The 57,671-nt window shown below is 46.7% G+C and carries 54 protein-coding genes (2 of these 54 cut by a window edge); 32 read left to right on the top strand and 22 right to left on the bottom strand.

Annotated features, from left to right (window positions below; all coding sequences use genetic code 11):
• Positions 1 to 38, top strand: the final stretch of a protein-coding gene (locus B9N89_RS03935; RefSeq protein WP_132315144.1) for an HD domain-containing protein. The gene continues 1,504 nt to the left of window position 1, outside the view; the window shows 38 of its 1,542 coding nt (coding positions 1,505–1,542); the start codon falls outside the window, past its left edge; the stop codon is at positions 36 to 38.
• An 11-nt stretch (positions 39 to 49) separates the two neighbouring features.
• Here B9N89_RS03935 and B9N89_RS03930 read toward each other — a convergent pair whose 3' ends face one another.
• On the bottom strand, positions 50 to 382 hold the full coding sequence (locus B9N89_RS03930) for an FmdB family zinc ribbon protein (RefSeq protein WP_132315146.1): 333 nt from the start codon (positions 380 to 382) through the stop codon (positions 50 to 52).
• Between the two features lie 156 nt (positions 383 to 538).
• Complete coding sequence (locus B9N89_RS03925; RefSeq protein WP_132315148.1) at positions 539 to 853, bottom strand: HU family DNA-binding protein; 315 nt, start codon at positions 851 to 853, stop codon at positions 539 to 541.
• 218 nt (positions 854 to 1,071) lie between these two features.
• Between B9N89_RS03925 and aroA the strand changes: the two genes are divergently transcribed.
• Positions 1,072 to 2,397 (top strand): 3-phosphoshikimate 1-carboxyvinyltransferase, encoded by a 1,326-nt coding sequence (gene aroA / locus B9N89_RS03920; protein ID WP_132315150.1) that lies wholly within the window; start codon positions 1,072 to 1,074, stop codon positions 2,395 to 2,397.
• A gap of 31 nt (positions 2,398 to 2,428) precedes the next feature.
• The gene (cmk, locus tag B9N89_RS03915; protein ID WP_132315152.1) at positions 2,429 to 3,148 is read left to right on the top strand and encodes a (d)CMP kinase; all 720 of its coding nucleotides are present in this window, start codon (positions 2,429 to 2,431) and stop codon (positions 3,146 to 3,148) included.
• 32 nt (positions 3,149 to 3,180) lie between these two features.
• Here cmk and B9N89_RS03910 read toward each other — a convergent pair whose 3' ends face one another.
• Complete coding sequence (locus B9N89_RS03910; RefSeq protein WP_132315154.1) at positions 3,181 to 4,101, bottom strand: hypothetical protein; 921 nt, start codon at positions 4,099 to 4,101, stop codon at positions 3,181 to 3,183.
• Between the two features lies 1 nt (position 4,102).
• Complete coding sequence (locus tag B9N89_RS03905) at positions 4,103 to 5,458, bottom strand: hypothetical protein (protein ID WP_132315156.1); 1,356 nt, start codon at positions 5,456 to 5,458, stop codon at positions 4,103 to 4,105.
• 205 nt (positions 5,459 to 5,663) lie between these two features.
• Here B9N89_RS03905 and B9N89_RS03900 point away from each other — a divergent pair, with 205 nt between their 5' ends.
• Positions 5,664 to 6,113, top strand: coding sequence for a hypothetical protein (locus tag B9N89_RS03900; RefSeq protein ID WP_132315158.1), 450 nt, complete (start codon positions 5,664 to 5,666; stop codon positions 6,111 to 6,113).
• 6 nt (positions 6,114 to 6,119) lie between these two features.
• Here the strand turns inward: B9N89_RS03900 and B9N89_RS03895 are convergent, their stop codons facing one another.
• A complete protein-coding gene (locus B9N89_RS03895) occupies positions 6,120 to 6,818 on the bottom strand; it encodes a uroporphyrinogen-III synthase (RefSeq protein ID WP_132315160.1) in 699 nt (232 codons plus the stop codon).
• Positions 6,819 to 6,901: 83 nt separating this feature from the next.
• On the opposite strand from B9N89_RS03895, the gene B9N89_RS03890 reads away from it, so the two are divergent.
• From B9N89_RS03890 to B9N89_RS03870, 5 genes are all read left to right on the top strand, one after another.
• A complete protein-coding gene (locus B9N89_RS03890) occupies positions 6,902 to 7,696 on the top strand; it encodes an ABC transporter ATP-binding protein (RefSeq protein ID WP_132315162.1) in 795 nt (264 codons plus the stop codon).
• 143 nt (positions 7,697 to 7,839) lie between these two features.
• Complete coding sequence (locus tag B9N89_RS03885) at positions 7,840 to 8,751, top strand: HAD family hydrolase (protein WP_132315164.1); 912 nt, start codon at positions 7,840 to 7,842, stop codon at positions 8,749 to 8,751.
• Between the two features lie 8 nt (positions 8,752 to 8,759).
• A complete protein-coding gene (locus B9N89_RS03880; RefSeq protein ID WP_132315166.1) occupies positions 8,760 to 10,106 on the top strand; it encodes an MATE family efflux transporter in 1,347 nt (448 codons plus the stop codon).
• 149 nt (positions 10,107 to 10,255) lie between these two features.
• A complete protein-coding gene (locus B9N89_RS03875; RefSeq protein ID WP_132315168.1) occupies positions 10,256 to 11,431 on the top strand; it encodes a purple acid phosphatase family protein in 1,176 nt (391 codons plus the stop codon).
• A 79-nt stretch (positions 11,432 to 11,510) separates the two neighbouring features.
• Positions 11,511 to 12,653 carry a THUMP domain-containing protein gene (locus B9N89_RS03870; RefSeq protein WP_132315170.1) on the top strand — a complete coding sequence of 381 codons (1,143 nt, stop codon included), beginning with the start codon at positions 11,511 to 11,513 and terminating at the stop codon, positions 12,651 to 12,653.
• A 137-nt stretch (positions 12,654 to 12,790) separates the two neighbouring features.
• On the opposite strand, the gene B9N89_RS03865 is transcribed toward B9N89_RS03870, so the two are convergent.
• The 4 genes from B9N89_RS03865 to B9N89_RS03850 form a co-directional block, all read right to left on the bottom strand.
• On the bottom strand, positions 12,791 to 13,357 hold the full coding sequence (locus B9N89_RS03865; RefSeq protein WP_132315172.1) for a YqgE/AlgH family protein: 567 nt from the start codon (positions 13,355 to 13,357) through the stop codon (positions 12,791 to 12,793).
• A gap of 69 nt (positions 13,358 to 13,426) precedes the next feature.
• Positions 13,427 to 14,320, bottom strand: a complete 894-nt coding sequence (locus B9N89_RS03860; RefSeq protein ID WP_132315174.1) for a hypothetical protein — start codon at positions 14,318 to 14,320, stop codon at positions 13,427 to 13,429.
• Between the two features lie 42 nt (positions 14,321 to 14,362).
• Positions 14,363 to 15,034 (bottom strand): hypothetical protein, encoded by a 672-nt coding sequence (locus B9N89_RS03855; protein WP_132315176.1) that lies wholly within the window; start codon positions 15,032 to 15,034, stop codon positions 14,363 to 14,365.
• 158 nt (positions 15,035 to 15,192) lie between these two features.
• Entirely contained in the window at positions 15,193 to 16,107 is a 915-nt protein-coding gene (locus B9N89_RS03850; RefSeq protein ID WP_132315178.1) for a GNAT family N-acetyltransferase, read from the bottom strand.
• Positions 16,108 to 16,598: 491 nt separating this feature from the next.
• On the opposite strand from B9N89_RS03850, the gene B9N89_RS03845 reads away from it, so the two are divergent.
• Entirely contained in the window at positions 16,599 to 18,668 is a 2,070-nt protein-coding gene (locus tag B9N89_RS03845) for a V-type H(+)-translocating pyrophosphatase (protein ID WP_132315752.1), read from the top strand.
• Positions 18,669 to 18,695: 27 nt separating this feature from the next.
• Here B9N89_RS03845 and B9N89_RS03840 read toward each other — a convergent pair whose 3' ends face one another.
• From B9N89_RS03840 to B9N89_RS03820, 5 genes are all read right to left on the bottom strand, one after another.
• Complete coding sequence (locus tag B9N89_RS03840) at positions 18,696 to 19,358, bottom strand: hypothetical protein (protein WP_132315180.1); 663 nt, start codon at positions 19,356 to 19,358, stop codon at positions 18,696 to 18,698.
• Positions 19,348 to 20,619 carry a lipoprotein N-acyltransferase Lnb domain-containing protein gene (locus B9N89_RS03835; RefSeq protein ID WP_132315182.1) on the bottom strand — a complete coding sequence of 424 codons (1,272 nt, stop codon included), beginning with the start codon at positions 20,617 to 20,619 and terminating at the stop codon, positions 19,348 to 19,350. Before B9N89_RS03835 ends, B9N89_RS03840 begins: the two co-directional genes overlap by 11 nt.
• 74 nt (positions 20,620 to 20,693) lie before the next feature.
• The gene (locus B9N89_RS03830) at positions 20,694 to 21,176 is read right to left on the bottom strand and encodes an acyl-CoA thioesterase (RefSeq protein WP_200820656.1); all 483 of its coding nucleotides are present in this window, start codon (positions 21,174 to 21,176) and stop codon (positions 20,694 to 20,696) included.
• Positions 21,169 to 22,197: a GGDEF domain-containing protein gene (locus B9N89_RS03825; protein WP_132315184.1), complete on the bottom strand. Its 1,029-nt coding sequence runs from the start codon at positions 22,195 to 22,197 to the stop codon at positions 21,169 to 21,171. The genes B9N89_RS03830 and B9N89_RS03825 overlap by 8 nt, the downstream gene beginning before the upstream one ends.
• A gap of 8 nt (positions 22,198 to 22,205) precedes the next feature.
• Positions 22,206 to 23,054, bottom strand: coding sequence for a prepilin peptidase (locus B9N89_RS03820; RefSeq protein ID WP_159455126.1), 849 nt, complete (start codon positions 23,052 to 23,054; stop codon positions 22,206 to 22,208).
• A gap of 255 nt (positions 23,055 to 23,309) precedes the next feature.
• Between B9N89_RS03820 and B9N89_RS03815 the strand changes: the two genes are divergently transcribed.
• The gene (locus tag B9N89_RS03815) at positions 23,310 to 25,745 is read left to right on the top strand and encodes an endonuclease MutS2 (RefSeq protein WP_132315188.1); all 2,436 of its coding nucleotides are present in this window, start codon (positions 23,310 to 23,312) and stop codon (positions 25,743 to 25,745) included.
• 17 nt (positions 25,746 to 25,762) lie between these two features.
• Positions 25,763 to 28,174 carry an alpha-ketoacid dehydrogenase subunit alpha/beta gene (locus tag B9N89_RS03810; RefSeq protein ID WP_132315190.1) on the top strand — a complete coding sequence of 804 codons (2,412 nt, stop codon included), beginning with the start codon at positions 25,763 to 25,765 and terminating at the stop codon, positions 28,172 to 28,174.
• A gap of 55 nt (positions 28,175 to 28,229) precedes the next feature.
• Here B9N89_RS03810 and B9N89_RS03805 read toward each other — a convergent pair whose 3' ends face one another.
• The 3 genes from B9N89_RS03805 to B9N89_RS03795 all read right to left on the bottom strand — a co-directional run bounded on the left by B9N89_RS03805 (position 28,230) and on the right by B9N89_RS03795 (position 31,809).
• Entirely contained in the window at positions 28,230 to 28,916 is a 687-nt protein-coding gene (locus B9N89_RS03805) for a hypothetical protein (RefSeq protein ID WP_132315192.1), read from the bottom strand.
• Between the two features lie 312 nt (positions 28,917 to 29,228).
• Positions 29,229 to 29,921 (bottom strand): SDR family oxidoreductase, encoded by a 693-nt coding sequence (locus tag B9N89_RS03800; RefSeq protein WP_132315194.1) that lies wholly within the window; start codon positions 29,919 to 29,921, stop codon positions 29,229 to 29,231.
• Between the two features lie 130 nt (positions 29,922 to 30,051).
• The gene (locus tag B9N89_RS03795; protein WP_132315196.1) at positions 30,052 to 31,809 is read right to left on the bottom strand and encodes an EAL domain-containing protein; all 1,758 of its coding nucleotides are present in this window, start codon (positions 31,807 to 31,809) and stop codon (positions 30,052 to 30,054) included.
• A gap of 199 nt (positions 31,810 to 32,008) precedes the next feature.
• Here B9N89_RS03795 and B9N89_RS03790 point away from each other — a divergent pair, with 199 nt between their 5' ends.
• From B9N89_RS03790 to B9N89_RS03770, 5 genes are all read left to right on the top strand, one after another.
• On the top strand, positions 32,009 to 33,037 hold the full coding sequence (locus tag B9N89_RS03790; protein ID WP_132315198.1) for a phosphotransacetylase: 1,029 nt from the start codon (positions 32,009 to 32,011) through the stop codon (positions 33,035 to 33,037).
• 107 nt (positions 33,038 to 33,144) lie between these two features.
• Entirely contained in the window at positions 33,145 to 34,431 is a 1,287-nt protein-coding gene (locus B9N89_RS03785; protein WP_132315200.1) for a hypothetical protein, read from the top strand.
• 854 nt (positions 34,432 to 35,285) lie between these two features.
• Positions 35,286 to 36,062, top strand: a complete 777-nt coding sequence (locus B9N89_RS03780; protein WP_132315202.1) for a hypothetical protein — start codon at positions 35,286 to 35,288, stop codon at positions 36,060 to 36,062.
• Positions 36,059 to 36,409, top strand: a complete 351-nt coding sequence (locus tag B9N89_RS03775) for a hypothetical protein (protein WP_132315204.1) — start codon at positions 36,059 to 36,061, stop codon at positions 36,407 to 36,409. Before B9N89_RS03780 ends, B9N89_RS03775 begins: the two co-directional genes overlap by 4 nt.
• 10 nt (positions 36,410 to 36,419) lie before the next feature.
• Complete coding sequence (locus tag B9N89_RS03770) at positions 36,420 to 36,887, top strand: low molecular weight protein-tyrosine-phosphatase (protein WP_132315206.1); 468 nt, start codon at positions 36,420 to 36,422, stop codon at positions 36,885 to 36,887.
• A gap of 109 nt (positions 36,888 to 36,996) precedes the next feature.
• On the opposite strand, the gene B9N89_RS03765 is transcribed toward B9N89_RS03770, so the two are convergent.
• The gene (locus B9N89_RS03765; RefSeq protein ID WP_132315208.1) at positions 36,997 to 37,446 is read right to left on the bottom strand and encodes a MarR family winged helix-turn-helix transcriptional regulator; all 450 of its coding nucleotides are present in this window, start codon (positions 37,444 to 37,446) and stop codon (positions 36,997 to 36,999) included.
• Positions 37,447 to 37,598: 152 nt separating this feature from the next.
• On the opposite strand from B9N89_RS03765, the gene lgt reads away from it, so the two are divergent.
• Both lgt and B9N89_RS03755 read left to right on the top strand, forming a co-directional pair.
• Positions 37,599 to 38,468, top strand: a complete 870-nt coding sequence (lgt, locus tag B9N89_RS03760; protein WP_132315210.1) for a prolipoprotein diacylglyceryl transferase — start codon at positions 37,599 to 37,601, stop codon at positions 38,466 to 38,468.
• Between the two features lie 96 nt (positions 38,469 to 38,564).
• Positions 38,565 to 40,196, top strand: a complete 1,632-nt coding sequence (locus tag B9N89_RS03755; protein WP_132315212.1) for a hypothetical protein — start codon at positions 38,565 to 38,567, stop codon at positions 40,194 to 40,196.
• Positions 40,197 to 40,239: 43 nt separating this feature from the next.
• Here B9N89_RS03755 and B9N89_RS03750 read toward each other — a convergent pair whose 3' ends face one another.
• The 3 genes from B9N89_RS03750 to B9N89_RS31225 all read right to left on the bottom strand — a co-directional run bounded on the left by B9N89_RS03750 (position 40,240) and on the right by B9N89_RS31225 (position 41,857).
• Positions 40,240 to 40,986, bottom strand: coding sequence for an RES family NAD+ phosphorylase (locus B9N89_RS03750; RefSeq protein WP_132315214.1), 747 nt, complete (start codon positions 40,984 to 40,986; stop codon positions 40,240 to 40,242).
• Complete coding sequence (locus B9N89_RS03745; RefSeq protein ID WP_132315216.1) at positions 40,983 to 41,423, bottom strand: hypothetical protein; 441 nt, start codon at positions 41,421 to 41,423, stop codon at positions 40,983 to 40,985. Before B9N89_RS03745 ends, B9N89_RS03750 begins: the two co-directional genes overlap by 4 nt.
• Before the next feature lie 296 nt (positions 41,424 to 41,719).
• Positions 41,720 to 41,857, bottom strand: a complete 138-nt coding sequence (locus B9N89_RS31225; protein WP_159455125.1) for a hypothetical protein — start codon at positions 41,855 to 41,857, stop codon at positions 41,720 to 41,722.
• 90 nt (positions 41,858 to 41,947) lie between these two features.
• On the opposite strand from B9N89_RS31225, the gene B9N89_RS03740 reads away from it, so the two are divergent.
• The 10 genes from B9N89_RS03740 (at position 41,948) to B9N89_RS03695 (ending at position 53,516) form a co-directional block, all read left to right on the top strand.
• Positions 41,948 to 42,997, top strand: coding sequence for a M28 family peptidase (locus tag B9N89_RS03740; protein WP_132315218.1), 1,050 nt, complete (start codon positions 41,948 to 41,950; stop codon positions 42,995 to 42,997).
• 77 nt (positions 42,998 to 43,074) lie between these two features.
• Positions 43,075 to 43,767: a type I phosphoribosyltransferase gene (locus tag B9N89_RS03735; RefSeq protein ID WP_132315220.1), complete on the top strand. Its 693-nt coding sequence runs from the start codon at positions 43,075 to 43,077 to the stop codon at positions 43,765 to 43,767.
• Positions 43,764 to 44,549 (top strand): orotidine 5'-phosphate decarboxylase, encoded by a 786-nt coding sequence (locus B9N89_RS03730; RefSeq protein WP_132315222.1) that lies wholly within the window; start codon positions 43,764 to 43,766, stop codon positions 44,547 to 44,549. The genes B9N89_RS03735 and B9N89_RS03730 overlap by 4 nt, the downstream gene beginning before the upstream one ends.
• A 98-nt stretch (positions 44,550 to 44,647) precedes the next feature.
• A complete protein-coding gene (locus B9N89_RS03725) occupies positions 44,648 to 46,402 on the top strand; it encodes an aromatic amino acid hydroxylase (protein WP_132315224.1) in 1,755 nt (584 codons plus the stop codon).
• A 61-nt stretch (positions 46,403 to 46,463) separates the two neighbouring features.
• Positions 46,464 to 47,303, top strand: coding sequence for a hypothetical protein (locus B9N89_RS03720; RefSeq protein ID WP_132315226.1), 840 nt, complete (start codon positions 46,464 to 46,466; stop codon positions 47,301 to 47,303).
• A 410-nt stretch (positions 47,304 to 47,713) separates the two neighbouring features.
• Positions 47,714 to 48,040: a hypothetical protein gene (locus B9N89_RS03715; protein ID WP_132315228.1), complete on the top strand. Its 327-nt coding sequence runs from the start codon at positions 47,714 to 47,716 to the stop codon at positions 48,038 to 48,040.
• A 15-nt stretch (positions 48,041 to 48,055) separates the two neighbouring features.
• Entirely contained in the window at positions 48,056 to 49,573 is a 1,518-nt protein-coding gene (locus tag B9N89_RS03710; RefSeq protein WP_132315230.1) for an ABC transporter substrate-binding protein, read from the top strand.
• A 94-nt stretch (positions 49,574 to 49,667) separates the two neighbouring features.
• A complete protein-coding gene (locus B9N89_RS03705) occupies positions 49,668 to 50,432 on the top strand; it encodes a hypothetical protein (protein WP_132315232.1) in 765 nt (254 codons plus the stop codon).
• Entirely contained in the window at positions 50,429 to 52,102 is a 1,674-nt protein-coding gene (locus tag B9N89_RS03700) for a sensor histidine kinase (RefSeq protein ID WP_132315234.1), read from the top strand. Before B9N89_RS03705 ends, B9N89_RS03700 begins: the two co-directional genes overlap by 4 nt.
• Positions 52,089 to 53,516: a sigma-54-dependent transcriptional regulator gene (locus B9N89_RS03695; RefSeq protein ID WP_132315236.1), complete on the top strand. Its 1,428-nt coding sequence runs from the start codon at positions 52,089 to 52,091 to the stop codon at positions 53,514 to 53,516. Before B9N89_RS03700 ends, B9N89_RS03695 begins: the two co-directional genes overlap by 14 nt.
• A 177-nt stretch (positions 53,517 to 53,693) precedes the next feature.
• Here B9N89_RS03695 and mnmA read toward each other — a convergent pair whose 3' ends face one another.
• The gene (mnmA, locus tag B9N89_RS03690; protein WP_132315238.1) at positions 53,694 to 54,743 is read right to left on the bottom strand and encodes a tRNA 2-thiouridine(34) synthase MnmA; all 1,050 of its coding nucleotides are present in this window, start codon (positions 54,741 to 54,743) and stop codon (positions 53,694 to 53,696) included.
• Positions 54,744 to 54,889: 146 nt separating this feature from the next.
• Here mnmA and B9N89_RS03685 point away from each other — a divergent pair, with 146 nt between their 5' ends.
• The 3 genes from B9N89_RS03685 to purH all read left to right on the top strand — a co-directional run.
• Positions 54,890 to 55,546 (top strand): HAD family hydrolase, encoded by a 657-nt coding sequence (locus tag B9N89_RS03685; protein WP_132315240.1) that lies wholly within the window; start codon positions 54,890 to 54,892, stop codon positions 55,544 to 55,546.
• A complete protein-coding gene (locus B9N89_RS03680; protein WP_132315242.1) occupies positions 55,546 to 56,832 on the top strand; it encodes a replication-associated recombination protein A in 1,287 nt (428 codons plus the stop codon). The genes B9N89_RS03685 and B9N89_RS03680 overlap by 1 nt, the downstream gene beginning before the upstream one ends.
• Before the next feature lie 85 nt (positions 56,833 to 56,917).
• Positions 56,918 to 57,671, top strand: the start of a protein-coding gene (gene purH, locus B9N89_RS03675) for a bifunctional phosphoribosylaminoimidazolecarboxamide formyltransferase/IMP cyclohydrolase (protein WP_132315244.1). 821 nt of this gene lie beyond the right edge of the window; 754 of the gene's 1,575 nt are visible here — the first part of the coding sequence; it begins with the start codon at positions 56,918 to 56,920; the stop codon falls past the right edge of the window.

Below are 57,671 nucleotides of genomic sequence, written 5' to 3'. Positions count from 1 at the left end.
TGCCAACCAAAGCTAAAAATCTACTCATGAATGACTAGCGGGCCCTCAGCTACGTGGCGCCTGCCTTGGATTCACTGCTAGTTGACTTTGCTGGCTTAGCTTCTTTTGGCTTTGATTCCGATGATGGGGTAGGTGACTTGTCTTCAGCCTTTGTTGAGCTTGAACTGTCAGCTTTTTCATCTTTTTTGCTTTTATTAGACTTGCCATCGTATCCCTCGGAATACCATCCCCCACCTTTCAGATGAAAGGCCGCCGCACTCATGATTTTAGTCAATGACTCAGCACCGCATTCTGGGCAAATGCTTGGGTTTGGGTCAGACATTTTCATGCGAAACTCTGAGACTGACTGACACTCCCCACACCGAAACTCGTATAATGGCATCGCTAACAGCTCCTCTTAAGCCAGGTAATTCAACAGGAGAAATTTGTAGCTGGAGTGTCGTTTGTCAAGTGACGGCCTGCACTTTTTGAAGAAACAGAAAAAGCCCCGTTATCACCGAGGCTTGGCAAGCTTATACCCACGCGAGGCCAGAAGACTCTAGTCTTCTGAACCCTCGGCCTGACTTCGACTAAGAAAAGCTGAGTCGACGCGTTGCTTTAGCTCTTGGCCTGTCTTCCAAAAAGGTAACCTTTTAGGGGGAACAGTGATCTGCTCTCCAGTTTTAGGGTTACGACCTTTGTAAGACTTGTATTCTCGAACAGTAAAAGCTCCAAATCCACGGATTTCGACACGGTCTCCGTTGGCCAAAGTTTCTGTGACACCATTAAAAAACAGGTCTACAACTTCTTCAGCTTTCGCAAGGGTTATGTCCGCTCTTTCTGCGAGACTTTCGATTAGCTCTGATTTTACCATGGGTATCCCCTTAATTAGTCTCTAGCCTCGTCGATTATTTTACCAAGACCTTTATGATATTGGCAACTTATTACCTGTATAATCATAGCAGCCTAGCTTTTTTTATGTAGTAAATTTCGTAGGCCCTACGAATATACGGTGCATAGTGCCTTGACTAATGCTAACAAAATGGCATCATTTGTCTATTTTTCGAGGATTTCCTTCTCCCGAGGCCCATCATGACCCAGACAATCAAGACCATCACGCCACTCCAAGATCATGGCCAAACTGTGGAATCCCTCTGCGGCCGCGACAAGTCTTTGACCCATCGAGCGATCATGTTTTCCTCCCTAGCTTCAGGGAAAAGTACTATTTATTCTCCACTGTTAGGGGCTGACTGCCGATCCACAATGGATTGTTTTCGAGCGCTGGGAGTAAGCTTTAGCATCGAAGACGACAAGATTTTGGTGAGTTCACCGGGATGGCGAAACTTCAAAAATCCTAAGGAAGATCTTGATTGTGGAAATAGTGGCACTACAGCAAGGTTGCTTACTGGCCTATTTGCATCCATGCCTGGATTACGCTGCACCCTCATTGGCGACGAATCTCTTTCAAAGCGTCCGATGGGCCGAGTCACGGAGCCACTAAGAGCTATTGGCGGGCACTATGACGGACCCGACCACGGTCAAACACTGCCACTAACGATCGAGGGGCAAGAGCTACGGGCTGCCAAACATCATATTGACAAGGCGACAGCCCAAGTCAAATCTGCAATATTGTTGGCTGGTTTACAAATTGATGGGCAAACAGAAGTTTCACTTCCAAAAGGCTCACGGGACCATACTGAAAATATGCTTCGCGCATTGGGAGCTGACTGCCAAACCTCCATTAAGGGTGACGTCGAAACGGTCCGGCTGCAAGGTCCATTTACCATTCCTTCAGGTAACTATCATATTCCCGTAGACCCTTCCTCCGCAGCATTCTTTGCAGTTTTGGGATTGATACGCCCCAAAGGACGGACAGTGATCCAATCGATGCTGGATAACCCCACTCGTACTGGCTTTTTTGAAGTACTGGGGCGGATGAGCGATCGGCTTTTAAAAAAACCTAGCGAATCATCCGATGTTTCCGTTGAGCCCACAGTGGATCTTGAGGTAGAAGGTAGCTTTCCAATTTCCGGAGTGGAAATTGAAGAGGCCTTAGTCCCAACTTTAGTCGATGAAATACCTATTTTAGCTGTCGCTGCGGCATTCGCTAAAACCCCATCTCATTTTAAAGGACTCGGTGAATTGCGCGTCAAAGAAAGTGACCGACTGGAGAAAACCTACGAGCTGCTCACTTTGGCTGGCTGCACCTGTTCGATTCAGGGGGATGACCTTTTCATCCAAGGCGGACTTTCCCAATCCAAGGTTTTCACCTACGATAGTGAAGGCGATCACCGCTTAGCTATGGCAGGCGCCATCATGGCTAAGTTTGCCCAGGGTCCATGTAAGATCATCGACCCCGACTGTGTTGCCGTAAGCTTTCCCAATTTTTACGAGGAGCTCGATAAATTTGAATCCTGAAATTGCAGCCAAGGCGAAAGAGGAGTTGTCCATGAAACCTTCCGTAGGGAAAGGCAAAGAACGGTGTAAGATCGTAGCAGTCGATGGTCCCGCTGGCTCTGGAAAAAGCAGTGTCTGTGCTATGGCCTGTCAACAACTGGGCTGGACTTATGTGAATACTGGCTTTCTCTATCGCTCTATAGCTCTGATTTGCAGACGCCAAAATGGATCATTTCAAGATTCTGAATTACTTCGGTCGATCGTGCGCGATTTTACAGAAAATCTTAGCTGGGACCCGAAAGCCGGGAAGGTTTTTTATCTTGGCGAAGATCTCAGCGATGCACTCTATACCGACCAAGCTGGTAAAGATGCGAGCCTCATTGCTAAGAACCCTGCAGTTCGGGAGGAACTCCTGCCACTGCAACGAAAGCTCTCTCTCCAATCACCCATAGGTGCTATTGTTGATGGACGCGATATCGGAACTGTGGTGTTTCCAGACGCAGACTTTAAAGTTTTTATGACTGCTTCCATTGAGGAACGCGCCAAGCGCCGCCTGATCCAATTGCAAGGTGGCCCTGATAAAGAAACGGACCGTAGCAAACTGGAAGAGATTAAGTCCAGCATTGAAGCAAGAGACAAGCAGGACGCTGCCCGGGGCACATCCCCACTGAAGCAGGCGGATGATGCTTACTTCTTCGATACAAGTGACATCTCAGTAGAGCGAGCCGTTGCCAAACTCGTTGAACTTATCAAAAGCAATGTCACCTCTTAGGGAAGTTTCATTCAGAGACACCTAATTCTAAGTTAGTTAAGGTGTTCCTGGCGAAACTTACTGACCTTCAAGCCTGGCCGGGCTAGGCTGCGACTCAATCGCTTTCGCGACCAGGCCCGATCTTTCGCGACATCCCTCACCACAGTATCCAGCTTCTGATTTGCCTTTTCTAAACTTTGAGACAGGGCTGCCTGATCTTTCTTTAGAGACTGTAATTCCAAGCCTTGCTGCTCGACCTTTTCGACTAAACTGATCAACAATGTTTCAAGCCTTTTTTGCCTCACAAGACCATCGTCGCCAGACTGTTTCCTTCGATCTTCAGCACCTTTGAAAAGCCCGGAAAGTCGATGAACTTCTAGATGCAGAGACTCTTGAACATCGTGGATGAGGCTTAGTTCTTTATCTACCTTCGCCTTATGCTTATGGGTCAGACTTTGAACCTTGAGTAGGACATCCTCTAACTGGTCGATACGGCTGCATAAACCTTTCATCAAGGCATTCTGCTCTCGTGCTGTCTTCTCAAATAGCCTCTTCATCAAGCTTTTTTCTGACAACTGGCCTTGCAGCACATCTCGCTTGAGCTTTTTTGCCATGTCCTGCCAAACAAATTGGCTTTCTAACTTAAACTCATTCCATTGATCAGATAGGCTATGAATCGCCTTCTCCATCACCTTTGAAGAACTCTGGCTGGTAGCTGTGGCTCGGGTCCAAGACTTATAGTCTTCCAAATCCTTTACCCGGTAAACCGGCCTGATATAGCGATCTTTGCGAATGCGTCCGACCCGGAGTTCCCGACCAGATATCTGGGTGAGGCGAGATCGTTTGATTCCAAGGTAATCCATGGCCTTATCAGCATCGATCGCAAAGTCTTGGATGAATTTTTCATCTCCTTGCAGATAGACCACCATAGGTAGATCACGGAGTGTTTGTGATCCTGGGATACGATGTTCCATGTCAAATCCTTTTAATCTTAACTTGCCAATCACTGAGTGTTTTGAAGGCTTCGATGATTTTCGGGTCCTTACGATTCTCAAAGAATAATTGAAATGCCATGATTTGCTCCCCTTTGCTAAACTTGGTCAAGTCAAAAGCCAGGGCTAGGTTAACCGGACTTTGCCCCAAAGGCAAAATGTCATCATTATCACGACTTTTCAGCTCATCAAATGACTTGTTGTCCAAGTAGACTTTTGGAACGTTATTTTCACGGAGCATCGACTCTGAAGGTCTCAGCTCAACATACATCATGCTATCACTGCCGACCAAACTTGCCCAGTAGAGTGCCTTGAGTGGTCGCGCTCTCAACAAACCTAATAGCCCTTTATCACGATCCATAGCGTGATCCATATTGGTCTTAAATTCATATTGGCTAGGATTTTTAGTGAAGCCAAAACCATAATAGAAACCCGAACCATCATTCAAATTCTTGGTTCCATCTATGGGATTATAAATAATTGCAGGTAAGATCACCGAATTACTAAAAAAGCTGACTTCGGTATACATGCCTACTTCAAAATTGAGATTTAGAAAGGAATAGAAGAAATTGACGCGAACAATGGTTCTCACCGGCCCCGTTTTGTACGCTTCTAAACTTGAATTCACCGAGCGGTGGTTGGCATCTACGGTTAGAAAGTATTTGAGGTCCGCCTTCATATAAAAAGTCGATGAATCGATCATTCTCACAGGATCTTGATCATTGCGAAGCATATCGATATGTTTGACTACAAGATAATTTTTCTTATCAAAGACGTACTCATATCGAGAGGTTTTGATTAAATCTTGATCAAGATTAAAAACCACATATTTCTTCGTGCTTAGCTCAGGAGCCCCTGAGAAAAAAATACCTAAGTAGACCGCACCTTCCTTTACAGACTCATCGCTGTTTTGGGCAAGTTGAAAATTTATTTCAAAGACGATTTGCGGCTTGGGCCCATTCCATCGACTTGGAGGAATCTTTGGCCCGACATCATCCCCCATTAACGATAACTCGTCGATATGGTCAAAATAACCATTAGACGTTTTTATATTCGGCTGCACCCCCTGATCGAGCACATAGTCGCCGACTTCGTTAACTTCATCGATCTGAAAGGGAATCGGAACTGCTGTACCATCTGCTGAGCTACGATAAAGTCGATAAAAGTTGAGGGGGTAGCGGGATGCACGAGCGATGTCTTTGGCTTTGATCACAATCGGCGCTCGGTGAATCTGTGCCCAAAGGGTCTGTGGCCAAAAACCAACAGATATCAAAGTGCCCATCATCAGTGCTAAAATCAAGATTCGCAAATAGACCCCATGGGCTGCAATCCTTACCAAAAACCGACTCCCCTCATCCGCTTATCATGCTGATCATGATAGCATTATGGTGCATTGGGGCTTAATTATGAAACCTATTCTAACATAGTTGCAGATTAAGACCGGCCGCAGCTAGCTGTTTTTTTAGGCTTGATCATAAGATTTGCTAAAATTTAAGTTATCAGTCCGAATCCTTGATTCTGCCTTGCTTTGTAGAGGTTACACGATGCTGCGAAACATCACATTTTACTTGATCACCTTACTAGCTTGGCAAATGGCCCCTGCCCGGGCTGAGAGCAACATTCAAATGACTTTACCAGTCCGTTGGGAACTCACCCGAACCAATCTAGATGCCGGAGCTGCAACGGAGTCCGAAACATATGCTGAAGATTGGTCTCTGCTACGCCATAGCCAACTTGGTCTTTACATCGCATCGCCAAGAGCTCAAGTACCCGTTTATCCGTTCGATACTCCAGATGGTTTAAGCCAGATTCCTAGTCAGGTGGTAATCCGCGAAGATCATCTGTGCCAACTCCTAGGGGTTCCGTTTGATGATGAGAGTCCCATGATACCACTTTTGATCTTCACACTTTCTCCAAGCCACGGGATCTTTCCCTACACCATTACGACTGCCAATCAGGGAAAGTTAAATGTCAGCTTCAGGGTTCAATATTGAAGTTGGTCAGGAAAGACAAGCTTCGGCCTTTTTCACCAACGAACTTAAATTCGTTTCGTCGGCGATGATCGGCTGCTCGTGGCTACGCTCGATCTCATCAGCAGTGCTCGGTCCCAACGCCACAAGATCCCAGGCTCGCCGATCAAGTCCGTTTTGCTGGACAAGCTTAAACCATGCTCGGACTGCCGATGGGCTTGCAAGACAAACAACTCCACCAATTTTCAGTCGCGGATCTTCTGCTAGCCCATCATGGTCTTCAGCCTCCGTGCGATAGATGGGGTAGTGAACGCAATCAACACCTTGACTTTTTAACACATCAGCGATGGGGTAGGCTGACTTTTCAGCACTTAAAAAAACATGGGTTCCAGACTTTTCCCTAAGCGCTTTGATTAAATCTGGCATCATCGCTTGGGCCCGGTCCCCTGGTAGCAGATTCACAGCAAACATTGCCATTACCTGGGCCACCCGTGAGCTAAATGTATATATCTGCCGATTTTGGAGTCTGGCGACGGCCTCAGGGTTATCCAGCAACAGCTTCGCTCCCTTAGGGCTGGTGATAATCGCACCATCACCAGTGGGCCAGTCGCACAGCGGCAGTGCCACCTGTCTCGTCAATGGCAGGTGCATGACTGAAGAAGGATCGGAAAACAACTGTCGATCCCTAGGCCAATCGGCCTTGGATCGCGTCCAAATCAAGGTTTTCACAACAAGTCACTCATATAGACATTTCCAATAGTGGCTAATTATGGCACAAAAAATCATTCAATGCGGCGCAAGAAGGAGGGCACTTGATATCACTGCAGCAAGTTGGCAAGTCCTATGGTTCAGCTAAAATTCTCGATGACATCAGCTTCGAGGTGCAGCCTGGAGAAAAAGTCAGCATTCTCGGTCCTGGTGGATGTGGCAAGTCGACCCTTCTCAAACTCTTGTTGGGCCTAGAAAAGCCCAATAGCGGTTCAATATCACTCCTTGAGAGAGATATGGTCCATGCTTCGGAAAATGAAAAGCAGGAAACCTTAAGACGGGTGGGCATGGCATTCCAGCAAGGAGCGCTCTTCGACTACATGACGGTGAACGACAATATTCGGTTCGCCATGGAGCATATGACAGATCTTAGCGATGATGAGATGGAGCAGGTGATCGACGACTTACTCCTCAGCCTAAAGCTTCCCCGGACTAAAACCATGTTTCCCTACGAGCTATCAGGAGGCATGAAACGTCGCATAGGCATAGCAAGAGCTTTGGCTACAGACCCTGTTGTCGCCATCTTCGACGAGCCAACATCGGGTCTCGATCCCGTTACATCTACAATTATCTTGAATATGATCAAGGAATTAGGCCAGAAGGATGAGTCCCGCACCTTGCTTATTTCCACATCATCCGTAGAAATTGCCATTCGCTTCGCCGACCGTATCATTTTGATCAACGAAGGAAGGGTGGTCGATGATGGGGACTGGCGTAAGATGATGATTGACGGGGATGATTGGGTGCGTCATTTTTTATCTGTTAGGCTCATTGGAATCGATATCGAGTATGCCCGTGAACTAGGTCTGCCCGATGAATTTATCAAAAAGCATTGGTGAGACTCTTATGAGCTTGATGTGACCTAACAAACCATGAATTTTTAGGATTCCACTAGGTAACATTTTGACTTTGCGGCAAAACGTGCTATAGAAATCATCCATTTCCCATCTACCAAGAACCTGTATTGACTGAGGTGGCGACTTTGACAAGAAAATACGAAAAACTGCTCGTTCTGGACATCGACAACACAGTGTTCGACTGGGTTAGCTATTACGTAGCCTGCCTCAACGAACTGTTTAGTAAGGTGGAAGATATCACAGGAGTCCCGGTTGCGCAGCAAGCCCTAGAATCGAAAAAAGTCTTTGAGGAACAGGGCTCTATTGAATACCCTTTCTTGATTCAAGAGCTGCCATCCATCGCTGCCCACTATCAAGGGGACATCGATCGCATGTTAAGCGAAGCGGTGGAACCAGGTCGCCTAGCTTTCAAAGATATGGCCCAGAAGCATTTAACTGCCTATGATGGTGTACTAGAAACGTTTAAAACCATCAAGGATCGCTGGCCACACTTCCCTATCATTGCGCTCACCGATGCACCACGATATGTGGCTATGTGGAAGCTGAACAAGTTAGGAATCTTACACTACTTCGATGCACTTTATGGTCTTTCAGATCCTCGTATCCCCACTGACCCAGAAAGCAAAAAAGTCAAGGTTGCCCCTGAAATTTTATATAAACACCTCCAGCAATCAGCCTTCGACTTTAAGGGAATCGTTCGCACCCTTCCCGAAGACTATGAAAAACCTGGAACTCGCGGCTTAAAAACCGTTCTCATGGATCACGACATGGAAGGCCACTTCGATCATGTTCTTTGGGTTGGTGACAATCTCCGTAAGGACGTGGGTCTCGGTAGGTCTCTTGGAGTCCGAACTGCTTGGGCTCGCTATGGAACTCAGATTGAACCTGAGATTAAAGACGCCTTGTTGCAATTTTCTCCCGAGCTGAATGTTCACAAGAATGTATCTCTCGATCCAAAATCAGACGCCTCCCCTGAACCCGATGTAATTCTCGACTCGTTTTCAGAACTTGTGGCAGCCATCGACAAACTCATCTAGAAGAGATTATGTTCCCAGGAATCTACGAATTTCGCCGCCTGATCATGTTAGCTGTTCCCGTGATTCTATCCCAGGTGGGGAACATTTCCATGGGGCTCGTGGATACCTACGTTGTCGGCAAAGTTAGTGCCGAGGATCTAGCGGGAGTCGCCGCTGGAAATAGCCTGGTCTGGCCACTTCTCATTGTTGCTATTGGTCTGCTGCTTGGCATTGACACGATTGTCTCTCAATCATTTAGCCGGAGAGATTTCAAAACTATCTATCAGTGCCTGGGATTTTCTTTTCTCCTCAGCCTCACCCTATCATTGCTACTCATTCCTGTTATTCTTCTGGCTGCCGACTACTTCTATCTCACGGGAGCAACCCCTGCTGTGGTGGAGAAAGCTGTTCCGTACATCAAAGTAGTCGCCTTTAGCACACCATTCTTGGTGATGTTCAACTGCTTGCAAAAATTCTGGCAAGCTATGGAGATTGCAACCCCTGTCACGATCATTATCGTAGTCGCCAACATTTTAAACTACGTCCTTGATGAGGCATTCGTCTTGGGTCGCTGGGGATTCCCAGCCTTAGGCTCCGAAGGGGTCGCCTATGCAACCCTCATTGGCCGGGTGTTTATGTTCCTAGCGATTCTTGGTCTTTCCTTCTATCTATGGAGCAAGCAAAAACCAGCTTTCAGACCGACACTCGCAACCCTACTAGGATTCGATAAAGTTCTTGCCAAGCTCTTTCTCAAGCTCAGCATCCCCGCTGCTTCCCAAATTGGTCTTGAGGTCGCTGCGTTCAATGTTATGACCTTGATCGGCGCTACACTAGGAGCGAAGCCTTTAGCAGCCCATCATATTGTCCTGAACATTGCTACAACGACTTTTATGTTTCCTATGGGCCTATCCATGGCCACTTCGATTCGAGTGGGCAATCACTGCGGCCTTCAGCAGTATCAGAAGGCAAGCCAGGTGGGTTTTTTAGGAATTAGCCTGGGTGCTATTGTTATGGCTCTCTTCGGTCTTATTCTCTTCCTTTTTCCTGAGACACTTATAGGACTATTTACAGAGGATTCCGAAGTCGTCTCTATGGCTCTCACAGTCATCGGGCTTTGTGCCTTATTTCAAGTGGTTGATGGCATTCAGGTGGTATCCGGTGGAGCCCTTCGCGGGTCTGGCGACACTAAAACTTCACTGTATGCAAACCTTGCTGGATTTTACTTCATTGGATTTCCGGTTTCCATCCTGGCCTGCTTCACCTTCAATCAGGGGCTTTGGGGGCTTTGGTTAGGGCTTGCGACCGGCCTGCTGCTAGTGTCTATCTTTAACACCCTAATGTGGTATAAAAGAGTCAAACGCCTCCAGGAATCTTAACTTTTTAAGTTCTTTCTCTATTCTTTACATCTTTAGACTTGATACCCAGAAATATAAATTTTCCCCTGTCTTCCCCATATTGCCTTGAGAGCTATTGCCATTGCTGGCAAACTATTGAGTATAGCAAATACATTTGGAGATTAAGCAGCATGAGGCTATTCCTACTAGCCTTAGGGGCTTTGTTGTTTTCATGTGGACCAAAAGAGAACGTGAAGGGTTTTCAAGTCCGTGTAGTTTGGCTAGAACAGCCAAGCACTGAGGCCACCATCGTCTGGACTCAAAATGATGGGGACGAAACAGCTATTCCGACTCTGAGCTTGCAGGCTGACTTATTGCAAGCAATTGAGCCTCACGCGGTAGTCTCCCTAGCTCAATATGAAAACCCAAACCTTTTCGAAACCAAACAAAACCCCTACACGGCAAGAGCTATTTTCAAGAACCTTATGCCGAATACAAAATACTATCTCCAGGTGGCCACCAGTAACAGTGAGAGCCCCATCTACCAATTTCAAACAGCACCCGATCACGACGACTACGGCTTACTATTTGGCGGTGATTCGCGATCTAACCATGATAATCGACGCTTTATCAATCGATCCATTCGAGACATTCTAGCGAATCAACCAGAGATCATCGCCTTTGTTCATGGCGGTGATTATATCGCTGATGGCAACGATTGGCGGCAATGGCAGCTTTGGCTGAACGACTATGCACTTACTACTTTGGAAGATGGTCGCCTCCTGCCCATCATTCCAACCCGTGGTAATCATGAAACCAATAAAACCCTCTACAATCAAGTTTTTGGTTTGGACCCCGAGCATCCCGGTTATTTTAAAACAAGCATAGGCAGCCTAGATCTGATCACTCTCAACTCGGAAGAAAGCGTGATGGGTCTTCAATACCAATGGCTTGAGCAAGAATTAATGCAGTCGCAAAGTGCTGGCCAGTGGACCTTTACAAATTATCACCGTCCAGCTTACCCTGCTGTAAAGCGAGCAAGTGAAACTAAAAAGTGGGTTCCTCTGTTTGAAGACTATGGAGTGAGATTAGCATTCGAGTCTGATGGCCATACCTTCAAAAAAACTCTTCCGATCTTCAACGATGAGGCCGATGAGCAACGAGGCATCATCTATGTTGGCGAAGGCGGCCTTGGAGTGAAACAGCGAAGCCCAAAACACGATCGCTGGTATTTGAAGGATGGTGGGGTTGCCTTTAAAAAGCACCATTTCCTTCAAATGACTCACCAGGGGCGCTCATTCAAGATCCAAGCCCTTGATGAGACAGGCCAAAGTTTTCATGAATTTATCATAGATGAGAGGCGTTAAATGGTCAGTCCTCATTAACTGTTGAGATTCATCTCAAAATGATGCAGAAGGACTCTGAACTACGATCTGGAGATCTTCTGTGAATCAAATTGACCTTGCCCTATTCTGTGCCGAAGGCCTAGCCCCGTTTCTGCGAAAAGAGCTTTCCCTTCATCATCGGCACGGAACTACTATATCGCCCTCTTGTGTGGTCCTGCGGGATTGCCCCATGTCCGAAATCGCTTATCTCAATCACTACATAAGAACCTGTGAGAGTGTCGGCCTGGTTCTTTTTGAGACCCAACTATCATCTTTAGATCAGCTGAGGGATCAGTTGCTTGAAGTTGAGTTCAGCCGCTTTTTTGCCAATGATCGGGTTTTCGCTGTTAAAGGCTTTCGCTTCGGTGACCACCCCTTTATTTCTGTTGATCTGGCCCGGGCGACAGCATCAGGAATGTCACGTTCTCTACTAAGGGATAAGATCGTTGCTAAGGCCAATCTACGAAATCCAGATATTGACTTCCATGCCTGGCTTTTTCAAGACCAATATATTTTAACCTTGAATACTACGGGGATCTTTCAATCAGAGTCCATGCAATTGCCATTTCAGCACCAAGCTCCGATACAACGGACAATCGCAGCAGCATTGGTCCTTGAATCGCAATATTTTACCCATAAGAGATTCTTTGATCCTATGTGTGGTGGTGGAACCGTAGGGATTGAAGCTCTCGCCTTGGAGCAACAGCTTTCCCTCGACCGCTTTCGTTCCCAAGACTTCGCATACAAGAATCATCATTATGCTACTGAGATTCCGGGTAAACCCGAAAGTCAGTGGACAAAACCAGGAAAGATGCGAGACGAGTCTCTGATCTTAGCCGACTCTTCGAGAAATAAGGTCAAGGGAGCGATCGAAAACCTGCAGTATTTTGGCCTCAAGTCTGAATTTCGACTCTACCGCGGCAATGCAATCAAGATGAGTTACCTCGCTGATGACCGAGATATTCCCAGTATTATCACCAATCCTCCCTACGGTATCCGAGTCAAGAACCCCAAGGATGTCGATATTCTCTATCAGGAGTTTGCCAGGGCTGCCAAGGATCGAAACGTTCAAGAGATTGTCGCTATCACACCACGCAAGCGGGCTTGGATTGCCGCTCTGGAAGATGTCGGATACGAAATTTCGCTTATCCAGCCTGTGGATTTTGGAGGTCTACCAACCTCCATCATGAAAGCCAAGAAGTAAAATATGCCCACTAGTGCCTAGTCGATTCAAAGCCTCGGCGTTGTTGACTTTGTCACTCGCTTCGTCACCGTACCCAGGACCTACTGTCTTCTCGCTCACTCCCTGTCGCCTAGCCGAGAATTCAACTTGCCTAGGCACTAGTTAAGGTAGGGCTGCACCGTGGGTGCGATATCCATAGGATTGACACCAATTCTCCTCATAGACTCGTCCCACATCTTCTGCCATGGTGTATTGAAGATTAAATCAAAGCTGGTATCAATTTGAATCCACGCACCAGCCTTCATTTCATTTTCTAACTGTCGCTGCCCCCACCCTGCATAGCCAATGACAAAGCGATAGGAATACAGCTCCAATTCATGGGTTTCTCGATGGCTTTCGATAAGGCCCTTCATCGCTCGTTCCGATGAGCTGATTCTGACAAAGCCAATTTTCGATGAGGCGTGTTCATCTGGGCGATTGTGAATGACCACCCCTTGCTCAGTACCCACTGGCCCGCCATACCAAGAAGGAATGTCTCCAGGGATCGTAAGCGAAACATCCTGCAAAACATCTCTTACGGAAAAAGGAGAGGGTCGGTTAATGATAAACCCCATTGCCCCATCGTCGTTATTTTCAACGAGTAGGACCACTGACTTCACAAAGTTGGGATCTTGCAATTGTGGGAGTGCTATCAGTAAACTTGGACTGCTCAGGGATTGACTCATGAGGGGCTCCTTAGGAGAGGTCAACTCCTAACAAAGAGTAACCCCTTGGTACCCCTAAAGTCAACCGATCTAGAAGTTCAACTTTACAGAAACCGCTTGGCCGCGACGCTCGTACTTGAGATCGTAACTCGGGGTCTGCCACTCCCATTCCTCTTCGTACTCGCCATATCCGACACGCAGGTTGTAGACCTCGATGAAGATCCCATAGTCAAAAAGCTCGCCACTAACCTCTTCAGAGCCAGCCGGCCCCTTATCGTTACCAAACTTCAGGTAGTTACCTTCTAGCCCCAACCATTTCAGCATATAAAAATACGACTCCGCTCCAGCCACAAGTCCAGAAACATTCTCATCCAACTCTCCTAGACTATCATCAAAGCCTTTACTGGTTTGATACTGACCATACTTCAGCACCAGGGAGGTATCCTGAATGTTTTTACCGAAGATTCGAAAATTCACAGTCGTATAGCTGTAGCTGCGCTTGGATAGTGTTAAGACCTGTGCACCAGTGTCATACTGATCTTCTCCCACTGCGGGATCACTCCCGCGATGGGCACCATAGTCAAACCCAAGATCAACGTTGGGTGTTTTTAGACCGGTTGTGGAGGAAATGAGATTTGTAAACCAAAACTGGATACGACCAGACTGGGCTGACTGCGATTCAAACAAAGTCGGCGTGGAATTGATGTCCGAACTCAATTTCATCTCACCTGAGAGAGATTTATAGCCCAAAGATAGTTCGGGAGCGAATTTTTCCTTCTTTGGATCTGACACTAAAGCTAGCCAGAGATCCATCAGACGAATTCTCTCTTTGATTCGCAGCCACTCAGTCAGGGTCCAGCGAGTTGAATGACGTTTTTCTTGAGTCTCAACAACGTAGGTTGTGACAACGGTCTTGCCATAGGCGACTTGCGGTGCGCAGAACACAGCAACGAGTAAGCTTGGTAAAATATGCAATCGAATCATAGGGCCTCCCACCAATAGCTCGACTATCGGCAGCTTATCCCCTTAGCTTGATTCGGGATTTATCACGAATTTTACCGTTTTCTCAATTGGCATTGAGTCACCAATGGAAAGATATGTAGGTATATCGTAGGCCTCTAGATTCTCTTGGCTTTCCACTGGCCGAAATGAAAGCCCACTGACGTCGAGCACCAGAATTACCGTCCGCACAGAGGTGCTAAGTTCCAAATCGTTTGTTTGATAATACCCATACTCATCACCGGTATTACCAAACAGGTCTTTTCCTACCGCAATTTCAAGTTGACCTTGGTCGATTTCGAGTTTCGACTCTCCCTCCTGGACAAGGTAGCCAATAGCTGCACCAAATGGCGATAAACGAGCGAAAGCGTCGAAGGCAACGGAGCCTTGGATACCAATAGGAGTTCCTTGACAGTCTGTGACAAACAGTTCGTAAACAATTGACTGATTCTCCGCACCATTGATGACCTGATCAGTAAGCAAATCAGCTTGCGTTAGAGGTGGTTGGTCATCAGTACAAGGCGGTTCGCTGGTATCATCACCCACTTCTTCTGGCACTGGAGCCGTGGTTTGGGCTTCTGATTCGGCATCAGCCGAGGCAGGTTGTGTCTCGCCAGTTCCATTTTCTCCAGAAAATCCACTGGTAAAACTGCTACAAGAGACACAAAAAAATGTGATAAATAGTAAGAATTTTGGCATCCTCTAATCCCCCCACACTTGCCTTCGGACGCAAGGTTTTCATTCTTTAGAGGATCTTGTGAATTTTTGCAGTCTTCACGAAAGATTTTAAAATTAGCTCCTTACAGAACTGGGCTGGGATTTCTGCCCGAAAAATAGATACCTAATCATAATGTAGGCTAGATCTTCAAGTCTTTTGGGAGAAGCTGGTAGTACAAAGGCCAGCGATTAAAATAGGATGCTACCTTAATGACAGCTGGGTTATGAGTTGCACCCTTATAAAACTTGGCGCCTCTTGCAATCATCGCCTCAAACAGATGGGCATATAGAGGATAACTTAAACCCTTGCCTCTGAGTTTAGGGCTTAGGACAAGGTCAACTCCCGACGTTGGCCCCCAATAAGCATTATGAGCGTCAAAGTTAATTCCGCCATAACCAACGATCCTACTCTTTTTCTTGAGTAGAAAGGTTTCCTGGCGATCGAGACTATTCATTAGTCTCATAAATTCCTGAGTTTGATATTGGTCGCAGTTCCAATACCAGCAAAGCTCAGGATTCTCCTTGAAAGCCTCGATTTTCAAAGCCATGATACGGTCCACCTGCTCTGGGTCATCAGCAGTGACCAATTCAATATCATTGTCCTTGAAGGCATCTTTCTTAGCTAATGTTTTAGCCTCTTTTAGGGATAGAGCTGGGTCTCCACCGTAGGATGTCGCCGCTATTCGCCAGTTTGATGCGAGCCCTTCAACTAAGGCGAAGCAAGGAGCATACAGCTCCACTAGAGAGAACTGCTCGGATTTCGCGTAGCTCTCAATGAAGTTCCGAATCATCGGAACGGCTTCATCGGAAAACTCTGGCTTGAAATCGAGAACAAACTGAGTCAGAACGCTTCCATAAAAACGGTGATAGAAACGACTTGCCATAACATAAGCAAGCCACTCTCCTTCCTTTTCTAAGAAGGCGATCTCACCCTGACGATACTTATAGATAGCCGCAAAGTAATCACCCAAAATCTTTGTCATCGAGGCATCATTTCGAAATCCAGGGATCTCTTCTAGGACTCCTAAACGCAACTTAAGCATTTGCTCAAACATAGTGCTCCACAGTTCATTTATTTTCTTCTAACTCGACCCAACTTCAGCCAACATCGCCCACTGCAAGAAATGATTTATCTCAGCGAAACATTGAATCATTATCCTTACTATGTTTTACCAGTGGTGGTAAGTATTTTAACCAGGCATCCCCATGAAAACAGCCACCGCTGAGATGTCTTGAATACCTTGTTTTTACTAGGAATTCAGGCCGTTCGTCTCTGCATTTAGATGACGTTCCGTAGTTTTTAGGTCGCCTTGCTAATATTTTACTTTTTACCCGCAATCAATTGCAGTTATACTCAGTCTCACGTTTTTCAAGATACCCTAATTTACCCACTTGGAGTCTCCTCTGATCCTTTCAAATCGGATTTTGCCTGCTAAGCCTTAGTAGCGAAAGCCCTGGCTTGAAGAATACTGAGGATACCACAGTGGATGACAAGCACTCAGGAGGGACCTCGTTGGTTATTTTTCTTATCTATGGCAGCTCACTAATGGCTATGATAACTGCCCTATACTTCGCTAGATCTGTCGTTCGCATTCCCGTTGTCGGTGATACTCCAGAGCAGGAAGCTAAGTTTAAAGATATCTCAGAGGCCATCGCCGAAGGTGCCATGGCTTTTCTGGCAAAAGAGTATAAGTATGTTGGCATCTTTGCCATCGCGTTTGCAGGGCTCATGATACTAACTCTCGACCATAGTAATACACCACTTCACGAGGGTGTATACAGCGCGATTTCCTTTCTGATCGGCGCCCTGACTTCAAGTCTATCAGCTTTCCTCGGTATGAAGATCGCAACAATGGGTAACGTGCGAACTACAATCAAGGCCAAAATCGGTTTATCAGAAGCCTTCTCTGTTGCCTTCCAGTCTGGTGCAGTTATGGGCTTTGGGCTTGTTGGACTTGCGGTTTTCGGCTTGATTACCATGTGTATCGCCTATGGTTCAATCATCGAAGAAAAAGAGTTACTAATGGAAATGGTTGCTGGGTTCGGCCTCGGTGGGTCAACAGCTGCTCTATTTGGTCGCGTCGGTGGCGGCATCTATACCAAGGCTGCTGATGTTGGGGCAGACTTGGTAGGTAAGGTTGAGCAGGGAATTCCAGAGGATGACCCAAGAAACCCAGCTGTTATCGCAGATAACGTCGGCGATAATGTTGGCGACATCGCCGGTATGGGGGCTGACCTCTTTGGTTCTTGTGCTGAGGCTACCTGTGCCGCACTAGTGATCGGGGCTACATCCGCAGCAATCGCAGCAGATCCATTCGCTATATATTTTCCCATCATAATTTCAGCGATTGGTATCCCTATTAGTCTGATCACATGCTTCTTCGCTCGATTGGATAGCAAGGCAACCTCCGCCGAACCAATTCTCAAGAAGCAGCTATTAATCTCGACCGTGTTAATGACCATTGCCTGCATTGTGATTACCAAATGGGGATTACTTGAATCTTTCGTTATCAATGGCAAAACAGTCACCAATACAAATGTTCTTATTTCACTGCTATCAGGGCTATGGTCTGGGCTCTTGATCGGCTATGTGACCGAATTCTATACCTCTCACTCCTATAGACCCGTGAGGGAAGTCGCAGATGCCTCCAATACCGGGCCTGCTACAAACATCATTTACGGTCTTGCCCTAGGCTATAAAAGTTCCGTGGTACCCGTTATCGCCCTCGCCGTAACTGTTTACTTATCCTGGACACTAGCAGGAATGTATGGCATTGCTATTGCCGCCCTTGGCATGATCTCTACCATCGCAATCGGCTTAACCATCGATGCCTACGGCCCGGTGTCAGACAACGCCGGAGGAATCGCTGAAATGGTAGAGTTAGGGCCAGAGATTCGTGAGCGCACCGACTTACTTGACGCTGCTGGCAACACCACTGCAGCTATTGGTAAAGGATTCGCTATCGGATCGGCACTTCTTACTGCACTTGCCCTATTTGCAGCTTTTCTCGTCCGCTCAAACATTCAAGCTTTGGATCTGCTTTCACCCTTGGTTTTTGCCGGCCTGCTAGTTGGCGGGATGCTACCTTTCGTCTTTACTGCTCAGACTATGAAAGGCGTAGGCGTTGCTGCGAACGCCATGATCGAAGAGGTTCGCCGCCAATTTCGCGAAAAGCCCGGTATTCTCAAAGGCACTGAAAAGCCTGACCACCGCACCTGCGTTGCCATCTCTACAGCTGCGGCTATCAAAGAGATGATTGCACCTGGAATGCTAGTGATGCTTACGCCCCTCGTGTTCGGCTATCTGTTTGGAGTTGAAGCTCTTGCGGGCTTGCTCGCAGGAACTCTAGTAACTGGTCTTGTGATGGCCGTTTCCGCTTCCAACTCTGGAGGCGCTTGGGATAATGCCAAGAAATACATCGAAGCAGGAGCCTTAGGAGGCAAGGGATCAGAAGCTCACAAAGCAGCGGTGGTGGGCGACACAGTTGGCGACCCATTCAAAGACACCTCCGGGCCATCGATTAATATCTTGATGAAGCTTATGGCTATTCTTAGCCTAGTGTTTGCCCCATTCTTTGTTTCACACGGCGGTGTTCTCTTGAAATTTCTTAAGTAATCAGACGGAACGAATCGGCACTACGGTCTATCCGTAGTGCCAGTATAGATAGAGCATTCCAAGAATACCCAAAAACCAAAACAGTGACTTCAAGATCCGTAGGTAATCCCCACGTTGAGGTTCGAAAAGCTCGCTCAATGCTACAGTGCTGTATTCTTCCTTTTCAATTTGAAATAGGGGAAATTGGAGCAAGCTCTTGGTATCTTCTTCCTTATGACTGCGCTTAAATTCCTTCATGAGCTGCTTGAGTTTCTCATTGATAAGTTCTGGCTTTTTCTTGACGATCTGAGCGATATCATGTTCCCCAAAGCCGTAGCGATAGCGCAACAACAACACCTCACGCTCAAAGGGACCAAACGAAATGATAAGCTCTTCGATCTCTCGCAGTTTGTCGTGAGCGTTTGTCCCCTGGTAAATTCCATCTAGAGCCGTTTGGGGAGGTTTATACCAACGATCAGCACAGAAGTTCTTGGCTGTTTGATAAAGTTTAATCTTGCATTGGGCTTGATCCCAACCTTGCTCCTTAGCTTGATCTTGGACGGCACGCACAACCTCAAGTAAAATCGTGGTCATCCGCTGCGGATCTCCGGTCATGCGAACCATGAAATCATAAAGCAGAGCCTTCTGTGTTTCAAACCAAGCACCAGTCATGGTGCTCGTCTGTGGCTGACTTTGTTGGCTAGTTTCCACGCTTTTCCTGAATTCCAAAGTTAAGCATGATACCTAGTAGTAGTAAGCATGCAGGAACAAGATAGGCCACCCGATTGAGGTTTTGCGAAACGTCACCCATCGCCCACGAGATGGTCATTCCCAATGTCAAGAGTAGGTGTAAGATGAGATAACGTCTAAAGATTTTATAGCTTTTAGCTCCCAGCTGCAAGGGGCGACCCAGGAACATCAGATATTTCATCGGCAATACTAAAACCAGATCGAGCGGCAAAAAGATCATCATATTCACATTGTGGTGAAGATCTCCATGCCCTGAAAAAATCCAGTTGAGCGGCATAAGCAAACCAAAAACACCACCAACGAAAAATAAAGGAACTCCAGCAAACCCTACCAGTCTCATCCCCCAAGCGCCAATGCGATCCGCTTTGCCCTGGTTGATGCGATAGGAGTCCCGCTGAATCAGAATCAGACCAAGAATTGCAGGCAATAGTAGTATTGCTGCTAGCACTTTGAAAACTTCATAAGAGGGCTGTTCAAGGTCCGGGGCATCGATCAAGAGCTTGCCATCACCCAAGAGACTTCCAGAATCTAGATTGATTTTCTGTAGCTCTTCGCGCAGATACAGAGGATGAAACATGCTTTCCCAGCGGGTTACGACTCGATCGATCCGGCTGTTCATGCCCACTTCAAGAATCACATCCATCCAAGGATTCACCCGATAGCCATCGCGCACCATGTCTCGAAACGTCATGTTTGTAGGAATCTCTTGAGTTGCAGCCGCAAGCCGGCCACCAATGGCCAGATCGATAAAGTCCCTCGGCCTCGTCGCACAGTTGTCAAAAAAGTACTGATAAAGATAGTCACGATTTTCAGGAAGAGCGTTCCAGGCCAGCTTATTAAGGAGGATTCTTTTTTGGTCGCTGTTCAAATTGAGCTTATCCTGCCAAACTTTTCGCCCTTCGAAACGATAGCGCTGCATCGCTTGGTGAGCAGGATAGACCCCAAGTTTATAGATGAGGTTGCCTTGGTAGTAATTCAAAGAGAAACTGAGTGGATCTCCAAAATCAAAGATCCCCCAGTTATAGATAAGGTCACGACCACTCTCTGTATTTTTTACACGGAGAGCAGTATGGCCAAAGTTGGTGTAGATCATGTCGCCAACATCGAAGGTATGGAGATAGACTTCGATATGATCAAGATTGGGGGGAGGACTCTCTTGGGCCTTCGCAGCCTGGTTTATGCCAAAAAACAAGATCAACCATACAATCCAAGTCCCAATCATGTCACACTCCACTGAGATTTTCAGCTAGACCCTACCAGCGCGCTGCTACTTGAGCTACTTGAAAGACTCGTGACTTAACTTTGACGCCTTTTCTTCTTGAGTTCGAGCCGAGCAACTTTTCGATCCTGAGCCTCTTGGAAGCGACGTTTTTGATCTTCAGTCTCCGGCTCAATAACCGGCATTGCCGTCGGGCGCCCCATAGAGTCAAGGGCAACCATTGTTACATAAGCAGAAGCTGTATGATAGACCTCTCCTGACTTTGGATTTTCCGCAATAACCTTGACACCTACTTCGCAACTGGACTTCCAGACGTTATTCACCGACCCGAGAAGCTTCATAATCCAGCCAAGGCGTACTGGGGCTCGGAATTCCATCGCGTCCACGGAAGCGGTCACAACCTGCTTACCGCAGTGTCTTTGAGCACAGATTGCAGCAGCAATATCCACCCATGACATCACCATCCCACCAAATACAGTGCCCAGCTCATTGGTATGCTGGGGTAACACCAACTCTGTCATGATCACTTCACTTTCGCTCGGGTATTTGGCATTACTCATCTAAGTTCCTCATTTCTGCTTGATCATCGCTAGGCCCAGACTTGCGACCGACCATCACGACTTTGTTCTTGCCTCCTCGCTTGCTGCGATACATGCACTCATCAGCAAGCTTGAGCAGAGCAGCTTTGTCGCTACCATGCTCAGGGCAACACGCGATTCCAATGGATGCGGTAACATGTGCAACGGCATCTTGGCCAATGGAAAATTCATGCTGGGCGATTTTTTCTCGAAGTCGATCGGCAACCCCCCAGGCCTTGAGGCTGTTGGCCTCCAGAAGGAGTACGACAAACTCATCACCACCGTATCGAAAGATGCTATCCACATCCCTTAGTTCCAGTCGTAGCACTTGAGCCACCTGCTTTAAAACCTCACTACCAGCCAAATGGCCATACTTATCATTGATGGGCTTGAAACTGTCTAAGTCTATAAAAAGCAGGCTAAATGATGTTTGGAAACGTTGGACGCGCTTCATTTCAGCATCCAGACAGGCTTCTAGGTAGCGATAGTTATAAAGGTTGGTAAGGTCGTCCCGATGGAGCAACTCCTGGGTCTTTTGGAACCGGCAGCACCAACGGCTGATCACGTGAGCCTGCCCCAGAATCAGGGACTTAAGCCTTTGGCGACGCTCCATCGATTGATGACGCCAGGCGAAAAAACCAAGGTCCATCCGTTCGAACTGAAGCAGGAAGATATTCCACAACCGATCACCAACACGGACTGACATAATATCTGCGTACCCAAGTTTTCGACGGGGCATCGTTCGTATCTGCCCACATAGCTCGTTGATACCTGTCTCAAACTCCCTATGGGCAGGGGGATCTTGCACCAGGAGTTTCCCATTGTGAGAACTTGCTGGGATAAAGGACAGGGGCTGTCCTGGGAAATAGCGTTGCCACACATGAGTTGTAGCATCTACAAGATCTGCAAGGGTTGTTTGGTCACCCAATTCCTGAGCAACTTTGAGGGCAATCGTGTCAAGATTTCGATCAGCTCCCGTGCTGACGTCGTGCTTTGCTGGCAAAAAGCCTCCTATGACTCACGATAGAACAAGAATTGATTGATCTCCTGGCCGAAGAGTAGATACAACACCGCGCCAATGGCGAGAAATGGGCCAAAGGGGATCTTTACCTTCATACTCCCTGAACGCGTTACTAGTATAACACCGATTCCGATCGCCGCACCGGAGATCGACGAAATGAAGAGTGTCGGCACCAGGGATTGATAGCCAAGCCAGCCACCAATGCCAGCTAGCAACTTCACATCCCCCATGCCCATTCCAACTTCGCGACGCACCAAGTAATAAATCAGTCCTAAGGCGTAAAGGCTCCCCCCTCCAGCCAAAACTCCATAGAGCGCAGACTGCCAATCCAGCTCAGGGTGCAGAAAAACGACCAATGGTGTACAAGCTACCATGGGTAGACTGATCACATCGGGGATGATTTGAAGGTGGAGGTCTATCACGCTGCAAATGATTAACAAACTACAGAAAACTGCAGCGTGGGCAAAGCGGATGGTCTCCAGTGAGTCTAAGGTAATTTGGCTACCTGAGCGAATCACAAAGGGAAATTTCCAATAGATAAGAACAAACATGAAACCTGTGAAGGCTTCAACAAGTGGATACTGAAACGAGATGGGCTGGCGACAGCATGCAGCCTTGCCACGCAAAATGAACCAGGACAAAACGGGGATATTATGCCAGAAAGGAATTGGCGTGCCACAGTGTGTGCAAACCGAACGTAGATCCTTCCAGAAAGTTTTTTGTGGAATCCTCAGAATACATACGTTTAAGAAGCTGCCAATACATGCGCCAAAAGTGAAGGAAATCCACGTAATAGGACTTGTTAAGTAGGGGGCTAAGAAAGTAAAAAGACTTTGCATAAATGTTCCTTGATTAAGACCAATTCGCCCCATTGGTACAGTGGCGGAAACAGAAGGTTCAAGGTGCGATCCGAATCCAAAGGCCAAGGTATTGAATCTTGGCGAACAGGACCTAAACCAAAATGCCGCTTTACTAAGGTTTGGGGCCTAGCAACCTGTAGTAGTATATAACTTTTGTCCAAAGTGATCAGCGCATGACTGAATATGTCACTCTCCAAGTACGCGAAGACACTTTAGAAACCATTAAGGACCTCGATGAAACCATTAGTACTCGACAAACTCCAGTGGCCAACCCTTCTTGACTTACTCGCGGGCTACACCCAGACCACTGCTGGCAAAGACCACTGCTTAGAGCTAAAGCCCAATCTTAGCCGCGATGATATTGAACTGGGTTGGAATCAAATCGTTCCACTCAAAAACCTGATTCGCACCGGCTACGTTCCCCCCATAGGTGACATCCCCGTGCTGACCAGTACCTTTCGCGGAGCCAGCCTAGGGCAAACTCTTGACGGGGAATCCCTCAGAGAAGTCTACGGCCTTCTACAAACGGTGAAAAGCGTCCAGCGTTTTACCACAGATTTTGCAGAAAAGTGTTCGACACTTGTTAAGTTCGACCGCACAATCTATCCGCTACCTCATTTAGCTACGGCCATTGAAACAGCGATCAGTCCCGAAGGTGAAATTCTAGACAGTGCTTCCCCAGAACTACTGAGTATCCGCCGAAAAAAACTTTCTCTTAGAAAGACCATAGAAACCGAGATCAAAGGGCTTTTATCTGATCATGAAGTTGAAAATTATCTGCAAGATAAGTTTTTCACAGTGCGATCAGAGCGCTATGTGGTTCCCATCCGCCTCGACGGTCGCGGTCGCGTCAAAGGCTCTATCCAGGATACCAGCGATAGCGGGCAGACTCTTTACATTGAGCCCGAAGCGATCAAACCACACAACGAGCACCTGCTTGAGCTAGAGCTTAATGAGAAACTCGAAATCCTGCGGATTTTTCGAGAGCTGAGCGCCCAAGTTGCAGCTGACCTAGACACCCTTAAAGCCAACTATGAAGCCTTGGTAGAGCTCGATATTCTATCCGCCAAAGCTCGTCTAGCAGCGAATCTAGACTGCTGCGCGGTGACAATTCATGATCAACCGTGCTTGAAACTCAAAGGTGCAAGGCACCCCTTAGTTACCACTCCAAACGGTGGCAAGGCCATCGGCAATCATATCGAGTTAAACTCCGAAAACCATATCTTGATCGTATCTGGGCCTAATGCTGGCGGTAAAACCATTGTGCTAAAAACAGTGGGAATCTTACACCTCATGGCCAAGGCTGGATTATTGATCCCAGTAGAGGAAGAGTCCGAAATATTCCTTCCTGAGGAGATCTACCTGGAGATGGGTGACTCGCAAAATATTGAAGCCAATCTTTCCACCTTCTCTGGCCACGTTCTTGGACTTAAACCGATTTTAGAGCAGGCCGGGCCGCGAGATTTGGTTCTGCTAGATGAACTCGCTGTGGGCACCGAGCCCCAGACCGGCTCGGCCATTGGTCAGGCTGTTCTAGAATGCGTGGCTGATCGGAAAGCTCTGGGTGTGGTAACCACCCACTTTGACAACCTCAAAGGTTTGGCCATGAGCGACCCACGCTTCCGCAATGGATCGATGGAATTTTCTGTGGAGACTCTGAAGCCAACCTATAAGCTAGTGCTCGATATCCCAGGTCAGTCCCACGGCCTTGAAGTTGCAGAGCAGATGGGTTTACCAGCCCATGTCATCGCTAGGGCAAAGGATCTCCGTGGCGAGTCCTCTACCGAGATGGACCGCATCATCGAAGACATGCTCGCTGCCAAAGAGCAGGCCAAGCAGGAGCGAGCTAAGTTTGAACAACTGCGCATGGAAACTGAGTCACAGAAGTTCCGCTGGGAACAGGACCGCGAGGCCTTACTCAAAGCCAAGGAGAAAGCTTCCGAGAAAATCCGCAATGTTTACCAAAATCAAATTGATAAGCTAAAGATCGAGTTTCGTGATCAGGCCGATCAGTTTAAGAAATTGGTCAAAAAACTGCCTTCGGGAGATCAGCTAACAGAGTTAAAAGACGAAGCCCGAGATAGCCGTCGCTCGGCAGAGAATAAGCTCAGCGCTTTAGAGTCTAACTTGCAAAAACTCGGGGATGAATACAAGCTCAAGCAAGACATCCCTGGGGAGCCTGTAGCTATCGATCAGTTGAAAGTCGGATCTAAAGTTTATGTGGTGTCATTCGAAAGGGAAGCAACAGTCACCAAAGTTCAAAAAAGCCCTCCCGCTGTAGAGGTATCTGTGGGTCTTCTTAAAATCAAGCCCGCCCTACAGGAATTGCGGCTCATCAAAAACTCGAAAGATACGAAGCCAGCGAAAAAGAGGAGCACCTCGGCAAACAAAACACAAAAAATTGGCTTTATCGTCCCTTCCCCCACCAATAGCATTGATTTGCGCGGCCAAGATGTTGAGCGAGCCCTAGAGAAAACTTGGGCGTTTATCGACAAGGCAGTATTGCGGGGCGAAACCCAGCTCATTCTCATTCATGGCCACGGCACGGATGTTCTAAAACGATCGATCCGTACCGCCCTAACCAAAGATTCTCCCTACAACTTAGACTTCCGCCCTGGCGAGAAAGAAGAAGGGGGAGATGGGGTCACAGTGGTTCAACTTATTTTATAGGTTCGGAAGGAGTTCCAATGGCGAAACCGGCAGGTAACAGAAAACTCAAAGTCGTCGAGCTACCCAAGGAGCAAGTGCTCGAAGACTACAAGACAGCTTTCATGAGCCGCGAAGCGAGTCTCATCGGACGCAAGGAAGTTCTTTCAGGCAAAGCCAAGTTCGGCATCTTTGGTGATGGTAAAGAAGTGGCTCAAGTTGCTATGGCCCGCTACTTCCAAAAAGGCGACTGGCGATCCGGCTACTACCGCGATCAAACCTTTATGTTTGCACTTGGAGCAGCGACCATACGACAGTTTTTCGCACAGCTCTACGCAGATACCGACCTTGAACGGGAACCTCACTCAGGTGGCCGCCAGATGAACAGCCACTTTGCCTCGCGATCTTTGGACGAACGAGGTCAGTGGGTCAACCAACTTGAACAATACAACACCAGCTCTGATGCCTCGCCAACAGCTTGTCAGATGGCCCGGCTTGTGGGCCTTGGCTATGCTTCTAAACTCTACCGTCAGCACCCGAATTTAGATGGCACAGGCTTTTCCAATCAAGGTCGTGAGATAGCCTTTGGTACCATTGGCAACGCTAGCACATCAGAAGGTGTTTTCTGGGAATGTTTCAACGCCGCAGGAGTTTTAGAGATCCCCGTTGTCATTTCCGTTTGGGATGATGAGTACGGTATCTCTGTTCCCGCCAAATTCCAGACCACCAAAGAATCTATTTCAAAGATCTGCTCTGGTTTTGAGAAAGAGCAGAACACCAATGGCTACAATATTCTGGTCGCCAAGGGTTGGGACTATCAAGAACTGATTCATGCCTATCGGGATGCAACAGCTGCTGCCAGAGATCACCATATCCCAGCGTTGGTTCATGTCATCGAGATGACCCAACCTCAAGGTCACTCCACATCGGGAAGCCATGAGCGTTATAAGTCGAAAGATAGACTGGAGTATGAAAGCTCATTGGACTGTCTCGTGAAGATGCGAGAATGGATTCTAGATCAGGGCATGGCAAGCCAAGGCGAGTTAGACCAACTGGAAGCTGAGTCTAAGGCATTTGTTCAGAAGGAGCGTAAAGCTGCCTGGGAAGACTACCTGTCGCCAATCCAAACTGAAAAGCAGATGTTTCTCGATGCCTTTAAAGAAATCGAGACCGAGCACCCGGAGCTGCCATCAGTGGCCAGTGTGAGCAAGGCTCTTGAACGCAACCCCATTGTCAATCGCAAGAATAATATCGCCGCCGCCCGGCAGATTCTATTGTCTGCTCGGGAGCAATCAAGTAGCAGCTTAGAAAAACTGCGAAGCCTGCTAGACGAACAGTTTGATGAAAATAGCCAACGCTACAATAGCAAGCTTTTTGTGGACGAGGAGCACAGTCCTCTTCAAGAGATCGGTACCGAAGCGATTTTCAGTGATGCTTCAGAGAAAGTTGATGGTCGCCAGGTGATCCAAAAAATCTTTGATATCCACTTAAGCGAAGATCCTCGTCTCTTCATTATCGGCGAGGATGTCGGTAAACTCGGTGGCGTTAACCTTGAATTCGACGGCCTAAGCGATAAGCATGGAGAACATCGGGTTACAGATACAGGTATTCGTGAGGCCACGATTCTAGGCCAAGGTATCGGTGCTGCACTTCGTGGACTCAAACCCATTGTCGACATTCAGTACCTCGACTACCTTCTCTACGCCTTCCAAGTAGCATCCGATGACTTGGCCAGCCTTCACTATCGCACTGCTGGTGGTCAAGTCGCTCCAGTGATCATGAGGACCAAAGGACATCGCCTGGAAGGTATCTGGCATACAGGCTCTCCCATTGGCATGATTTTACACGGGCTGCGGGGGATTCATGTATGTGTGCCACGCAACATGGTACAGGCGGCTGGTCTTTACAATACTCTACTTGCTTATGACGATCCTGCTTTGGTGATCGAAGTTCTCAATAGCTACAGGCTAAAAGAACGAATTCCAGATAACCTTAAGGACTATAAAGTGCCTTTAGGAGTCCCCGAGGTTCTTCACGAAGGCCATGATATCACCTTGGTTACCTATGGGGCTTGTATCAATATTGCCAAGGAAGCGGTCAGTCGTTTGGATCAACTCGGAATATCTGTTGAGCTTATTGACCCTCAGACGCTTCTGCCATTCGATCGATTTGGAAAAATCGGAGATTCCATTGCTAAAACAAACTGTGTCCTATTCTTGGACGAGGATGTCCCTGGTGGAGCCACATCCTATATGATGCAGCAAGTCTTGGAGCAGCAGCAGGCCTACGATAACCTTGATGCCCCTCCCAGGACACTAACTGCAAAAGCTCATCGAAGTCCCTATGGTAGCGATGGCGACTACTTTACAAAGCCAAGCATCGAAGATGTGGTCGAAACAATTTATGATATGATGCATGAGCGAGAGCCTGCACGATTCCCTGAACGCCTCTAAAACAAAATAAGGCCGAAGATTAATTTGTCTTCGGCCTCTTTTCTTTTCTATTCCATCAGAAATTTGCACAGCTAGTTGGCAAGACCGGGCCATTGTCCCTAGTACAAACAGGTAGTAGAGCATTCCCAACATCCCGTGCTTCGATTGAAATCAAATAGTCATCCCAAGCAGGAAGACGATTTCCCTCGCCATCAACGATCTGACGAAAGCGATAAGAACTCTCTTGACCGAAAATTACGCTGTCACGACTCCATTCATTGTCACTAACTTGCGACATGCTGAAGTTAAGGAGCATCGATTGAGGTATCTCTACTTCAGGAAACACACCAAATGGCTTGATGATTGGAGTGACATCGCCATAGCTAAAGTCAGTGTTGAAAATACCTTGGTAAACTAGCTGATTCTTCTCTACTGCTCGATAGAGGCTGCGACCTGAAAACGAATCATGCCAGCTCCATATGCCTTCATCATAGACAGGAATATAGGCCTTATAGCCAATCACGTTCCCCGCTTCCTCAATGGCTTCGATGCGCGCGCTCGAAAATGAAACGACCTCGTCTGCGAGAGGGTTGCCATCCATCCACCATAGACCCTGAAGGTTCCTCGGTGTGCCCGTATCATCGCTGCCGGCGATCAGATACTGGTCGATCTCCTCATGGGATACCGACATAAGATCGTACGAACTGAAAGCTAGAACATGGCTTGAAAGAAACATCGAGATTAACAAAAATAAACCTCTCATTCGAGACTCCTTACTGGGAAGCAATTAAGATTTTTTGAACACAGCCGTCTTAAAAGAAATCCCATCGGATCGTCAAGGATCAAAATGTTTCTTTATATTTGCCAAGGTTCTAATCCTCACTCTAGTGCTTAGTCACATTGAATCCTCGGCGTTGTTGTCTTCGTCTCTCAATCGTCGCTGTACGGGAGTACTATCTCCTCAATCATTCCTCGACGCCTAGCCGAGAATCCAATGTGACTAAGCACTAGCTGTCTGAGGCAAGATCAAATGACCATCTCTGCATCAGATCTTGTTGGAAGTTTTATCATCCCTTTACCAAGGACGCTCCTCGCCTTTGAAATTGAAGAAGCGTCCCGAATCCTTAACATCTAGTTTCATTGTAAGTTCAAACAGGCCATGAGCTGACTCATCAACGGTGACCGGCGCGTTTGAGCCACCCATACTTGTCTGAACCCACCCTGGGTGAAGGACAACGGCGGTCATGTTGGGATTCTCTACAGCAACACATTTGGTCATCATATTGAGGGCTGCCTTGGATGCACGATAGGCATAACTTCCACCTGATGTATTATTTGCGATTGATCCCATTTCGGATGTAATTTGAAAAACTTTGGGCTCTGATGATTTTTTGAGAAAAGGTAAAGCCTGCTGAAGCACTTTCATTGGCCCCATTGAGTTGATCAGCAGAGTCCGACTCATCTTTTCGAAGTCGATATCCGCAAGCTTTTCTCCAAACTGTTCAAATACACCTGCATTATTGATCAAGGTATCAATCACCTGATCGATACCAAGACTAGCAAAGACTTTTTGGATGGACATGTCGTCTGAAACGTCCATCTCCAAGATCTTGATTTTCTCGTGGTAGTCACCTTCAAGCTCCCAAAGATCACGCTCCCCTTTCGGATTGCGACAGGTTACAATAAGCTGATTGCCAGCCTTTAGGATCTCCCTTGACAGACCAAGACCAATTCCTCGATTTCCACCTGTGACAAAATAGGTTTTCATATGACACCTCGTCTTCCGAACCGTTTGAATATTTGCACACCTATACGCAAGTTTTGCTATGAGTCTAGTACACCATAGGAAAGTGATCTTGGCTAGGAATAGAAATCGACACAATGATAGTTAAGGATTTCTATGCAACGGTATCAAGTTTAGAAGGCTTTTTCCCGATCTGTTCGAGAATCAAGTGAACCTCTTGAGGGCGATGAAGGAGGAAGCCCTGGATCAACTCGACGCCCATCTTTTGCAAGACAGCCGCTTCTTCCCAGGTTTCAACACCTTCGGCAAGAATCGTAGTGTTGAGGATCTTTGCTGCACGGACCAAGCCTTTCACATAGGCTTGTTTCACTGAGTCTTTGTCGATATTTTGAATCATACCGCGATCAAATTTTATCACATGGGGCTTAATGCGAATAATTCTCTCTAAGCTAGAGTAACCCTTACCAAAGTCATCAGCAGCGATACCCATATGATGCTTTTCAAGGTGATCCCGTGACTTCATCATTAAATCGAAGTTGCTAATCGCTTCGGATTCGGAGATTTCGAACATCAAACGTTCCTTGCGCTCGAAAGACGTTCGAAGTCTTTCAATATAGTAAAGATTTCTCGGTAGGATATTAATCATGAGCGTTCCAGGCAAGTCTTTCGCATACTTTGCCGCGTGCTTCATGCAGGCTTGATCCAACTCTAAAGCGACTTTAGTATATTTCGCTAGGGAGAATAAAACATCTGGTCTTAAGTAGCGAGAATCGACGCCACTTTCAAAATTATTTTCTTTTTGAACAGCTTCCTGATTCACGCGAATCAACGACTCAAACCCATAGATATGGCTCTTGAGTGGCGTTATGCTCTTATCAGCGTGAACTTTGTCGACCAATTCCTTACTTAGATTTTGCAGATTGAAAACGCCCTGATAATAGGGAGTAAGTAGATCTTCTGATTGAATGAGGGTCTGCATCAGTTCCCTCTGGCGCTCACGACCTCTTTTTTGCTGCGACGACGCCATCTGCTTACTAGCTTCTAGGCCTGAGTCTAAGATTTCTTGAACATCGATACACGGGTTATTCAGTACCCCGAAGAAACCGACACCAACAAGAGGAATGCTTTCCACACAACTTGGAATACGACGATTGGTTCTGGGAGCGAAAAGTTCATCCCACAAAGCATTGTGTATGGAGTTGGAAATACGATCAGCTACCCGTTCTAAGGCTCCGGGATGGGGTAGAGCCCCTGTATCACGGGATCGATTCATGAATATCACATAGGTATTGCTAGTCATCGACTTGCGGCAGATCACGTCGCTATCGCGGAAACATCCGGGCCTTCCCCACAGGTCAAATAGAATATCGTGGAAGACTTCTTTCATCTTGGCATAAACATCGGAACCGTATTCGACACTTATCTTATTGAAGGATGATGCGTCAATGGTAAGAATTCCGAGCCCCCCGAAAGAATTAAGCATCGAAATGGGAATCTGGGAATTGTAAAACGGGATTGACTTACAGCGGGCCTTGACGCCTTGATTGGCAACGATCCCGCTAAATAAGCTCGCTGTTGTTAGAATGTCGTTATAGTTTTCTTTTGCTAGCACTGTGAGGGCATCGTTAAATTCATGGCTATTTGAATTGTTCATATCCTTGTGAGGAAGTTCCCCTCTCAGTACAAGAACAGGCATACGTCGAGCGAGGCTATTTAAAATATCTATAGTCGCTTCGCTTGGGAGTGTTTGATACTCTTCATCGGCGATAATTGCCGTTACCTCTTGCTTGTAGAAGTGGGCGATAAATGCCTTATCATTGACGTCGATGATGCGGGAATCCATCGAGGCCTCGTACAGATCATCTTTGAGCTGCTTGGCCAACGCTTTGTCCTGTGTCGCAATCACTATCATTAACAGTTAATTCCCGTATTTTCAGTACCATAGGTCTACCTTTCACAATATCGGCATGGATCAGTAAATATTAAGGAACGCTCGCAAAAACTTGTCTTATGCCCTTATTTTCCACTTTTAGCAGCTAGCGAAGCACAGGATTAACATGTTATAAATACTGGATTAAGGGCCCAGTTTTTGAATTTGCCAAGGATCATCTATGTCACAGCTAGTTTTCAACTCTTTTCAGAAACAGCTCATCAGCCTCAATCAAAAGAAGCCATCTTCTTTGGTTCTTCCCGAAGGGGATGACCCTCGTGTATTGGCTGCAGCATCCTTATTACTCCAACAAAACTGCCTGGAAACCTTGATCCTCTTGGGATCACTCGACAAGCTTCAGCAGGTTTCAGCAGATGCGGGAATCACTCTGGACTTCAGCGACTCCCGCCTCAAAATTGGCGACCGGGATGTTCCAGAACTTACTAAGCTGTCCCAGGCCTGCTGTCGCGATTATTTAAAGCGCAGAGGAAAGCCAGTATCTGAAGATGCCGTCTTGAAATGGGCTAGTCATCCTGCAAACCAAGCAGCCTCCCTGCTATACCACGATCGCTGCAAGGCGGCTCTGGCCGGTTGTGTTTTTACTACTGCCGACGTGATTCGAGGAGCCCTTCAGGGTGTAGGTCTCAGGGAGGGCAATCGAACCATTTCGGGATCGTTCGCGATGGTTCGGGAAGAACGCGGGGACGACCGGCGCTATATGTTTGCTGATTGTGGTGTAGTCATTGAACCAAGCGTTGAGCAGCTAGTGGACATCGCCTTTGAAACAGTGCAGACGTTCCGCCAACTGTTTCCCGACCTTGAGCCAAAGGTAGCCTTTCTTTCCTTTTCAACAAAGGGCTCGGCGAAGCATCATTCGGCAGATAAGATGGTAGAAGCTACCAAGGCCTTTCAGGAAAAGCATCCTGACATCAAGGCCGATGGTGAGATGCAGTTCGACGCTGCTATCGTTCCGGCGGTTGGTGAGCGTAAGAGCCCTGGTAGCCCCGTGGCGGGTCAAGCTAATTGCTTCATCTTTCCCAATTTGGATGCAGGGAATTTAGTTTACAAGGTGACGCAACGGCTCGCTGGATTCGACGCTTATGGTCCGATTCTGCAGGGCACAAAAAAGCCGTATTCGGACCTATCTCGTGGCGCTAGTGCAGAAGATATCTTTATTTCGTCTTTGATTACGATGCTTCGGGCTCAGTAAAGTATCGGTTTACAAGCTGCGGGCTTTCTCGCTACCATGACTTTTCGGAGGACTTGTTAGCCAGTTCCCGAAAAACTCCTTCGCCGTTTTTTCATATCGGGGTTTTTATGCCTTGGCCTTGGCTTGTCATCATCGCGATCGCCCTGCTCCTGTTTGTCGCGTTCCTATGGGCATTAAAGCGTTTTCTACGCCGCCCTGAGCCAATCCTACCCATCCAGTATTCCAAGAAGGAGCCTTCGGTACCCTTCTTTATCAAGCCCTTTGATACGGATGTTGTTTTTAACTATAAGAACCCCTATCTCGATGGCCAATCCGACGCATGGAGGCAAGGGATGGCTAGGGTTGGTGAGGTGCTAGACGATAGTAATGTGACTCATGCCTACTTTGTTCACGGAACGCTAGTGGGCGACGATCCATTCGGTTTGATTCCCGCCTTAAGGCGCATTCATAGGGAAATGGACCCAAACACAGAGTTCAAGATACGGCAGAAAATAAAAAGGGGTTATGACCATCTCACCAGGGATACGGGAAACTATTTGGAAGAGTACGTCGATCTATTCCGCTTAGCTTCGGGCGCTCGAACTCAGTGTCAAATATTCACGTGGTCTTCCGCCAATCATCATTTAGCTCGTTTGATGGGGTCCATTTACCTTATTGAACGATTGGCCGGTGATCTCCCAGATATTCCAGTAAGTCGCATCCTACTGGTGGGTCACTCCCACGGTGGTCAAATTTTCGCGCTATTTTCCCATATAATTAACCAGACTCATTTGGGCAATAGTCTATTGGACATTTTGGAAGAGCACGATCGAATCGGCCCTTCAATTCGAAGAGCTGTGGCAAAATTGAAGAAGTTCTCCTACGATATAGGTACTTTCGGCACCCCTCACCGCTATCCCTGGCGTTTAACCAAGCGTATGCGATTGATTAATGTAATCAACCATCGAGGCAAGACCCATTTGGCAGAAAAGCCCCTAGGTTTCTGGAAGACTGCTGGTGGAGATTATGTTCAGCAGTGGGGAATTGCAGGTTCAGATTCGCTGGCACAAAGCAGCCAGGATAGAAAGATTAATCGGGAGATAGATAAGCTACTCGGGCCAGGAGTCGATCCCAAGGGCTGGTTGGAAAACGTCGCAAAGGGTATGCGGGTTCAGGAGTTTGGTACGACTTATTTAGTGGACTACCGAGACAGCGGTATTATGGTTCCTAATTTTATGAAGACGGTGTTTGGGCATGGTGTCTATACACGATATGAGGTAATGCTATTTAATGCGCAATTGATGTGCGACGAGTTTTACCCTGATAAGAGAACCAAGCCTCAATTAAAGCGGAAAAATGCGAGCTTTGACAATCAGATCCAAAGCCTCCCACCTCCAACAAAACAAGAGCAGTAGCATCAAGGCCACAACAGAGTAAGAGCAAAAGAGCGACCTACAAAGTAGGAGCAAAAAGAGCGACCTACAAAGTAGGAGCACAAAGAGCGACCTACAAAGTAGGGCAAAAGAGCGACCTACAAAGTAGGGCAAAAGAGCGACCTACAAAGTAGGAGCAAAAAGAGCGACCTACAAAGTAGGAGCAGCAAAACAGCCGCACAGTAAGAGGCTAAATGCTTTGATATTGGGGTTTAATCAAGGCGCAAGGGGGAAAAGTACCGGAGTGATGCGAGCATCATGAGGACACTTTTCCCACGAAGCAACGAAGAGTAAACCCCAATATCAAAGCATTTAGGAGGGGGGCAGGGGTGCTGCCCATTGCAGAGTATTGAAACCTTTCGGTTAAAGGACGGCGACCGTCGAAAGGAGTGTTTAAACTCCCGGGACACTTCGGAACAAAGAACTCCAAAGCAAACTTCGACGGGGAGGGGCACGACCATCAACAATCTCCCTAACGAAACCTTGACGGCTTCTGCACACGTCGCTATAAGGATCTCTAATTGCTTTAATTTAGACCTTCACCCGACTTTTTCTAGCGCAAAAAGTAAGGGTGGCGAAGCTGGCTTATGATCCTCGGCATCTGCTGAGGCCATAAGTTAGAAAGCGTTGACGACCTACCCACTCTTCTTCCAAACACCATGAATTCTGTCAACAATCAAAGGAAATTGCTGGCAAAGTTTTCGAGCGAGGTGAGCACTTTCAGTGTCCATACTGCTCACTCCGGGCACTTTTGAATTGCAAATCCGCTCATTATATGTTTTTTATCGAGAATCCCTTAAAGCCCAAGATCGTCTATACGGATGCAGGATAATGTCATGGTTGACGAGCAAAGTTTATTGAAGGACTTGGTTGATGCAATTTCGAACTGGCTCGAAGGTGGCCGGGGCCGTAGTTTATCGAGCCTCTCTCGCCGCTGTAACATAGCCTATTCAACCATCCGTAGAATCGCACAAAATGAAAGCACCCCTCATCCATACAGTGCTCTTTCCATCAGCGAAGTTGTGATGACGACACCACAGCGTATCGCTTTTCTGAAGAAGCATTTTCCCACTATCGGGGACTTGATGGATGAGTGCTACAGCCCGATGATTCGACCCGAAGCCAATGAGGGTGCTCTTAAGAGATTCCTAGCCCGTGAGCCTCACAATCGTATTTTCAATATGGCCGCTACCCAGGTCGGCACTCATCGCGACCCCATCAATCGCCTTGCTGGCCAGCTAGGTATTGAGGCCTTGGAGGAAATGCTGGAAGCTGAAATCCTCGTTGAACAAGCTGATGGCACAATTAAATACACCCACGACAATTGGGCGATTGGTAATATTGAGGATACCCTTGAACAGGTGAAGCATAGTGTTGAACACTTCGATAAAAGCCTAGTGGGCACTGATGGCGCCAGCTTGATGCATGCAACGGGAGCCATCTCAGAAGATGCCGTGCCAAAACTTAAAATTCTCATAAGAAACTTTATTCGAGACTTAAATACACTAAAAAATAGCCCTCAATCAGAGGGAAGTGTTCACTTCTTTTGTAACTTAATGTACTCATTATACGACAAGGAAGAATGGACAGGTCAGGAGGGGGCACAATCATGAGAAAGTTTGCATTAGCACTAGTCGTACTCATAACGTCACTGAGCGGTTTTGGTAGTGGGTCGGATACCGTATTTCGGTCATTGAAAGATTACTATTTGACCCAAGATCTTCAGGAGGCTGTCGCCTACCCTCAGCTGCCCGAAACACTTGAAAACCTTGATCGCACGGTGGTGGTGGTTAAGGTCGATATCAATACATACTGGAGCATTGTAACTCCATTGCTATGTGGATATCGTGTCTCAGCTGATCTGGATGACGGCGAGTCTATTGAATTCAGAATCGACCGCAATTTTAATGCCATTGTTGCAGACGCCGACGACGGTAGCCTGTATATATTGAGCCCCTAGTTAGGTTTATATGAATGTCCTTTGTGTGTGCCTAGGCAACATTTGTCGGTCTCCCGCTGCGGAGACCATACTTCGCCATTTGGCCGAGCAAGACCAGATACCCTTAACGATCGACTCTGCAGGGACTTCAGCCTACCACCAAGGTGAGCCAGCGGACCAGCGCATGATAGAAGCCTTAGAGCGCCATGGGTACCACTCTATAAGCCGATCGCGGCAAGTCATAGCTCAGGACTTTCATAAGTTCGATGTCATCTTTGCTATGGACCGCAGCAACCTAAATAACCTAGCAGCCATCTGCCCCGATGAGAGCCTTAAAGATAAGCTCCACCTATTCTGTGAGTTCTCTTTAGGTGAGGATCGCGAAGTTCCAGACCCCTACTTTGGGGGGCTCGAAGGCTTTGAAGCTGTCATTCGATTGGTTGAAGATGCCTCACGAGGCGCTCTTCAAAAAATCAAAAATCTGCCCGCAGACTCTTAGCAATAGTCAATTCGAAAATGCCTGAAACACCAGGGCAAAAAATAAACCAAAACGTGGGCCAATTTCAAGATTATTACTCCGAACCGACTCAGATGTTTCTGGACAGACCTTAGCTACTCGCCACGACATCCTCATCGCCCAATAGAATTCGCAGCTTTTTTAAGCAATAGAGCATCTCGCTCTGCTCTTCTTTTGGTAAGGGGCCCAAGAGCCGCTTGACTTGCTGTTCCACTAAAAAAGGGAGTCTGTTCTTAATGCGTCGGCCTTCGTTTGTCAGGCACACCAGAAACCCTCGGCCACTTCTGTGGGGCTCTCGGTGGACCCACCCGTTTTTGAGCATCCTCGTCAAAATCCGGCTGACATTCCCTTTGTCTTTAAGGGTAAGCTGCGACAGCTTACTTTGACTAATTCCCGATTGGTTATCGATAAGCTGGAGAATCTCCCACTGCTCGGGAGAAACTTGATGGAATCCGATAGCATCGAGAACGTGTCTCCTCATGAGCAAGGTCGCGCGATCGAGGTTAAAAAAGAGATCTTCGTTCAGCGTATCTGGAACCAATCATTCTCCCCTTTATCTTAGTTTCACTAATTATAACATAGCTTTAGTTCAATACAATGACCTGAACTCTAAGTACCAGGAAAGGATGCAAAAAAAAGACTGAAACATGTATAATCCTCACGTGCTTAGCTATTTAGACACGAGGATTGTAAATGGAATACTTTGTTTGGGATGTGAGTCCCGAGATTTTTAAGATCGAGATCATGTCGTTCTCCTTCGCCCCTCGGTACTATGGCCTCCTATTCGCCACCGGCTTCTTGGTGGGATATCAGATCATGAAGAAGATCTTTCTCCATGAGGGCCACAAGGAAGAGGACCTCTCATCCCTTCTCTTTCATATGATGCTGGGAACCATCATCGGCGCTCGTTTGGGTCACTGCCTTTTCTATGAGCCAGAGTACTATCTATCAAATCCTCTTGAGATCTTAAAAATCTGGAAGGGTGGCTTAGCCAGCCATGGTGGTAGTATTGGGGTCCTCTTAGCCTGTTACTTGTACAAGCGCCATCACCCTGACCAAGGTTATTTGTGGCTAGCAGACCGCTTGTCGATTGGAACCGCCTTTACTGCATGCTGCATCCGACTCGGCAACTTTTTCAACTCTGAAATCCTTGGTAAACCCACAGACGTGCCCTGGGCCATCATCTTTGCCCGCACTCCTAACCCCGAGCCTAGACACCCTTCCATGCTCTACGAATCGGCTGCCTATCTCGTTCTTTTCTTCCTTTTGCTCTGGCTCTATAACCGCAAGAAAGAGAATACCCGTCCTGGGCTTCTTCTGGGCACCCTTCTGACTTGGGTCTTCACCGCAAGGGTTTTCATCGAACTCACAAAAGAGAATCAAGTGGCCTTTGAAAACGACATGATGCTCAATATGGGCCAGCTGCTCAGCTTTCCATTCATCATTCTTGGCATCTTGTTGATGACTGGCAAATACAAGACCATCATTAAAGTTCCCGAGGGGCTGGAACGACCATCATCCCCCCCACCTCAGAGCAACAAGAAAAGTAAGACAAAAAAATAAGTAGGGACAAGGAGTGGCTTAACGGCCACTTCAACTGCCCCCAGCTAGGCAAGATGTTCATCATGATTTGGCATCATAAATTCCGATGCTGCCTCTATGATTTCTGCCAACGAAACATCGCGACTCCGCTATTCGGTAGGGCACATGATGCTCTTTCATGTGCTTTTACTCAGCATAGCCCTAGGCTCGGTGCTCCTAGCTATCAACCTTATTTGGCTTCATAATAAAGACGTTGAAAAAGTTGAGACTGCTCTAAGGCTTGTGGAAGAACACACCCTTCCTACAGTCACCAACGCCATATGGCTTATGGACGAGGAGCAAGTGAAATCTTTGATCAATGGTATCTTACTGAATCCAGACTTTGTTGGCGTTCAAATCTATAATGAGTCCCGTCAACTAGTTTTCAATGTCGAAAACGAAAATGAAAGCTACAGCAGCTATCTAACTCGTGACTACCCTTTGATATCGATCAACCAAAATCCTCAGACTCCGACCCTTGGTTTTCTCAGAGTGATTGCCACCAAAGAAAAGATCTATGATCGACTGATCGAGCAAGCTTTGATCATGGCCGTTAGCAGCTTCGTTCTAGGCTTGATACTCAGTCTTGTTTATTTATCTCTTTTCAAAAATAGAGTGACACGTCACCTTAAAGCGATACAGGAATACTTTGTTACTACGATTCAGCATAACCGATATCAGGCCCTCCAGCTCAAGAAAGCTCACGAACATGTTGATGAATTCAGTCGTATTCAAGAGGCAATCAACGAAGCGATATCTAGATTTTCTACCGCTCAACGGGAGCAGAGAGAGCGCTTAAGCTCCAATGAAAAAGATCTTGAAATGAAGGAGCAGATAACTAGCACCCTCATGCAAGATCGTAGCGAGCTACAAAAAGCGATCTCTGATACTCATACTGAACTCAAGCAGGCCAAGCGAGACCTTATGCATTACTCTCACCGGCTTGGTCGCGCCGAACAAAGCCAGGAACTCGCTAATGACATTGGCACGAAAACCAACTCACTATCGGTCGCCATTCATGAACTGGAATCTAAGAATCATCGACTGACGATTCAGCTAGAAAAATTTGCTCAACGACTAGAGCAAGGACAAGATGTCATTCCTTTGGATAGAGAGCAACTACTCACAGTCTTTCGCGAATACAATCATCATACTATTGCAACGCGACGAGATTTTGCCAACTCCCTTAAAGAACTGCAATCAGGAATAAAGGACGTCAATGATACGATCTTTACCTTCAACCAATCGAACCTTGAAAGTTCCAGTAAGGATATTATCCAGGCCGATAGTTTTATTGAAGACGTCATAAGCTTTCTCCAAGAAAACCATCCTGACTGGTATTTCATCAAGGACATACAAGATGGAATCAGATTTCAAGCAGAACGATATCGTTTATTCAACATCTTTATCCACTTGATCACTCATAGCTCAAAGTCATACGGTATCGACGAAGAAGTGCAAATTTTTATCAGTCTTGGCGAAACCGAAAGCATGGTGCAATTCATCATATCAGATCAAGGCAAAACCTTTTCGGAAACTGAGCTTTCGGCTTTCTTGAGTAAGGATCAAACCAAAATCAATAATTTCTTCTATGCTGCCAGCTATGTAAACCTGCTGAGAGGGTCGCTGGAGTTTCTGCCGAATGCTCCGAAAGGCACCAGGATATGCCTTTCTCTACCTAAGCAAACAGCTTTGCAAGTCGCAAACTAGCAATCGATTTCGATACAATTCTCCCCGTCCAGAGTAGAGGGGCTTAAAGCTGGATCTCCGGCTCACCTCCCTCCTTAAAGATCAGTTCTTTCTTGTCATTTCGAGTCACCTTGTGAGCGATTGTCCCACCATGATTGACTAAGACGATGCGATAGTATTTCCATTTACTTACCCCTACGATTGCCAACGGCGAAAGTATAGCTAGACATATACCATCCGTATTTCTAGCTGAAGGATATCTGATTAACTGAACTCTTCTATCATGCAAGTCCTTACCAACTTTTCTGGAGTATCGATAGGACACCGGATTCACAATTTCATTCGTATCATCCCGTTTCGTGAGGTCAACGGCAAAGCGTGTCTCGATATTGCATATGTATATACATTTAGGTGTTGTCCATGTTTCAACATCAGGTTGGTGATCAAAATATTCTCTGGCTCTTGCTACATCATGATAGATGACTTCAAGCAGTGCTGTATCTTCATCTTCAGCAGCATAGAACATCCCAAAGCTCCCGTCGGAAAAACGAGACTCCCCTCCTCGCAAGAGCGGGCTAAGCAGGGAATCATTCGGAATCAACCACGAGCTATCAAGTCTATCAAAGGCATAGTCGAAGCATCGATTTTTCTGTTCTCCAGAGTGATCAATACCCGAATTATTCATCGTCTGAATGAGAAAGTTTATCTCATCCTGGGTTATATCCAAACCTAGGTCGCCAAGAAGATCTTCGCCTGCGGTGTAAATTGCACGGTAGCACTCGTTATTCGCATAAGTCTCCATCTCTGTCATCGACCTGCCCGTTGAATGTCAAGGTTTCGTCTTACAACTTTTAGCCTATCTAGAACCTCATCCTCACTGCCCTCCTTGATAAATTCAAGTGGCGACTTTCCATCGTAGAGCGCCATAGGCGCATCAAACCAACTGTATTTAAGCTTGGCATTGTCTAAATTATTCGAAACCTCCGGGAAAATGATCCCCAAGTTTTTGTGAATACCAAGCAACTGAGCAGTATTTTGCATAGCCACAAGCGGCTTGCTTGGAAAGCTCAGGTCTTCTCGGTACTCCTTGAGTGGCTGCCTGTTGTTTGGACTTAGGTAGAGAAACCTCGCGACCACATCTTGTTTGAAACCATAAAGATCTATTAATGCCCAAAAAGCTTTAGCGAGCACATTCTTTTGTTCTTCGTGAGTCAGATTATAAGAAAGAGAATTATTTACGGCCGACATTTGATTTTCCTCCACGCGCTCTTGTCGGTAGAAATAAAACATAATCTTAGAAGAACCAACATTTAAAATATAAGCATTCAATTTTATTATTAAAAAATTGTTTGAAAACAAACTATGGGATTTTCTGGTTTCAGTTCGGAGAGATAAAGGCATTTCCTCCACCTACTAGACCGACCAGGAGTCTTGTCCCAGTGAAATTTTCAACAGGGTACTTCAGGGATCTCAATATTGGACACGATCACCAATCTTCGGCCCAAAGCATTTCGTTGAGAGGTTTGCAAGAAGTCATTGAGGTGCTATCGATTAGCCGAATAACGAGTTTGACTTTCCACCTGCGACTGCTGCTCTTTCAAGGCCGCATTAAAATCAAAACAGAACTGAAGATAGAGAACCAAGCCAAGAGCAGTTGCTGTCAGGATTATCCGAAACCACATAAAGGCTCCCCATAGTAGTGAAAAAGAAGATCTTTTTTCGTCCTTTCATTGTAGAATGAGCGACAAAACTGTGTCAATGTAAGGTGTTTTATGTCCCGTTATATAGTTTTTCTTGGTAGTCTAAGCCTCCTCTTTCTTCTGGGCATGCAGTGTAAGAATCGATCCGAGCCCGCTTCAGGTATCAATGAAGCAATTATCAGTTATTCAAGCAGCTATGACTTCGATATGAAGCTCGTTGACCGCATTCTAAAAACCTTGGCTGAAGCCCCTCACCCCTTGGGCTCACAACGCCAGAAAGCAATAGCAGCCTATCTTTCAGAGCAAGGTAAGAACCTCGGCCTCACCATGTATACCGACTCCTTTGAGGCTCAAGTGCCCAACCCTGTATTGCTGGCTCGCCCAGACGCCCCTTCTGCAACGACCCTAGATAAGACTGGATACAATGTTTATGGCGCAACAGACCCATCTGCCAAATGCGTTTACTTAGTTGGCTCCCATTACGATACCAAGTATATGGAAAACATCGTATATCGAGGTGCCAATGACTCTGGCTCTTCGTCGGCAGCCATGTTCGCCCTTGCAAAGGCACTCAAGAGCTGGGATCAGAGAACTCCCTGTGGGTATTTCATGATCTGGTTTGATGGCGAGGAATCTTACCTTCCTCAGTGGAATGACGGCCTTTACCGCCACCCTGCCAAAAGCCAGGACAATACCTACGGTAGCCGACACCTTGCCAATCAACTGAGCCAGTGTAACCAGGGCAACACTAGCTTATGCCTTCCCACTAGCTTTGGAGGCGCTGAGGTGAAAGGGCTTGTGCTCCTCGATATGATTGGCAGCAAGAATATCTCCATCACCCGAGACCTCAATTCAAGCTCTGACTGGCTCAACCTCGCCTTGCAGCTCGATAAAGTCCTTAACCTCTCCATCATAGGAACCCAGGCGACGGCGGTCGAAGACGACCACGTCCCATTTCGCAAGAGGGGGTTGCCCGCCCTTAACCTTATTGACTTTAATCACTTAGAGCTGTGGCATGTAGAAGGGGACGACTACGAAAAGGTCGATCTGGGCAGCATCGAAAAAGCCAACCGCTTGGCATTGGCGCTACTGCTGACTCTCAACAAAGATAAGCCAAATTAACTCATTATAATATCCCTTAGATCGGTATAAAAAGCTGTTGTAAAGAAAAGCCCCCAGCCGATCGAAAGGATCTTGTCATGACGTCCCAGACCTTCGACTCCTTCATCTTAAAGCATCAAATCATTGGCTTTTTTGATGAGGCCATCACGCTCAAGAGCGGTCGAGAGAGCCATTTCTATGTTAACTGGCGCCAAGCCACAAACGATGCCTTCCTCCTTAACCAACTCACAGATTTTATTCGCGACTTCCTTTTACAAAACAATCTAGCCTTTGACAGCCTGATTGGAGTGCCTGAAGGGGCATCCAAAACCGCCGTCATCACCGCCATGAAGATCGCCCAGGCCAGCCCAACGTTTGCCAAAGGTAGCCACATCATTCCCATGGGTCGGGCCAAACCCAAGCAGCACGGTGCACCTCAAGACAAGTACTTTATTGGTCAGCCCAAGGGTCGCACGGTGGTTCTCGAAGATACGATCACCACAGGGCTTTCCCTTGTGGAGTTCTTGCACTCTCTTCAAAGCTCCGGCGTTGAAGTGGTAGCCGCACTCGGTCTCACCGATCGAATGGAAACCCGCGATGATGGCCGCAGCGTTGCCCAATATGTTCACGATGAATTTGATGGACGCATCCAATACTTGACTATGAGCGACGCCACCAAACTGCTGCCTCAGGCCATTCGCTCGGAGCAACCTAGCGACGGCGTAGTTTCCGCTCTGCTGCAAGAATTTGAGCGATACGGTGTCAAACCACTCGATCTGGAGGCCCTATGACTTTCATTCAAAAGTGGCTCGACGCCGTCGATCGCAAAGGCAGTATCTTATGTGTCAATATTGATCCTGCTGAACCTCAGCAAAGGGCAAATGGAGTTCTGCCTGCTGGAATGAGTAAGCTCGATTGGAGCCTTAAACTTGTGGAAGCGGTCTCTCCCTATGCAGCAGCCATCAAACCCAATAGACAGTACTTTAAGGACTTTAGTCGCGACGAGATGGTTCAGCTAAACCAGGCCATTCACAAGCATGGCATGGTAAGCATCGACGATAGTAAAATTGCTGACATTGGTGATACCAATGATGCAGCCCTCTATCATGCTGCTCAGGAAGGCTTTGATGCCGTCACCTACGCGCCTTTCCCTGGCAACATTGCAGCCACCTGTGAAGCAGCCAAAAAACATGGGATGGGATTAATTCCTCTGGTTCTCATGTCAAATCCAGAATATGCCGTGATGAAAAATATTCCGATCGCTGGCCAGGCTTTTTACGAGTACCTAGCAAGGGAGTCGGCTGCTCATGATGCAGACGGCGTGGTCGTTGGAGCACCAAGCGCGAAGAACCATTTGAGTCTGGAAGAACTCCAGAGAGTCAAGGAGCTCATTGGCCCACGAACCGTTCTGGTGCCCGGTATTGGAGCCCAAGGAGGCGACCTTGAGCCCATTGTAAACACCTTCGGGGATTATGCCATCGTCAGTGTTGGCCGCGCCATTGCCTATAACGACGATCCAGCTGCCACTGCCAGGAATTATTTTGAATTGATTCAGAAGCTTAGACTAAGCTAAGCACGATAGTAAGAAATACCGATAACGGATAGGTAGGATTTGTACGGCCCCTACGGCTACCTACCTGTCCTCGACGCACACCGGGTAAAGGAGGAAAGATGGCTAGAACCCAGGACCAACTACCGCAGTATCTGCGGAAGTATTGCACCGAGCATGATTTTGATAAGTACACGGCCCGGGATCACGCCTCTTGGCGTTACATCATGCGCCGCGCGGTGCCGTTTTTCCGACAGCATTCGGTGAAGGGCTACGAAGAGGGTCTCGCTGCTACTGGCATTTCCCTCGACCGCATTCCACATATCGATGAAATCGATCAAGCCTTGCAAAAGATCTCGTGGGGCGCTGTGCCGGTTTGTGGCTTTATACCGCCTTGGGCTTTTCTGGAATTTCAAGCCCGCAAAATTCTTCCTATTGCAACGGATATGAGAACCGTTGACCACATTGCTTACACCCCAGCACCCGATATCGTCCACGAAGCCGCTGGTCACGCGCCTATTCTACCTGATGTCGATTACAATCAGTATCTCGCTTACTACGCAAAACTCGGGACCAAGGCGATTTACTCCAAGCAAGACCTCCAGCTATACGAAGCAGTGCGCTACCTGTCTGATATCAAAGAAAAGTACGAGTCCACTCCAGAGGAAATCGCAACGGCTGAGCGAAGGCTGCAAGCGGCGGTCAAAGCCTTCACTTATGTGTCGGAAGCTGCAAAAGTTGGCCGCATGAGCTGGTGGACAGCGGAGTATGGAATGGTGGGGTCACTGGATGCACCGAAGATCTACGGGGCTGGATTGTTATCTTCAGTGGGTGAATCAAAAGATGCCATGACAGCTAAGGTTAGGAAACTCCCCTTGAGCCTTGACTGCACCAATTTCTCGTTCAATATAACCGAGCCACAGCCGCAGCTTTTCGTTGCTGAAAACATGCAACACCTCCATGATGTACTCCATGAGTTGGACGATACGCTTTCCTATCGCCTAGGGGGGCAGCCAGCCTTGATCAAGGCTATTGAGTCGGAAGCTGTGACAACCGCCGTCCTCGACTCGGGAATCGCTATTTCAGGGATTCTAGGCCAGTCCATTGCTGAGGACCAAAGCCCGGTGTTCTTAAAGTACCAGGGACCAGTGCAGCTATCATGGCAAGAGAGTGAAATGGACGGCCAGGGTGTGGCTCGCCATGCCCAGGGCTACTCATCACCTTTGGGTCGCTTGAAGCGTTTTCCAAACAAGCCATTTACAAAGTTAACCCTTGCAGAATTAGAAGAACTAAAACTTCGACCAGGGCAAAGGACTGAACTTGAGTATCAGTCTGGTTTCACAGTCCAGGGAACGGTGACTGAACTGATACGTAAGGCTGAAAACCTTGTCCTTGTTACCTTCACAGACTGCCGAGTCACAAGAGGTAGTGAGGTATTTTTCGAACCAGAATGGGGCGAATTTGATCTTATCATCGGCGACCTCGTCGCCTCAGTCTATGGCGGCCCAGCGGATCGTGAAAGCTATGGTGAGCACGAAATCATTGATGCTCAAACTTCTCCAGGTCGCGACATCCCCTATTCCGCGGAAGAGAGACAACTATTCGAGCAATATCAAACAGTCCGCGAATTAAGACAGTCCGAAAACAGAAGCCTAAAGTTAGAGAAAGCGGGAGCGTTGGCTCAGGCAGCCTTAGAGCATACGCCTCAGGAGTGGTTGCTCCTGCTCGAATTGCTAGAGTTAGGGCAAGATCATTTAGGGCTTGCCCCACAGGACCAAGCCTGGCTTGGGGCACTTCAGCAGCATCTAGGGCAGCCACAAAACTTCAGGACCGATGATCAAAGCCTTGTGAAACATGGCTTGTCCCTGCTGAATTAGATAGTACAATATGGGGAAGGCTTTAAGCCTTCCCTTTTTTGTGTCTAGATAAGGAAATTGTATGAAAGCCATACTCATAGCCGTCGTCGCTGCCATCAGTTTAGGCTCCTGTTCAATGAAACAGATGGTCTTGAACAACCTAGATTGGTTGGCCCTCCGTGAAATCGACTCTTTATTCGATCTCGCGTCAGAGCAAAAAGATTTTTTAGAGCCTCACATTGAACGCAATCATCGCCAGCTTAAACAATCTATCAGCTTAAAAGTTGCAGCTATTCTCAAAACTGTATCGCAGAAAAGCCAGTCCAAAAAACTTGAGAAAAATGATTTACGACTCGCACTACGAGAATTCCAAGCCATGCGTCGGGACTTTTTGATCGAGAATAGTCCGATCATCAGCCGCTTCTTTAAAAGCTTAAGTAACAAGCAGTTAGATCACTGGGAAGAAAAGCTAAAAGAAAGGGACGAACCCTGGGAAGAGCTTGCCGAGGCTGAAAACTTTGGGAAAGAACTGAAGCAGTATCGTGAAGATCAGCTTGATAAACTTAGCTACTGGTTCGGTGACTTGAAAGAACCACAGATCAAGGTTGTGGAGTCTCATAGCATCAATAGCCAAGAAGAAGTTCAGAATTTGTTGGCAGCTCGCCGCAAAAAGCGGGTGGTCTTGGTCACACAAGTTCGCACTAAGAGTGAAACTGAACTGAAAGCTTTCTTTGATCAGTGGGCCTATCAGCCAAACTTAAGGTCTGAGATAGCAAAGGTAGAGGGCCGCGATTGGAGCACTTGGTTTGTAGACTATTGGTGGGACCTATATGAATCTCTGGACTCTGAGCAACGCCAGCAGTTTACGGAGCGCCTTGATGAGATAGCAATCGCACTGAATACCTTCCATCACAGCACGTGACAAATGCTGAGTTGCTAACGCCGACGACCTATCAAGATCAATGCGCGTCGTTACGAGTCCTCTCTGATGAGTTAGCCCGTAGCTATAATGTCTATTGAATTCCTTCTAAGTTTTTTTTCAACTTCTGATCTTTCGGCTGCTATGGCAAAGCCCACCAGTGTTTTTCTGGCACCTTCACTTTGTTTGAGGAGTCGACTCCCTAAAAAAAGTGAATGTCATCACTAGTAATTGCAACATAAGTAAACAACCTCCGTCTTTATAATAGGATACGGATTCCTATAGTTTGGCCCGTTTATTGTTAGTGGATATTTAGCTAATGTGATTTTTAGCAACCGAAACATTGCAAAAAAACTCAATGCCCTAGTGATGTTTTTCAAGAATTTGACCTCGATATTTAGAAGGAGTTTAGTATGAAGGATATGTCAAAAGCGTTCCTAGTAGCCCTTGGCTTGAACTCTGTAGCACACGGCCAAAGTCATACGGAGGTAGACTTCGAGACAAATGAATCCACCATGAAAGAGCATCTTTCTAACTTGGCGCAGGATATGATTTGCTACCTTTGTGAAGGTCAAGAGGACTTTGATTTCGATGCCTTTTTGTGGGAAAACTATGAAATTGCTGGATTAGAATTCATTCTTGACAGCATAGAAGAGAACACCACGAATTTTTGCTTGCCACCTGACTTGTCTGGTATGCATTCAGCTGTTAGGGATAACAATATTGGTATTGAGAAATAACTGAAGGCAAAGACCATGAAATACCTGACACTAGTATTTTTGTTCAGTTCAATCTCATTGTACGCTAAGAGTGAGTTGAAGCTCCAAATTTCCGACAGCCGGATCAAGCCTTGGCTTAATTTTAACGACGGCTATGCAAGGTCAACGTTTAATACTGCCGTTCACGGTCAGGCCCTTTACTTCGATACCTCACTTCACATAAGGCCTGGCTATATCAAGTCATGGGAGTGGGACTATGAGAAGAAAAAGTATACCTTTGAGATCGATACATCTAGAAAATATTCCAATGGCGAATCCATCTCAGCGTATGACTTTGAGTATGTGCTCGTGAAACCATTTATCTCCACTGCAGATACTGCTTTAGATAGGGTTCCCCTAGGTTTCATAAAAGGGGTTTCTAAGCTAAAGCCTGGAATGTCCTTTAAAACAGGAATGGTAGATGGTATTCGAGTCACTAATAACAAATCATTAGAGGTCTACCTCGCAAGTGGTCACTCTAGATTCTTGTATTCCCTTGGCTCGCGGCTCCCAGCTCTGGGTCCCATTAGCGAATTTAAGAGTGATCACTATACGTTCAAATCAATCCCAATAGGCAGCGGACCCTATCGAGTTTCCTGGTCAGACCCTAATTCGAGTACGGTTCACCTAAAGAAAGTTTACGGGGATGGCCCATCAAAAGTAATCCTATTCAGCGAAAAATATGGGTTTGAAAACGATGTTGATGTCGCATTTGGCGGTGGGATTTCTAAGATGTATGACTTCCTAACAAAAAACCCCGGCAAATACCGACGCATTCAAAGCAAACTGCCTTTCGCAATTCAATTTCTTGAGTTTAATCATCGGGCTGGCGTTGCGGCGGATATTAATTTCAGAAAAGCTGTCACCTACGCAATTGATAAATATAGTACTCTAACAGCATCGGGATCTCGCACACCAATCGATCAAGTCATTCCAAATTTCAGTTATGGTTACAAAGAGAAGTCCAATCAATACAACCTCAATCGAGCCAAGGAAATTGTTGCCAACCTTCCCAAAGCTGTAAGGGAACGAGAGCATATCCTACTTTGTCATGGCGCTCCTGGGTCAGACCCTGGGAAGTACTACAGATTTATACGCGATAGCCTTGTGGAAGCTGGTTTGAAGGTAAAAATTGAGTTAACTGAAGATATGAACACCAACAATCTCTCAGAAAAATACCCCTTGGTTTTATATGGCAAATATGTAGAAAGTTACCCTCTTACTACATTTGCTCACTATCTTCCCGGTAATTCCCACGTCACGATGCCAACCAATGAGCAATATGAGAAGGTTTTTGCTGAGGCAGAGGCAGTTGAAGACCTTGAGAAGAAGGTGCAGCTTATTCATCGTTTGTCAGAGATTCTGAGAGAGAACTATGTGGTGCTACCACTCTATCAAAGGAAATTCATTTACTACAAAAAAAACCACATCGAGGCTATTGGTAGCAAGAACGAGCCAGCTTGGAACTTCAACATCTCCGAGGTCAAGATACATGAGTCGAAACGAAAGATTTAGATGGCTAGTCGGAAACCAAGGCGCCGTTCATGGAGTTCAGTGTAGCCAACAGTTACGGAAAAGCTGCTTGAGCCGACTCGGGAAGTATGAGTTTTTGGAAGATGGCTACCAACCTTGGATGGCCTCTCCAATATTGGCCTTAGAGGTTCTTAAAGGAAACATGAAACCGCTTGAGTCATGCCAAGAACGTTTTTCAACCGACAGAAGGTTTTTGAATAGCTACTCCAAATTTTTTGTAACAGATTTCGGAAAAACTGTGCTCCCCTTCTCCTACAATATCAAAATCAATGAACAAATTGAGTCGAATGGAAAACAATCGATTTCAATCTTTGAAAAAGGCATCAGTCAGATTGATTTTTGGCCAGAATGGATGAAGATTCTATTTGAGAACTTGATTGTAAATATTGTACCCATCTGCTCTCACCAAGGAGTAGAGTGCGGCAATTCCTTCACAGATCATAACTTCATTGGAACGATTTTTACAAGTGTGGAGTATGATAACCCTTATCCAGATTTACTGCTAAATATAAGTTTGGCTCACGAATTAGCACATAACCTGCTCATGATATATAACACTGGTCATGCCCTTTTTACCGATCCTAGTCAGACAGCTTATTCAGGAATCAGGGAAGTTCAACGACCCGTGGTCGCAGCCATGCATTCGGCTGTAGCCTTAATGTACATGAGCATAGCTGCATTTTCCCTTGCTAGAGGTGAAGTAGGTGCGCGCAGAGCCTTCCTAGAGACTCTGCAGAATGAGTATCGAAATAAACTTAAAATAAACATTGAAGGCTTGTTGAGAACGTCGAGGACCAAATTTTGTGATGAAATACTTAGAGAAATGGTCTTGGTGGCGTGATAGTTAAAAGTCCCATAAATAATGGTATAACAAGAGTCTTGCGGGACTACTTTCTAAGGATTGGCAAGTGGTCTCTTATATTTCAACTGACCACATTCACCCTTATCTATGGCTTTCTTTCACTAAAAGACGTCATAGATCGCTCTTCGTTTCTGTCCTCAAGTAGTGAAAAATCTCTGGCGTTGATGGTTGCCACAGGAGATCTATTTCAAATCAGAAATCTCCTATCGTCTTTTCAGAATGACTTCACCACGAATATTTCGCTTTTCAGCAGCAACAAGGCAATCATATTTAGCTCAGGAGAAGCTCAAGATTTCTTACAATCGAACTACAGTTTGAGACTCTCAAGAAACGGCATTATATTAGTTAGCAACAAGATCCTTGTTTACAATGAAAAGATTGTTGGCTATCTCCAGCTTAGAAATCGAATTGATTTAGTGAAGTGGTTTTTCCCTTGCTTGATAATCGTGTTTGCGAACTTTGCTATTTTTGTATTTGGACTTGGCAGAATCAAATCGATTACGGATGATCTTAGTGACGATGTTAAAGGCCTATCAAACATTCTTCAATACAAAAACCTGAACTTAGAGTATGTCTCCAAGTTCGATGAGATCATTTGGCTCCGCAGAAAAATTTCGGATCTTCTTTTAGAGATTGAAAGTAAAAACGAACTTGCAAAAGAGCTAGCCAAGAAAGAAGCGATATCTCAAACCGTAAGAATGCTTGCCCACGATTTGAGTAGTCCGATTTCTATTATTGAGCAGACGTTGAAAAAAGTATCTCCTGATCAACGAGTTCTACGATCTCTGCGAAAAATTCAATTCATGATAGAAGGCTTCAAAAAGGATGAGCACCAGATCATTCGGAGAATTGAAACCGACTACAGCTATATTGAGTCCCTAGAATCAGAAATTTTTGCTTATGCGCAAGACCAAAACGTTAATTTCAATTTTGAAAAGCAGCATGAAATAGCCAGCTATATTCTGGACATCGATCCGCTTAAAGTCGAACGAGCGATTATCAACCTTGCTCGAAATGCTATCGAAGCAGCTACGGAGAGGGTTTCAGTAGTGATCGGAGTCGCTAACGACAGAGATCTAGAGATTGTAGTCAGTGACGATGGCCCAGGCCTAGGAAATGCAAGTATCGAGGACGTCATAAAAATCGGATTCACCTCAAAAAAAACTAATGGAACTGGTCTAGGTCTAACCTATGTCAAAAAAATAGCTGACCAACATGAAGGCATACTCAGTTATCACCGATCCGAGGATATGTCAGTTTTTAAACTAGTCTTGATCAACTCTGCGAGGAAAGATTGTAATGAATACCCATTGGTTGAGGAAGCCCCAAAAATGAGTGACAATCAGGAAGATCGATGCGTCTTCGCAAACGATCCGAAAATATGTGTTTTTACCTCAAACTCGAAATTCAAGGATGACTTGCGGCGAGAGCTTGAATCTACCAAGACACCATTGGATTGTTTCTATGGTGACTTCGACCCTGAAGCCCATTCAATCTTACTTACAGATGATGAAGATCTTCTATGCCAGACATTTGGAACAACCATTCAGATGACTTTGGATTTGAAAAGGGATATGAAAGATATCATTTTTGGTCTGAAGCTACGTAAGAAGGCAGCCTTAGAGAGGATTAAAATTGGAGAAAAGTAACTTTCTAGTTGTAGATGACAATAAGTACGAGCTAACTGATACTCTTTCAAAGATTGTCGCTTCTGGACATGAAGCAAAGGGCGTTCTTACTGTCAAAGACGCAATGGCAAGTTTGCGACAGAAGCGATATACCTTTCTTCTGACTGATATCCACTTGACTGAGAGTGATGAACTGAAGCCTAGAGGCTTGGATTTACTCCAGGATGTGAAGTGCTTATTCCCTAATGTACTGCCGCTTGCAATGTCGAAAGACCCCGATGTTGCCATATTCGATAGAGCAATAGCTTATGGCGCACTTCAGTTCATTAAAAAGCCAGTCAAAAATTGGGACGAGATACAGATAGCGGTTAGCCTAGCCCGAAGCCGTAAAGCACTTCAAGGCTCGAACAGTAGTCTCACGAGAAACCATCAAATACCGGAAGATTTAAGGGCAAAATATCCAGATGGAATCGTACTGCGAGACTCTACGCGGAACAAAATCAAAGCCCTTTCTCAAAATCGTGATATCCCTCTTGTTCTTAGTGGCGAAACTGGAACTGGGAAAGAAGAAGTTGCGATGCTGCTACACAGAGAAAGGGTTGTGTTAGAGGGGGATATCCCATTTGTTGCTGTCAACTGTTCTCACTTCCGTTCTGATCTCGCTCAGTCTCAGCTATTTGGCCACCAGAAGGGCGCTTTTACCGGTGCAAACGATACTACCGTTGGTTTGGTCGGACAAGCCAACGGAGGTATTTTGTTTCTCGATGAAATCCACTATTTGCCAAAGACGAGTCAACGGGATCTACTAAGAGTCCTAAACGATGGCCACTATCAGCGGGTAGGCTCTACCGAAACACTTCATTCTCGATTTCAGCTTGTTGCAGCAACTACTTCTAGTCTCGATGATGCTGTCGCTAAGGGGCTTATTATACTGGATCTTGCTTCAAGACTGATGGGAGCCCAAATTGAACTGTCCCCACTTAGAGAGAGACGAGAGGATTTGAAAGATCTGATCGCTATTTTCTTTGCAAAAAGAAAAAAGGAGATATCTGAGAGCCAGCTAGAGGATATTTCAGCGAAGTGTGGCGAGTATTATTGGCAAGGAAATATAAGAATGCTTTTCCAGATACTAAAGGTCATGATCATGGAAGCAGAGTTTTCAAACGAACCTGTTAGTAGCAAGCACCTTCCAGACCTAAAATTGATGCGAGATCCTGCGGGTATTGTCACTCATAGTGGATCGGATTTAGATAGGATTGGGCAACGTGTCGCTAGCGGAGATTTAAGTTACGAAGAGGCCTTAAATAACTGTGACAAGCGTATTCTTGAGCACGTTGTCCGAAAAACGAATACTATAGCTGATGCTATTAGTCTTTTGGATATCAGTCGGTCGGCGTTCGACTCAAGACGTAAAAAATACGACTTACAGATATAGATTTACATCAAGAACAGCCGAGGCTCTCACTAAAAGTATTTTAGTCATTTTAATTTCCCGCCAAAATGTCAGTTTTTGGATTTTGATGGCGAAAACTTGAAACACGCAAATCAGTGACCCACTTCACCGATTCAACACAGCCAGTGAATGGGTTGCTTCTTGCGCGGATAGGTAGCTCTAAAGAATCATCCCCGAGCCGAGGCAAACCTCACCCCTATAAAACACTGCATACTGCCCTGGAGCAATCCCAGCATCTGGCTCGTCTAGCTGCACCACCCCGCGACTGTCCGCAAGGTCTATGGTGCATGGAATAGTTTTTTCGCCATGACGGAGCTTAACAGAGAGCTGGTCAAGAGGCTCAGGAGGGCTTGAGATCCAATGAACGCTACCTACTGAAAACTCTGTCTGTGGACGTTCATCATCAAGCTTGTTCTTTGACACGTATACAATATTATTAGCACAGTCTTTTCTGACCACAAACCAAGGTCCACCACTCAGCCCAAGGCCTTTTCTCTGGCCAATGGTGTGAAACCAAAAGCCCTTATGTTCACCGACAGCTTCATTGGTATCAGCGTCCATGATCAGGCCCTGCTTTTCGCCAAGGTGGGCCTTCACAAACTCGCTATATTTTATTTTGCCTAAGAAGCAAATTCCCTGACTGTCTTTCCTGCTTTGATTGACAAGGTCGTATTTCTGAGCCAAGGCTCTCACTTCAGCTTTCGGATACTGCCCCACGGGAAAGAGACAGCGGGCAAGCTGCTCCTGACTTAGCCTGGAAAGAAAGTAGGTTTGATCCTTGATGGGGTCGTTACCCTTTAAAAGCCAAGACATACCCCCTTGCCTTTCGACCTGCGCATAGTGACCTGAGGCAATGTGGTAGCTGTCATCGATAAAGTCGCAGAAGGCCCCAAACTTAACCCTCTGATTACAAAGAATATCGGGACTTGGGGTGCGCCCCTCCTTAAGCTCCTCGACGGTATGACTCACCACCTTGTCCCAGTAAGCAGTTTGTAGCGAAACCACTTCGAGAGGAACGCCAGCCTGATCACAAACAGCTTTTGCGTATTTCAAATCCTCTTCCCACGGGCATTCACCAAGGAATTGGAACTCATCTTCCAACCAAATTTTCAGATAAAAGGCTGTGAGGTCGTACTTTCCTGACTGTTTAAGTAGCTGTAATGCAACGGAACTATCGACTCCACCAGAAACCAGTACGGCTGCTTTCATAAGACACTCCCTTCAATCGAACGGTCCTTTTAGCATACTGATTTTCGGATGTCCATCCTGGAATCACGCGCTGATACGCCGTATTCTTGCCAAACAGTCGCGGAACTGCTAGCTAAGAACTCTTTTTTCTGTGAGGAGTCTTTGCGTTGGAAATTAAGGCCGTTATATTCGATTTTGATGGAGTGATTGCCGAAACCGAGGGAGTCCATCGACTTGCTTGGATCGCGCTTGCTGAAGATCTGAGTCGGCCGTTGCCTGAAGGATTTCTCGACCGCGGAATTGGCAGCACCATGGACAAGCTTGCCTGGGAACTCTATGAGTTTTGGGAAGGTGCCGTCGATTTGCAAGAGATTCATGATGAGAAAGCCAACCACTTCCGCCGACTGCTTGCAGAAACTAAGGATGTTTTGGTAGGTGGTGTGATTGAAGCCTTTCAGACATTTCATCAGATGGGTTTACCAATGGGCATCGCCACAAGCTCACCGCGGCGCGAGATCGAACCTCTTTTAGAGACTCATGCTGTTAAAGATCTATTCCAAAGCATCGTGACCCTCGACTGTGTTGATAACCCTAAGCCTCACCCAGAGGCTTACTTGCGCTCTGTAGCCAATCTCAAGCAGCAGCCTGAGAACTGCCTGGTGTTTGAAGATTCAATACTGGGTACCACTGCGGCACGGGCTGCGGGAACCAATGTGGTGGGGGTTCTAACCTCATTCCCCCGTGAAAAGCTTGAGCCCCTTATCGATGCTATCGATCACTTTCATCAGTTACCACAGGTTCTAAAAAAACTAAGGATGGAATGATGCAATCCAATGAGACGCCTTTGCCAGAACAGATTAGACCCTTAGAATTTCATCAACTTCTGGGTCAGGAACACATCTGGGCTTCAGGCAAGCCTCTCAGAAGCCTGGTAGAATCGGATAGCTTCAGCTCACTGATCCTCTGGGGGCCTCCCGGCACAGGGAAAACAACCCTTGCCTGCTTGATTGGTCGCCATTCCAATCGGGAGCTAGTTTTGATGTCTGCTACGGAGCATGGAGTTAAGGCCATTCGAGAGCAGCTTCACCGCTCTGAAATCAGACGCAATCATGGTGAACGATCGTTGCTGTTATTTATGGATGAGATCCACCGCCTGAGCAAGTCTCAACAAGATGTTCTTTTGCCTGCCTTAGAAAAGGGCACGATTAAATTCATCGGAGCAACCACAGAAAACCCTTCATTTGAAGTGAACCAAGCGATCCTTTCGCGAAGCATGGTTTTCGCCTTGCAGCGATTGAGCGAGGAAGCCCTCCAGAACATCATCAGACGAGCTATGGACGAACCATCATCCCCCCATCAAGGCCGCTGCCTTGACCAAGATGTCATCGAAGCATTAGCTCGATCTGCTGATGGTGATGGACGGCAAGCTTTGAACTTGGTGCAGGCTATTCTAAGCGCGGTGCCACCCGGTTCAAGCGTATCCTTAGAGCAGGCCAAACCCTATCTCGGTCAGATCTTACAAAAATATGATAAGAATTCAGACCAGCACTACGATACGATTTCAGCCTTTATCAAAAGTATTCGAGCGAGTCAGGTGGATGCCGCAGTTTATTACTTGGCCCGTATGATCGAAGCCGGTGAAGACCCTATGTTTATCGCCCGCCGCCTTGTAATTGCAGCTAGTGAAGATGTCGGCAACGCCAACCCTACTGCTTTACTCATGGCAACCAGCGGCTTGCAAGCTGTTCATCAGATCGGCTACCCAGAAGCACGAATTATCCTTTCTCAGGTAACCACATATTTGGCCTCATCTCCAAAATCCAATCGCTCTTATCTAGCGATCGGCTCAGCACAAGAGGATGCCCGGCGAGGATCGTTACCGATTCCCCTACATCTGCGAAATGCGCCGAGTAAGCTGATGAAAGAGTTTGGCTATGGCAAGGGCTACATCTATGCTCACGACCACCCCCAAGCTGCATCAGAACTGGACTACCTCCCCCCAGAACTACGCCACAAAAGCTACTACAACCCGCTGGACGTGGGCACGGAGCGTCAGTTGAAGGAAAATCTCAAGCGTTTGAACGGCAAAAAAGCTTGGGAGAACGACTAAAAGCTGTTAAATAGGGCCCATCTTTCGATCTGGAGATTCAGCCAGTGCCAATGCTGGCCGCCTCACACCATCACCTGGAGGAGCTATGTCTCAAACATCCCCTTTGGCCCTTCTGTCCGTCACCGATAAAACTGGAGTCGTTGACTTTGCCAAAAACCTGAGCCAACTCGGATTCACTCTGCTATCCACTGGCGGAACCGCACAGGTCTTGCGAGAAGCGGGACTTGAAGTATTCGATGCTGCGGAATACGCTGGCAGCCCTGAAATCATGGACGGTAGGGTCAAGACTCTGCACCCAAAGATTCACGGCGGCATCCTTATGGACCGCAACAATCAACGCCATGTTCAAGAGGCGGACGATCACAAAATTCTCCCCATTGATTTGGTTGTGGTCAACCTCTATCAATTTGCTGAAAAAGCAGTCGATCAAAACCTCACACTGGCAGATGCCATTAATTTTATCGACATCGGTGGCCCAACGATGCTTCGAGCAGCAGCGAAGAACTATCTTCATGTGACTCCCGTGATCGATCCACAAGACTACGATCCCGTTATATCCGAATTGAAAGCCGGTGGTCTGCAAAATCAAACAAGAATTTCCCTAGCTCATAAAGTCTTTTCGCATATTTCCAGTTACGATCGCATGATCGCTTCTTATTACGAAGGAGCTCTTAAGGAGTCTACTGCTGAAGATTTACCTGCAACAATCGATCTCAAGTTGCAGAGGCATTCTCTTCTCCGTTACGGAGAGAACCCACACCAAAGCGCAGCTTTCTATACTTTTGGTCAAGCTGGTGATGGCTTGCAGAATGCCAAAGTCTTGCAAGGCAAGGAGCTAT

Source organism: Pseudobacteriovorax antillogorgiicola (assembly GCF_900177345.1).
In the GTDB taxonomy this organism is placed as follows: domain Bacteria; phylum Bdellovibrionota_B; class Oligoflexia; order Oligoflexales; family Oligoflexaceae; genus Pseudobacteriovorax; species Pseudobacteriovorax antillogorgiicola.
This window is presented reverse-complemented; position numbering and strand designations above follow the sequence as displayed.

What these genes read in the sequence shown, in the direction of transcription:
- B9N89_RS03930 (WP_132315146.1), bottom strand. Translation starts at nt 382, where the DNA reads ATGCCATTATACGAGTTTCGGTGTGGGGAGTGTCAGTCAGTCTCAGAG.
- B9N89_RS03925 (WP_132315148.1), bottom strand. Translation starts at nt 853, where the DNA reads ATGGTAAAATCAGAGCTAATCGAAAGTCTCGCAGAAAGAGCGGACATA.
- aroA (WP_132315150.1), top strand. Translation starts at nt 1,072, where the DNA reads ATGACCCAGACAATCAAGACCATCACGCCACTCCAAGATCATGGCCAA.
- cmk (WP_132315152.1), top strand. Translation starts at nt 2,429, where the DNA reads ATGAAACCTTCCGTAGGGAAAGGCAAAGAACGGTGTAAGATCGTAGCA.
- B9N89_RS03910 (WP_132315154.1), bottom strand. Translation starts at nt 4,101, where the DNA reads ATGGAACATCGTATCCCAGGATCACAAACACTCCGTGATCTACCTATG.
- B9N89_RS03900 (WP_132315158.1), top strand. Translation starts at nt 5,664, where the DNA reads ATGCTGCGAAACATCACATTTTACTTGATCACCTTACTAGCTTGGCAA.
- B9N89_RS03880 (WP_132315166.1), top strand. Translation starts at nt 8,760, where the DNA reads ATGTTCCCAGGAATCTACGAATTTCGCCGCCTGATCATGTTAGCTGTT.
- B9N89_RS03875 (WP_132315168.1), top strand. Translation starts at nt 10,256, where the DNA reads ATGAGGCTATTCCTACTAGCCTTAGGGGCTTTGTTGTTTTCATGTGGA.
- B9N89_RS03865 (WP_132315172.1), bottom strand. Translation starts at nt 13,357, where the DNA reads ATGAGTCAATCCCTGAGCAGTCCAAGTTTACTGATAGCACTCCCACAA.
- B9N89_RS03860 (WP_132315174.1), bottom strand. Translation starts at nt 14,320, where the DNA reads ATGATTCGATTGCATATTTTACCAAGCTTACTCGTTGCTGTGTTCTGC.
- B9N89_RS03855 (WP_132315176.1), bottom strand. Translation starts at nt 15,034, where the DNA reads ATGCCAAAATTCTTACTATTTATCACATTTTTTTGTGTCTCTTGTAGC.
- B9N89_RS03850 (WP_132315178.1), bottom strand. Translation starts at nt 16,107, where the DNA reads ATGTTTGAGCAAATGCTTAAGTTGCGTTTAGGAGTCCTAGAAGAGATC.
- B9N89_RS03845 (WP_132315752.1), top strand. Translation starts at nt 16,599, where the DNA reads ATGGCTATGATAACTGCCCTATACTTCGCTAGATCTGTCGTTCGCATT.
- B9N89_RS03835 (WP_132315182.1), bottom strand. Translation starts at nt 20,619, where the DNA reads ATGATTGGGACTTGGATTGTATGGTTGATCTTGTTTTTTGGCATAAAC.
- B9N89_RS03830 (WP_200820656.1), bottom strand. Translation starts at nt 21,176, where the DNA reads ATGAGTAATGCCAAATACCCGAGCGAAAGTGAAGTGATCATGACAGAG.
- B9N89_RS03820 (WP_159455126.1), bottom strand. Translation starts at nt 23,054, where the DNA reads ATGCAAAGTCTTTTTACTTTCTTAGCCCCCTACTTAACAAGTCCTATT.
- B9N89_RS03815 (WP_132315188.1), top strand. Translation starts at nt 23,310, where the DNA reads ATGAAACCATTAGTACTCGACAAACTCCAGTGGCCAACCCTTCTTGAC.
- B9N89_RS03810 (WP_132315190.1), top strand. Translation starts at nt 25,763, where the DNA reads ATGGCGAAACCGGCAGGTAACAGAAAACTCAAAGTCGTCGAGCTACCC.
- B9N89_RS03805 (WP_132315192.1), bottom strand. Translation starts at nt 28,916, where the DNA reads ATGAGAGGTTTATTTTTGTTAATCTCGATGTTTCTTTCAAGCCATGTT.
- B9N89_RS03800 (WP_132315194.1), bottom strand. Translation starts at nt 29,921, where the DNA reads ATGAAAACCTATTTTGTCACAGGTGGAAATCGAGGAATTGGTCTTGGT.
- B9N89_RS03795 (WP_132315196.1), bottom strand. Translation starts at nt 31,809, where the DNA reads ATGATAGTGATTGCGACACAGGACAAAGCGTTGGCCAAGCAGCTCAAA.
- B9N89_RS03790 (WP_132315198.1), top strand. Translation starts at nt 32,009, where the DNA reads ATGTCACAGCTAGTTTTCAACTCTTTTCAGAAACAGCTCATCAGCCTC.
- B9N89_RS03785 (WP_132315200.1), top strand. Translation starts at nt 33,145, where the DNA reads ATGCCTTGGCCTTGGCTTGTCATCATCGCGATCGCCCTGCTCCTGTTT.
- B9N89_RS03780 (WP_132315202.1), top strand. Translation starts at nt 35,286, where the DNA reads ATGGTTGACGAGCAAAGTTTATTGAAGGACTTGGTTGATGCAATTTCG.
- B9N89_RS03775 (WP_132315204.1), top strand. Translation starts at nt 36,059, where the DNA reads ATGAGAAAGTTTGCATTAGCACTAGTCGTACTCATAACGTCACTGAGC.
- B9N89_RS03770 (WP_132315206.1), top strand. Translation starts at nt 36,420, where the DNA reads ATGAATGTCCTTTGTGTGTGCCTAGGCAACATTTGTCGGTCTCCCGCT.
- lgt (WP_132315210.1), top strand. Translation starts at nt 37,599, where the DNA reads ATGGAATACTTTGTTTGGGATGTGAGTCCCGAGATTTTTAAGATCGAG.
- B9N89_RS03755 (WP_132315212.1), top strand. Translation starts at nt 38,565, where the DNA reads ATGATTTCTGCCAACGAAACATCGCGACTCCGCTATTCGGTAGGGCAC.
- B9N89_RS03750 (WP_132315214.1), bottom strand. Translation starts at nt 40,986, where the DNA reads ATGACAGAGATGGAGACTTATGCGAATAACGAGTGCTACCGTGCAATT.
- B9N89_RS03745 (WP_132315216.1), bottom strand. Translation starts at nt 41,423, where the DNA reads ATGTCGGCCGTAAATAATTCTCTTTCTTATAATCTGACTCACGAAGAA.
- B9N89_RS31225 (WP_159455125.1), bottom strand. Translation starts at nt 41,857, where the DNA reads ATGTGGTTTCGGATAATCCTGACAGCAACTGCTCTTGGCTTGGTTCTC.
- B9N89_RS03740 (WP_132315218.1), top strand. Translation starts at nt 41,948, where the DNA reads ATGTCCCGTTATATAGTTTTTCTTGGTAGTCTAAGCCTCCTCTTTCTT.
- B9N89_RS03735 (WP_132315220.1), top strand. Translation starts at nt 43,075, where the DNA reads ATGACGTCCCAGACCTTCGACTCCTTCATCTTAAAGCATCAAATCATT.
- B9N89_RS03730 (WP_132315222.1), top strand. Translation starts at nt 43,764, where the DNA reads ATGACTTTCATTCAAAAGTGGCTCGACGCCGTCGATCGCAAAGGCAGT.
- B9N89_RS03725 (WP_132315224.1), top strand. Translation starts at nt 44,648, where the DNA reads ATGGCTAGAACCCAGGACCAACTACCGCAGTATCTGCGGAAGTATTGC.
- B9N89_RS03720 (WP_132315226.1), top strand. Translation starts at nt 46,464, where the DNA reads ATGAAAGCCATACTCATAGCCGTCGTCGCTGCCATCAGTTTAGGCTCC.
- B9N89_RS03715 (WP_132315228.1), top strand. Translation starts at nt 47,714, where the DNA reads ATGAAGGATATGTCAAAAGCGTTCCTAGTAGCCCTTGGCTTGAACTCT.
- B9N89_RS03710 (WP_132315230.1), top strand. Translation starts at nt 48,056, where the DNA reads ATGAAATACCTGACACTAGTATTTTTGTTCAGTTCAATCTCATTGTAC.
- mnmA (WP_132315238.1), bottom strand. Translation starts at nt 54,743, where the DNA reads ATGAAAGCAGCCGTACTGGTTTCTGGTGGAGTCGATAGTTCCGTTGCA.
- B9N89_RS03680 (WP_132315242.1), top strand. Translation starts at nt 55,546, where the DNA reads ATGCAATCCAATGAGACGCCTTTGCCAGAACAGATTAGACCCTTAGAA.